Below are 55,893 nucleotides of genomic sequence, written 5' to 3' on the forward strand. Positions count from 1 at the left end.
TGCCATCCCGTAGTAGCGGTTCAGATAGCTCGGCATCCACGCCCATAGCGACGCCGTGCAGAACAACTGCAAGCCGCTGCCTAGATACGCGCAAACGAGCGAGCGTGACGATGCAATGCCGCCGATCAGGCTGCGCAACGTCGCCCGCGCGCCCAATGCCGCCGGTGCGCCACCTGGGTTCCCCGACTGGTAGCGCGATACCCGCCCTTCGGTCACGACGGCGCGGAACACGATCACCAGCACCATGCCGAAGATCCCCATCGAGGCAAACGACCACGGCCATCCCAGATGGGCCGCGATCGCGCCACCGCACGCGAGCCCCAGCACCGAGCCGAACGACGCGCCCGCCGTGAAGGCCGCGAAGAGAACGGCGCGCATGGAGACGGGAAAGACGCTCAACAGGAGCGCGGGCGCCACCGCACCGTAAGCCGCCTCGCCGATGCCGACCAGCGCGCGCGCAGCGAGCATTTCGCCATAGTTCGTGGAGACGGCGCAGCCCAGCGTGGCGAGGCTCCACAGGGCCGCCATGATGAAGATGCTCTTGACATGCCCCCAGCGCGCGGCCAGCAGTGAAAGCGGCAGCGTGAGCGTGCCCACCAGCAGCGCCACCACGCTGTTGAGCGAGCCGAGCTGCGTGTCCGACAACTGCCACGCCGCCTTGATCAGCGGGAACACGGCCGTGAGCACCTGCCTCGACATGTAGTCGGACATCACCAGGCCCAGGGTCAGCGCAAACACGACCCACGGATACAGCGGCTGCTTTGCTCGTCCGGCAGCGGCGATCTTCTGCCCGGCCTCCATGTCCTGCATCTTCATTAGCGCTCCTTTCTTTTTGGTCTTTGGCTCGCTTCGTCAAACCACACCAGCGGCCTTCAATTGCCCGATCCGCTCATCGGAGATCCCGAGCAGCGCATGCAGCACGTCTGCCGTGCCTTCGCCGAGCTGCGGCGGCGCGCGCCGCACCGGAGGACGCGCGCCGTCGAGGCGATACGGCGGCGCCAGCACGCTCGCGCGGCCGCCCTCCGGGTGGTCGTGCGTCGCCACGAGCCCGGCGTCGGTCGCCCGCTTCGACGTCAGCGCCTCATGCACGCCCAGCACTTCGCCGCACGGAATGCCGGCCCCTCTCAGGCGCTCCAGCAAATCCTGGCGCTTGCGCCGGCCCAGTTCGCGATCGATTTCCGGCAGCAGTGCCGCGCGGTGCTCGGCCCGGCCGAGATTGGTCCTGAAGCGCTCGTCGTCGACGAGATCGGGGCGCTCGATCACCTCGCGGCAGAAGCGCTCGTACTGCCCGTTATTGCCGACCGTGATGACGAGCGGCCCGTCTTCCGCCTCGAACACGCCATACGGCACGATAGACGGATGGGCGTTGCCGACGCGCAGCGGGTCTTCGCCCTTCATCAGCGCTTCGAGGCCGTAGTACGAGGTAATCATCAGGCCGCAATCGAACAGCGCCATCTCGATGTGGCGCCCCTTGCCGGTGCGCTGGCGCTCGAACAGCGCCGCGAGGATGGCCTGGGCCGAGTACATGCCGGTGAAGAGATCGACCGCCGCCACGCCGAACTTCAGCGGCGGCTGGCTGGCTTCGCCGTTCAGCGCCATCAGTCCGGCCTCGCCCTGCACCACGAGGTCGTAGCCGGGCCGCGTGGCTTCCGGGCCCGTGCGGTCGTAGCCGGAGATCGAGCAGTAGATCAGGTCCTCGCGCACCTGTTTCAGCTGCTCATAGCCGAGCCCCATCTTTTCCACGCCGCCGAACTTGAAGTTCTGGATCACGACGTCGCTTTGGCGCGCGAGATCGCGCACGATCTGCTGGCCTTCGGTCGTCTGCAAGTCGACCGTCACCGAGCGCTTGTTGCGGTTCGCGCTGTTGAAATAGGACGTCTGGGTCGAACCGACCCGCAGCCCCCAGTCGCGCGTGTCGTCGCCGCGACGCGGATGTTCGATCTTGATGACTTCGGCACCGAGATCGCCCAGCACCGTCGCGCACCAGGGACCCGCCAGCACGCGGGAAAGATCGAGAACGCGCACGCCCGCAAGCGGCAGCGATGAATTCAGATTCGACATGGCAAGTCCGGAGAGTCAGGGTTCAGGGCAGCAGCAGCGCGCACCGTGCGAGCGTCTTTCAGTAGATTTCGAACAGGGCCGCGGCGCCCATTCCGCCGGAGATGCACATCGTGACGACCGCGTACTTCACGCCCCGGCGACGTCCTTCGAGCAGCACATGCCCCGCGAGACGCGCGCCAGTCATACCGAACGGATGACCGACGGCAATCGCTCCACCGTTCACGTTCAAGCGTTCGTCCGGAATGCCCAGGCGCTGCTGGCAGTAGATCGCCTGCGAGGCGAAAGCCTCGTTGATTTCCCAGAGGCCGATGTCGTCCATCGCGAGGCCATGGCGCGCGAGCAGCTTGGGCACCGCGAACACGGGGCCAATGCCCATCTCGTCGGGCTCGCAGCCGGCCATCGCGAGGCCGCGGAACGCGCCGAGCGGCGCGACGTTGCGGCGCTCGGCTTCCTTCGCTTCCATCATGACGCATGCCGAAGCACCGTCCGAAAGCTGCGATGCATTGCCCGCCGTGACGAACTTCTCCGGCCCCTTGACGGGCGCCAGCTTCGCGAGCGCATCGTACGTCGTGCCCCGGCGATTGCAGGTATCGACATCGATCGTCACCTCGCGCTGGCTCACTTCGCCGGTTTGCTTGTCCGTGACGGCCATCGTCGTGATGACCGGCACGATCTCCTCCGCAAAGCGGCCCGCGCGTTGTGCGGCTTCGGTCTTGTGCTGGCTCGCCACCGAAAAGCGGTCCTGCGCTTCCCGGCTGATCCCATAGCGCTGCGCGACGATATCGGCGGTGTCGATCATTTCCATGTAGAGCGCCGGCTTGTGCTCGACGAGCCACGGGTCCAGGTCGCTCGCGCGATGCAGGTCGCGGCGGATGCCCGAGATGCTTTCGACGCCGCCCGCGATCATGGCCGGCGCGCCATCGACGACGATGCGGCCCGCGGCAATCGCCACCGCCTGCAGACCCGATGCGCAAAAGCGGTTGACGGTCGTGCCGGCAATCGAAAGCGGCAAGCCGGCACGCACCACGGCCTGACGCGCGACGTTGCGGCCGGTGATGCCTTCGGGATAGCCGCAGCCGAGGACGGCGTCCTCGATCGATTCCGGATCGATGCCGGAGCGCTCCACGGCGGCGCGCACGGCGAACGACGCGAGCGCCGGGCCGGGCGTGATGTTGAATTCGCCGCGGTGCGCCTTGGTCAGCGGCGTGCGTGCAGTGGAGACAATGACGGCTTCGCGCATGAGCAGGAATCCTGAGTAAAAATTGAAATGGGCAAATCAGGCGGAGTGAGCACAGCCCACGCTCGGCGGCGGCGGCCGCCGCGACTACGAAGCAGCGTTTCTGAATACGCGGCGCATCGTCTCGTCTCCATGTACTGATCGATCTTTCAGCACATTGTCGAGCGACGGTTATAGCTTGACAATCACAGTGCCGATTGACGGACTGTTAACAGAGAATTGACAGCGAGAGAATCGACAGCGAGACGCCACGGAGGACAAGGACGCGGCACCGGCCCCACTGGTCATTTCCAGTTTTGGGCAAGCTCGAGAATCTGGTCGTGCAGGAAGTCGATCAGCGCTTGCGTCGCGGGCGACGGATAGCGGTTGGGCAACGTGACGATGTACAGCGTGCTTTGCCGACCCACGACGCGATAGGACTGCAGAACCGGCAGCAAATCCCGGTTCGCCTGCAGGTGGATCACATAGTCCGGCAGCACGCCGATCCCCATGCCCTCGCGCACCGCCTCCGCAAGGAACGGATAATCGGTTGATTCCAGCGCGGGCGGGACGGTAATCGTGTGGGTGTCCGCGGCATTCTCGCGGTGCAGGAGTTCGATCGGCACGCGCCGGCCGCCATAGGGCGCGCAGATGAGCGCGTGCTGTTCGAGGTCGGCCGGGCACTCGATCGGACCCTGCTCGCGCAGATAATCGGCCGACGCGCACAGGCTCCATTCAAACGAGCAGATCTTGCGCGCGACGCAATCGAGCGGCGGCGTCGAGGTAATCCTGAGCGCGACATCCACTTCTGCCGCAATCAGGTCCTCGATCCAGTTGTTGAACGTGACCGTCAGCGCAATGCCCGAGTTCGCACGCGCGAATTCGAGCAGCTTCGCGCCGGCGAACAGCCTGCCGAAGCCGGTTGGCACGCTGATACGCACCCGGCCGCGCAGCGTCTTGCCGAGGCTGTCGATCGACGCGCGGGCCGTGCCCAGTTCTTCCACGATGCGCCGGCCGCTGTCGTACAACGTGCTTCCCGCCTGCGTCAGTTCAAAGCTGCGCGTCGAGCGGCGCAGCAGTTGGGCGCCGGTTTCGCGCTCCAGCAATTTCAGCCGCTGGCTCACGTTCGCACGCGTCATGCCGAGCTTTCGCGCCGCGGCGCTGAGGCTGCGCGCTTCCACGATTTCGACGAACAGGCCGATCAGGTTCAGGTCCATGGCTGGATTTCGGGCTTTCTCATGCGGATTCCAGCGCGACATCTTACGCGCCTGGCCCGCCAGCATGGCCGGGCTGTGCGCGACGCCCACGCGGTGTGCGCGTTTGTCAAATTGTGGCGCGTTCGGTCAAGCGCGCCATTGGCATCGCGCCCACAATCGCAAGCAGATGCGAGCCCAATTTCAATATCCATGTCTACGGAGACGTCACCATGCAGATCAAACCCCTCACCTGTTCGATTGGCGCCGAACTCCGGGATGTGAGTATCGCCGACGTGGCGAAAGACGATGCCCTGTTTGCCGACATCAAGGCATTGCTGTTGAAGCACCGGGTGCTGTTTTTCCGCGACCAGGACATTACGCGCGCCGACCATGTCGCGTTCGCGAGCCGCTTCGGCGATCTGGAAGACCATCCGGTTGCCAACACGGTGCCGGGCTACCCGGGCCTGATCGAGATCTACAAGAGCGAGAAGCGGGACCACTTCGAGAACACCTACCACAGCGATGCGTCGTGGCGGGCCAAGCCGCCCAAGGGCGCGGTGCTGCGCTGCATTTCGTGCCCGGAAGTGGGCGGCGACACCATCTGGGTGAATATGGTGGAGGCGTACAAGAATCTGCCCGACGACATCAAGGCAAAGATCGAAAGCTTGCGCGCCAAGCACGGGATCGAGCATTCGTTCGGCGCGGTCATGACCGCCGAGGAGCGCGAAGAGCTGGTGCGCAAGTACCCGCTGGTCGATCACCCGGTGGTGCGCACGCACCCGGAAACGGACGAAAAAATCCTTTATGTGGGCCCGTTCTCGACTCACTTTATTAATTACCATACGCCCGGGAACGTGCGTTTCGGGCAGGACAAGACGCCGGGCGCGAGCCTGCTGCTGAACTACCTGATCAGCCAGGCGGCCATTCCCGAGTACCAGGTGCGCTTCAAATGGGAACCGGGCAGCGTCGCGATCTGGGACAACATCGCAACACAGCACTACGCGGTGAGCGACTACTGGCCTGCGCCGCGCCGGATGGAACGCGCGACCATCATGGGCGACCGGCCGTTCTGATAGCCTTTCGCGTGGCACCCCGCCACGCGGATCCCCTTCATGCAACACGTCGACAAGCTGATACGCAGCGCCAGCCTGAACGGCTACATCGAACTGGTGGAGTCGCTCGGGCGCGATCCGTATGCGTTCCTGCGCGCAGCGGGCATCTCGGCGCGCGTGCTCGACAACCCCGAGGCGCTGATCCCCAGCCACGCCGTGCGCGAACTGCTGGAGGTCGCCGCACGCGAGACCGGCGTCGAGGATTTCGCGCTGCGGCTCGCGGCGCGGCGCTCGCTCTCCAACCTCGGCCCGATCTGGCTCGTGCTCAAGGACGAGCCCACCCCGCGGCAGGCGCTCGATACCTTGTGCCGCTACGAAAAGCTGCTGAGCGCCGCGCTGGTCACGCGCATCGAAGAGGCCGGCCAGTCCGTGGTGATCCGCGAAGCGCTGCTGCCGAGACCCGGACTCTCCACGCGCCAGGCAATGGAGCTCGCGGTGGCCGTGAAACTGCGCATTCTGCGCGAACTGATCGGCCCGCAGTGGCGTCCTCAGCAGGTTTGCTTCACACATCGCCCGCCGGCCGACATGACGCCCTACCGGGTCTTCTTCGGCCGCAATCCTCAGTTCAATCAGCCGTTCAACGGTCTCGTATGCGCGGCGGCCGACCTGTCGATGCCGCGCATGCGCGAGGACCCGGGAGCCGCGCACTTCGCTCGAGACTATCTGGAAACGGCGCTGCGGCGCCGTGGCGAGGGCATGCGCGAAGCCTGCCGGGAAATGATCCTGGCGTTGCTCCCGGGCGGACGATGCACGGCGCAACTGGTGGCGCGGCATCTGCACGTGGACCGCCGCACGCTGCACCGCCACCTCGGCGACGAAGGGCTGACGTTCTCGGCGATGCTCAACCAGATGCGCGAGGAACTGGCGGTGCGCCACTTGCTCGAGAGTGACCTGCCGGTCGGCGAGGTCGCGGTGCTGCTGGGCTTTTCCGCACACAGCAGTTTCAGCCACTGGTTCCGCGCCGCGTTCGGCTGCAGCGTCTCGCAGTGGCGCAAGCAAGCGGACCTTCAAGCGGATAACCCGGCAGACAAGCAATCGGATAATCAATCGGCCAGCCGGAACGCACCGGCCGATTGACTGGCTCTGCCAAACCCGCACCGCGGCGATCAGGCGGTCTTGCGCAGGAAGCCCTGGTTGCCGCCGTTGCGGTTAGGCGCAAAGCCGTTTTCGTGCAGCGATTCCTCCACCGTGTCGTAGAACACGCCGATCTTGCTGATCTCGCGCGCCTCTTTTGCGGTGGCAATGGGACGGCCGAACTCGCGCGAGATGCGCACGAGCTGTTCGATCTGCTTCACGGTGCTCTGCTTCTCGGTGCGCGACTGGTTCCACAGGCAGTCTTCCGTGCCGCAGCGCACGTGCAGGCCCATCGCGATGCCCATCATGTTGACCGGCAACACGTTGCGCACGTTGCTCTCCACCGTCACCACCGCGCCATCGGGCACTGCGCGGATAAAGTTGGCGAGGCTGTAGACGTTCGGCGTATCCATGCCGCCCGCGATGGCCACCCAGTTCATCACCAGCGGCCCTTTGTAGAAGCCGCGGCGCATCAGCCGCTCCACCGACTCGAAGCTGTTGAGGTTGTAGCACTGGAACGCGCTCTGGATGCCTCTCGCGCTCAGGCGGCGCACATGCTCCTCCACCCAGCCCGGCTGCGCGGGAACCGTCATTTCCTTGTAGGCGTTGAAGAGCGTCGGGTTCTCGCGCGAAGTGCCCCGGAAGTCGGCGTCCTCGGCCTGATCGGTGACGTTCATCTGCGAGGTGTTGACCGTCACCGTGACCTGGTCGGGCGCCGGATCGAGCTCGGCCAGCATGTGGCGGGTGTCGTCGGAGAGCCACTTGGCGGCCTGCCCTTCGTTTTCGGGGGCGAACGAGATCGAGCCGCCCACCTGGATGATCATTTCCGGCACCGCCTTGCGCACTCCGGCGATCAGTTCATTGAACTTCGACAGACGCTTGCTGCCCTTGCCGTCCAGTTCGCGCACGTGCAGGTGCAGCACCGTCGCGCCCGCGTTGTAGCAGTCCACCGCCTTCTGGATCTGTTCCTCCATCGTGACCGGAATGTCCTCCGGAAAGTCGCTGGGCAACCAGCCCGGCGCATAAGGCGCGGCCGTAATGATCAGGGGTTGCTGGTTCTCGGGGAACAGATGGCCGTCGAGGAAATTCATGATGCGTCTCCAGAGGAAATGGCTGCTGCTGGCTCGAGCAGGAGCGGTCGTCGACGAGGCCGGAGCGCGGTCTTGAGCAGCGCGTCCGGCTTCGATTCATGACGACAAGTATCTGGGGCGGCTACCTTTCCCGCTTGCTTATCTGGGACAATCAATTGCTTTGTTGGGACACGGTCCACGGGGTTTACTGGATGCCACAGTCCCACGAATTCCGCTTGCCAGCAACATCCTCACGCAAGCACGTCGCTCGTAACCTCCTCGACTGAACGCGCCCCCAGCATCGCCATGTTCCTGTCCACCTCGTCGCGCAGGAGCCCAATCGCGTGCCGCACGCCCGCCTCGCCGCCCACCGCCGCCGCATACATGAACGGGCGCCCGACGAACACGAACCGCGCGCCAAGCGCGAGCGCCTTCAGCACATCCGCGCCACGCCGGACTCCGCTGTCCATCATCACGGCCAGATCGTCGCCGACGGCCTCGCAAATCTCCGGCAGCACCTGCAAGGGCTCGACCGCGCCATCGAGCTGACGTCCGCCATGGTTCGAGACGATGATGCCGTCCGCGCCGATGGACGCCGCGCGTCGCGCGTCGTCGGCGTGCAGGATGCCCTTGATCACGAGGTTGCCGCTCCAGCACGCGCGGATCCGGGCGATGTCCTCCCATGACAGATGATCGCGGCCCGTGGTGTCGCGAATCGCCGACGCGGACAGCATTGGCGCGCCGCGCGTCGCGAACGAGTTTTCGAAGTGAGGCATGCCATGCTGGATCAAGGTCCGCAGGAACGTGCCGCAGAGCCACCGGGGCCGCGCGAGGCCGTCCATCGCGAGACGCAGCGACGGACGCAGCGGCAGCGAAAATCCGGTGCGAACGTTGTTCTCGCGGTTCGCCCACACAGGGATGTCGACCGTGACGACGAGCGTCGCGAAGCCCGCGGCCTGGACGCGCTCGATCAGCGCGTCGCGGCGCGCGGCGTCGCCGGGGAGATAGGCCTGGAACCAGGTGCCCGGCGCGGCGGCATGGACGGTCTCCATCGGGATCAGCGAGGTGCCGCTCATGATCGCGGGAATCTGCTCGCCCTGCGCGGCCTGGGCCAGCGCGATATCGCCGCGATATGCGGAAATCGCGCTGATGCCAACCGGTGCAATTCCGAACGGCGACGCGTAGGTGCGGCCGAAGATCGTGGCGGCCTGCGACCGGCGCGCGACGTCCACCAGCACCTTCGGCCGGAATTTCAGGCGCTCGAATGCGCTGCGGTTCGCTGCGAGCGACAGCTCGTCCTCGGCGGCGCCGGAAATGTAGCCGTACAGCGGGCGCGGCAGAAACCCCCGCGCCGCCGCCTCGAAGTCGGCCAATGAAAGGATCTTGCGAAGCCGCGCCGGAACGTCGTGCTTCACGCCATACGCGGCCTGGCTCTTCTGCGCGGCACGCGGAAGCGGCTGGACGTCCGCGGCGCCGAGGTGATCTTCCATCTGTCTCTCCACAATCTGCTTCTTCAAACGCTTCAAAAGAACGCTTCAAAAGAACACTTCAAACGGCTCGACGCCCGGTCCGGCCGGGCAAGCGTCCTGCCGGACCCGGCGCACGCTGCATCACTGCGCGAACGTGCCCCGCTGTCGCATCAGTTCGCGAAAGAGCGCCTCGTTCTTTTCGAACGGCGCGCGGCCGTGGACATAGAAATAGTTGTTCAGGACAACCAGGTCCCCTGCCGGCAGGACGACTTCCTTCGTGCCCCGCGAAGCTTCCATCGATGCCGAAAGGTCATGCAGATAAGCGGCCTCTTCCCGGTTCGCAGGCTGCACGAACTGGTCGATGAACGACAGCGACAAACCGAATTCGCTCTGGAAAAATACCGGGCGCTCGACCCGCTCGCTCACGTTCTTGGAGCCGGGCGCTTTGTAAAGGAACGGCCGTGTCGCGAGCTTGTGGTTCACGAAGCGCTCGCACTCGTCCCAGTCATCGAGGTGCAGGAAACGCGACTCGCCACCGATCGCGTTCTGCTCGGCGAACTTCATCATCAGCAGCCAGTCGGTGGCTTCGGTGACGAACGTGCCGTCGGTGTGCATCGTGAACAGACGATAGGCCTGGCGCAGGTACGAGTCGCTGTCGTCGGTATGCCTGACCACGAAGCGCGCGTAATAGGTGCCCGACATGGAGTCGTGATTGCTCGGCCCGAGGAGATGGCCGATGGCCGTGCCAAACTTGACGTAGTCCGAACTATCTTGCGACAGTCCCTGAAGACCGATCGTGAAACCGCCATGGTTGCGGTCCTTGACGAGGTCGACCAGGGTGCGCGCGAACGCGTTGCCGAGCCGCTTGATCAGCAGGTCGGTCAGGTGGTAGCGCATGAACGGCACATACTCGAGATTCTGGATATCGATCTCGCGGACGTCTTCCAGGAACTGTTCGAGCGCGTCGCGCTCGGCGCTCACGTGAATGATCCGGTGATGGTGCGGATGTGGCGACAGACGAAACGACGACGGATGCGAGGTGGCAAGCGAGTCGGCAAGCATGAGTTCCATGGAGTTCTCCGTTGAGACGAATGACTCCATTTGAGCGCGCTTTTTTGATATCAACCAGCGTCTAAATATGAATATTTATTCGCAAATCAAGATTAAAAATGGTCGCTTCTCTGTGTACGCGGCCGGGCGCGGCTTCCCCGTCCTCGAGGAGAGCCACGCGAAGGCGACGCTCAGTGAGCAGCGCGCTCACGCGCTGCACCGCGCGGGCGCGGCATGCCGGGCGTCCGCAATCAGGCGATCTTGCGCAGATGGCCTTGCTGTCTGCCGGCGCGGTTCGGTGCGAAGCCGTTGGCCTCCAGGGTTTCTTCCACCGTGTCGTAGAACACGCCGATCCGGGAGATCTCGCGGGCCTCTTTGGCCGTGGCGATCGGCCGGCCGAACTCGTGCGAAATGCGCACCAGCTGCTCGATCTGCGCGGGCGTGCCGATCTTGGCCGTGCGCGACTGATTCCACAGATTGTCCTCGGTGCCCGTGCGCACGTGCAGGCCCATCGCGATGCCCATCATGTTCACCGGCAGCACATTGAGTACGGAGCTTTCCACCGTCACCACCGCGCCATCGGGCACCGCACGCATGAAATTGGCCAGGCTGTAGATGTTGGGCGCATCCATGCCGCCGCCGATCGCGACCCAGTTCATCACCAGCGGCCCCTTGTAGATGCCGCGGCGCATCAGTCGCTCCACCGATTCGAAGCTGTTGATGTTGTAGCACTGGAACGCGCTTTGAATGCCGGCGGCCGAAAGGCGCCGGATATGCTCCTCGGCCCAGCCGGGCTGCGCAGGCACCGTCATTTCCTTGTAGGCATTGAACACCGCCGGGTCTTCCATTGAGGTCCCCTGGATGTCACGCGCATCGAATTGCTCCAGGATGTTCATCTGCGAGGTGTTGATCGTCACCGTCACCTGGTCGGGCTTGGGATCCAGCTCGGCCAGCATGTGGCGCGTGTCGTCCGAAAGCCACTTGGCGGCCGCGCCCTCGGTTTCCGGCGCGAAACTGATGGAGCCGCCCACCTGGATGATCATCTCCGGCACGCGCGCGCGCACGCCGGCAATCAGCTCGTTGAACTTCGACAGACGCTTGCTGCCCTTGCCGTCCAGCTCGCGCACGTGCAGATGCAGCACCGTCGCGCCGGCGTTGTAGCAGTCCACTGCCTTCTGGATCTGCTCCTCCATCGTGACGGGAATTTCCTCAGGGAAGTCCGAGGGCAGCCACGACGGCGCATAGGGCGCGGCTGTAATGATCAGCGGCTGCTGGTTTTCGGGAAACAGGTGTCCGTCGAGGAAATTCATGGCGTGCCTCCTGGATAAGCATCTAATGGATAGTGAGTAGAAGGATATCGCCCTCAAATCGACGATGAAGTATTATTTGGGACATTCGATGTCGAAATTGGGACACCGCCATGCAACGATTCATGCTGACGATCCGCAGCGCCAGCCTCACCGGCTATACCGATCTCGCCCGCCATGTGGGGCTGGATCCCGCACGCATGCTGCGCAAGGTCGGCTTGAATGCCCGCGATCTCGTGAATCCCGATACGCCCATCAGCACCAATGCGGTCCGCGAGCTGCTGGAAATCAGCGCCGCAGCTGCGAGCGTGGAAGATTTCGGCTTGCAACTGGCCATGCGCCGCCGGCTGTCCAACCTGGGACCGATCAGCGCGGTCATGAGCGAAGCGCCCACGGTGCGGGATGCGCTCGAGAGCCTGTGCCGTTACATGCGCCTGATTAATGCGTCGCTGCTGACCCGCATTGAAGAACATGGCGATGCCGTCTTGATTCGCGAAAACATTCTGGTGAGCGACAAGAATTCGGTGCGGCAGTCCATCGAGATGGCGGTCGGCGTGCTTTATCGGAGCATGGAGGAACTGCTCGGGTCGAACTGGCGGCCGCGCAGCGTCTGCTTCGAGCACCGTCCACCGGATGGCGCGACATGCCATAAGACCTTCTTCAGATCGGCAGTCGAATTCAATTCGAGTTTCAACGGCATCGTGTGCCACGCAAAAGATCTGGCCGCCTATCGGCCCGGCGGCGATTCGCAGATGGCGCTCTATGCCCGGCGCTTTCTGGATCAGGCGCTGTCGGGCGCCAACGAAAGCGCCACGCATACCATTCGTCAGGTGATCGTTGCGATGTTGCCCAACGGCCGATGCACGGCCGACCAGGTGGCGAGGCATCTCGGCGTGGACCGTCGGACTCTGCATCGGCGCCTGGCCGCCGAGGAGACGAGCTTTTCGTCGCTGCTTCAGGTCGTTCGCTGCGAACTCGCCTCGCGGCAGATCCGCGATAGCGACCGCTCGCTCGCGGAACTCGCGGATCTGCTCGGTTTTTCCAGTTCGAGCGCGTTTGCTTTCTGGTTCAGAAAGCACTTCGGCATGACGGTTTCGAACTGGAGGGAGGCCAGATAGGTTGGGAAGGCGCGTGCGCCGCTCTCGCTACGCGGCCGTTGCGGGGCGCGGAACCCGGCCCGTGCGCGTGGCACGCGCCAGCACATTGGCCACGACGATGCCGATCAGCGCCATCGCGGCCATCGAAGCAAACACATAGTGATAGCCCGTCACCCCAGGATACGCATCCAGCAGCGCGCCGTAGATCATGAACGCAAACATCCCCGGCGCATAGCCGATGAGGCAGGCTACACCGAAGGCGGCACCGCTGATTTCATTGGGAATCCCGGCCTCCTCCATCGGCGCCCAGAACACGCCGCGCATCGTGAAGACGATCAGTGAAAATCCCAGCGTGGCAATCATCCCGGCGATCATGTAATCGGGTTTTCCGGGCAGACACAAAATCACTGCCATCATCGGGATCAGCGCAAAAAATGCTGCACGGATGTAGCTGATCGCGCTGCCGAATTTCTTGTCGGAGAGATAGCCGCCCAGCGGGCCGCCCACGATCTTCAAGCCATACTGATTGATAATGCCGTAGGCGCCGACGAGGCCGACCGGCAAACCGTACACGTACTTGAGGTACGGAATGAAATAGGTCAATCCGCAATACACCACGTACACCATAAAGACGTTCAGGCTGACGAGCCACAGTTTCGGCAGACGTATCGCCATTTTCAACGCCGCCAGCCCCGATGCTTGCGAAGCATTGCGTTCCGAGGGCGCGTGCTTGTCGGCTCCGCTGAGCAGGAAGAACGTCAGCACGCCAACCAGGATGTCGATCACCGAATACATCAAGATCGCCGCCTTGAACCCGCCTGGGCCCGAACCCATCACGACAAACAGTCCGAGCGCGGAAAATGCCACCAGCGTATCGATCACTCCGCGGCCGCCTTCGAGGAAGCCGAACATGCGTCCTTGTTCATCGCTGTTGCCGAGATTGCGAATCGCCTTGAGCAGCGCGGGCCAAAACAGGCAGTCGGAGCAGACCGCCAGCGCCGCGAACAGGACCAGCAACTGGTTGTAGCCCGGAAACGTGCTCAGATAAATGCCGATGACGCCCGCACCGGCCATCCCCAACGAAATGGTCCGACGCGCCTGGAATCGATCGGACAAGTAGCCCCCAAGCACGAACAGCGCGGTCGCAAACAACGAGTTGACGCTCAACAGCACGCCGATCTGCGCGTTGGTCAATCCCAGGTACTGCTGCATTGGCACATAAAACGCATCCTTGAGGTTCGCCAGCTTGTAGACTGTCCCGCCGCCCATCACAAGCACTACGAACTTAATCCATTTCATCCTGTCAATCGACTTCATTGTCTTCTCCATGTGTTCGTTCTATATCAGCAGCCGGATGCCGTCCCGGCCATCTGCAAGCGCAATTCGGCGAGCTCGCGCAAACGCAGCAGCAGCGCCCGCACGTAGCGAATCTGATTGAAGGCCCAGCGCGGCTCCTGCTCGAGCAGCGCCTCCTTGCTGAGGCCGCCGGGAATGCCCGTTTCGCTCATTTCCCGGTACGGTATGAACGGATCGTCTGCTTCGCTCTTCTGGCGAAACATCGGTGCGTAATAGTGATTTTCCTGTTCGAGCGCGAAGGCGACGATTTGCGGCTTCGATTCGCCAAGCATCAGCAATTCGTACAGCATCCGCGCGCCGGGAAGATCATCGTCCGCGCCGCCCTGCAACACGCCGCGATGGCCGAAGCCGTCGCCCTCCTGCAGAATCCGCACGCCCTTCATGTGAACCTGGCCGATGTATGGCGCCAGTTGGCGCAACGCGCTCATCGGCGATTCGCATGCGTTGATCATGTTGCCGAAATCGAATAGTGCATGCAGGCGCGGGTGCGCCACCGTGCGCAACAGATCAACGATCTCTGCGCTCTTCAGTTCTTCGTGCTGCTCGAAATAAAAATGCAGACTGTGGCGGTCGGCGAGCTCCGCGAGGTAGCGCAGGTCGGCTTCCACGCGCTTCATCACCTCGGACAGCAAGCCCTCGTAACGCGAATACACGCGAATGTGTTCGACCGCCATGATCCGCGCGATGCGCACGACTTCGTCGACGTCCGGACGCTGGGTGCTACTGATCTCGAGATGCACGTCCAGGCCGAGCCGGCTCGCGTGAGCCGCCACCGCGCGCAATTGCGAATCGGACATTCGCCCGAGGCAGCGCTCCTCGCCGTCGAGCAAATGAATGCAGATGCCGTCCAGCTCGTGTCGGTAGGCGTGATCCAGCAGATCGCAAGGATGAAAGCGGCCGTAGGTGAAATTGCCCAGCATGGTGTATGCGTGCGCGAACAGGCGCACGCTGTCGATACGCTCGATCAGCTTGCGCGCCAGCGCCGGGGTGAGCTCGGGAATCCGCGCGGATTCTTCGGCATCGAGGTTCTGGCCGATCAGCGTCGCGAATCGGGACTGGATGAGTGGCATTCGAACTCCTCTTTAGGAAGGATGCACAAGCGGGGCGCATCCAGAATGCCGTCATTAAATCATCGCAGCGGACCGATCGTTATAGCCATTAAATGGCGTTGCGGTATGTCCATTTTGAGCCGCTGCGCATCGCCGCGGGGCACCACTGTTACGCCAGGCCCAGTTGCTTCAACGCCTCGGCCATGTGCGCCACCGCCCGTCGCATATTGGCTTCGGCCGTGCCCGCAAAACCGATGAGCAATGCGGGGCGCTGTGTCTGCTGCAGACAGTATTCCCCGAGTGCATACGTGTAGACGCCGCGTTGCGCGAGCGCACGGGCAACGTGCTGATCGTCGACGTCCGCGTTCAGCCAGCCGAGCACATGCATGCCGGCATCGACCGGCGCGGCGCTCAGGCAATGCCCGAGCTGGCTCCCGAGCTCCGTCAGCAGCGCATGTTGCCGCCTTTGATACAGCCCGCGCGTGTGCCGGATATGCGTCTGCAGATGGCCTTCGCGGATGAAATCGGCCGCAACCGCCTGCATGAGCGTGGACGGGCTGCGCCCGATCACCGTGCACACCGCGGCAAACGGGGCGACGAGATCTTTCGGCAACACGACATAGCCGAGCCGCAGCGAAGGAAACATCACCTTGCTGAGCGTCCCGACATAAATGACATGCTCGTTCCGGTCGAGGCCGAACAGGGTCGGCAGGAGCGGCCCGCGGTAACGTAGTTCGCTGTCGCAATCATCCTCGATGATCCAGCTCTGCGAATCGCGTGCCCAGTCGATCCACTCCATGCGTCGCCCCAAGCTCATTGTCATGCCGACCGGATGCTGTCGCGACGGCGTGACGAACGCCAGACGCGCGCGGGAGTGGCGCGCGATGCCAAACGACACGTCGGCGCCCTGGTCGTCGAGCGCGACGCCGCACAGCCGGCAGCCTTGCGCCTGAAACGCGAGGCGGGCCGCAATATGGCCGGGATCCTCGACCCATACCGCGTCGTCCGGATCGAGCAGCAACATGGCGAGCACGTTGAACGCCTGCTGGGCGCCCGACGAAATGGCGATCTGATCGACCTCGCAGTCCAGCCCGCGGACATCGTTCAGGTAATCGGCAATCGCTTCGCGCAACGGCCGGTAACCGAGCGGATCGCCGTAGCCTAGCAAATCGATGTCGCGCCGCGAGCCGTGGCGCGACAGGAGGGGCTTCCACACCCGCACGGGAAATTCTTCGAACGCACCCTGGCTGGAGATGAACGATTCCGATTCGTCCGTCGACCACGACCGCGGCGCCCGGCTGAACAGGTCGCCTCGCGCAGAGATGGTCGCGGCGCCCCGCGCGGAAAGATGCGGCCGTTCGGGCGACAGTGGCGGCCGGTGCTGCGCGCACCACTCGTCGGCCACATAGGTGCCGGCGCCTATGCGCGAGGTCAAAAACCCTTCCGCGCCCAATTGCTCGAACGCGTTGACGATCGTGATGCGAGACACGCCGAGTTCGCGAATCAATGTGCGCGTGGAAGGCAAGCGCGTACCGCCGGTCAGCCGGCCACTCAGGACCTGCCTGCGAATCTGCAGATAGAGCTGCCGATGCAGTGGAACGTCGCTCGTGCGGTCCAGCGCAATGTCGGCCAGCAATACCCCTCCCGACACTTTCACTTTTCGACCTCGACCCATTGCCTGCCGGCCGGCGGCCAGTGCAGCACGCGCCAGCCGCGCTCCACGGCGATTGCGCGCAACGTCGCATCCGGATTCACCGCGTGGCCATGATCGACCGCCGCGAGCATCGACACATCGTTGAACGAATCGCTATAGCCGTAACTCCCGTCGAGACTTTCGCCCTCGGCGTTCAGCCAGGCGCGCAACCGGGACACCTTGCCTTCGCGATAGCTGAGCTCGCCATAGGTATCGCCGGTGTAGCGCCCGTTTCGCGTTTCCACGAGAATCCCGATCGAGTCTTTCACGCCGAGACGATTCGCGATCGCGCTGACGAGATGCTCACCCGTCGCCGACACGATGAGCAGCCGGTCCCGCCGTGCGCGATGCCATTCGAGCTGACGCAATGCTTCCGGAAAGATACGGGGCAAAACGACGCTTTCGACGAACTCCGCCATCCAGGCCGCAACGACTTCTTGCATCAGCCCGCGCATCGGAGCCAGCGCGAAACGCACGTACTCGCGCATGTCGACACGGCCTTCGCGATAGGCCTGCAACAGCGCCTCCTCGCGCGGCAACATCTCGCGCGGAGCGCGGCCTCGCTCCACGAGATAGTGCAGCCACAGGTTCGCGCTGTCGCCGTCGACGAGCGTGTCGTCCATGTCGAAAATGCCGAGCGCCATGTCAGCGCACCTCTCGCATCTGCTGCGGGTCGACCGTCAGCGCGACGAGCGAACCTGGCGCGAAGAGCTGATCCTCGCGCTGATTGAGCCGGTCGACACGAAGCATCACACCGGACGATTCCACCTGATAGCGAATCACGTTGCCGAGCAGCTGGCGATGACGGACCGTTCCCGTGAGCGGTGCAAGCCGCTTCTCGCCCACGGCCTGCGTGAGCGAGGCAACCTGGATGGCCTCCGGCCGAATCGCCAGATGCCCATCGATCGTCAGGTCGAATAGCGCCTGCGCGTCGCCCGGCGAGAGCAGGTTGTAGTTGCCGATGAAGCGGGCGACGAATTCCGAAGCCGGTCGCGTGTAGATGGTCTCCGCTTCCCCTTCCTGCACGATGCGCCCCTGATCCATTACGAAGATGCGATCGGAAAGCGTCAGCGCTTCCTCCTGATCGTGAGTCACGAAGATCGTCGTGACGCCGAGACGCGACTGGATGTCACGAATTTGCTCGCGCAGCGAGCGGCGAATGCGTGCGTCGAGCGCGGACAGCGGTTCGTCGAGCAGCAATATGCGCGGCTCGACAACCAGCGCACGCGCGAGCGCGACGCGCTGGCGCTGCCCGCCGGAGAGCTCGTGCGGATACTGATGCTCCTTGCCGCCCAGCGCGACGAGACGAATCGCATCCGCGACCTTGCGCGTGCGCTCGTCCGCCGCCATCTTCTTGAGCTTGAGGCCGAACTCGATGTTTTGCGCAACCGTCATGTTCGGAAACAGCGCATAGCTTTGAAACACCATGCCAATCCCGCGTTTTTGCGGTGCGACGCGCGTGATGTCCTCGCCGTCGACGCGGATAGTGCCCGCGTCCACATCGGTCAGGCCCGCGAGGCTGCGCAGCAATGTCGACTTCCCGCAGCCGCTCGGCCCGAGCAGCGTGACGAATTCGCCTTTGCGCAACGAGAAGCTGATATCGCGAAAGACCGGCGTCGTGCCGTATTGCTTGGTCAAGCCGTTCGCTTCGACGTAATTCATGGTGCTCATCCTATTTGCTGAACCGCGCGGTAAGCCAGGTCAGAATCAACGCGGTGAAAAAGTAGCTCATGACGATGGCGCTGGTGAAGTGGCCACTCGTCTGGCGTTGGTTGTACAGATAGACCTGCAGCGTTTCGTAATGAGAGCCCGCGAGCAGATTGGCAAAGACAAAGTCGCCAAGCAAAAACGCAAATGACAGGAACAACGAAGCCATCAGCGCCTTGCTCAGGTTCGGCAGAATGACCCTCACGAAGGCCAGCGACGTGCTCGCGCCAAGCAGATGAGCGGCATCCATCAGGTCGCGGATGTTCATGCTTGCCATGCTGTTCGCCAGCGCGCGGTACATGAACGGCAAGGCGATCGTGAAATAGCAGCCGAGCAAGATCCACGGCGTGCCGTTGATCGCGACCGGCCCGTCTGCGTAGATATTGAGCAGTCCAACCGACGTCACGACCGGCGGCACCGCGAACGGAATCAGGATCAGCGCGCTCATCACCTTGTCCAGGCGCGGATACCGGTAAAAGATCACGAAGGCCGTGGGGACGATGATCAACGCGCTGAGCGCGAGCGCGCCGAGACACACGGCCATCGAGCGGCCGAATGCAGCCATGAACGCCTTGTCATGCAAGAGTTGCCAATACCAGCTCAGCGAGAGGTCGTCCGGCAAAATCGTGGCACCCCAGTGCCCGGACAACGAATACAGCAGTGTCGCGAGTATCGGCGCGGCCAGGATCGTCACGAGCACGCCGACGACGGTGCGATGGTAAATGTCAGCGCGCATGACGAGCCCTCCTGGTCAGCAGCCACTGGTTGGCGACGGTCACGACCAGCAAGAGCAGCATCAGCAGTACCGAAAGCGCGGCCGCCATGTTGGGATCGAGGAACAAATCCCCCGCCACGAGGCTCGCGATGCGCACGGTGATCAGATTGAAGTTGCCCTGGGTTAGCGCATAGGCGCTGGCATACGCGCCGATCGCATTCGCGAACAGCAGGATGAACGTGCCGAAGATCGCAGGCGCCAGCACCGGCAGACCGACATGGCGCCAGTATTGCCAGAGTTTCGCGCCGAGCAGGGACGCCGCGGCCTGCCAGTCGTCGTCGAGCGCGTCGAATGCCGGATACAGCAGCAAGATGCCAAGCGGAATCTGGAAGTACGTGTAGATCAGAATCAGTCCGTTGATCGAATAGAGATCGAAGTGCTTCGCCAGCCCCCACGCCTCGAAGAGCAGCGTCAGCGATCCGTTGGTGCCGACGAGGATGATGAAGGCGAACGCCAGCGGCACGCCGGTCAGGTTGCTCGTCATGTTCGCGACCGACACGACCAGCCGTTGCAGTCTACCCGGCACACGCCTCAACGAGGCGGCGCCGAAAATTGCGATCACGAGGGCAATCGCGCTCGACCACAGCGATATGCGAAGGCTGTTACCGAACGCCTGCCGATAAAAAGGCGACGACAGGATCTCCGCGTAGTTCGCGAACGTGAAGCCTTGCGTGGATTGCACGCTGTTGGCGATCACCCAGACCATTGGCGCGACACAAAACAGCGTGAACACGACGGCAAATGGAATCAGCCAGATCGCGGCTAACCCTGACCGCCATCGAATGCCCGCGCGTGCGCGTTCGGCATGCCCAGCGGCAACAAAGAGCGAGGGGGTTTTCATCACAAAGGAAACTCCAGTTCACGAAGCTGGACAAGCGAGCGTTCGAGCGGGCCGGCGCCCGAACACATGTTCCGGGCGCCGGCCGGCGGCGCGCTTGCGTTACTGCATGTTCACCATCACCACGTCCTGCCACTGGCGCGGCAGCTTTTTGACCGACTCATTCCACGCGGCAAAATCCTGAATCGGCTTCACCGACTTGTACTCGCTCGCGGGAAGCAGTTTCGCCTGAACGTCGGGCGGGAATTTCACGGACGTGCGAATCGGACGCGCATAACCGCGCGCGAGATTCAATTGCCCCGCGTCGCTCAGCACATATTCGCGAACCAGCTTCGCAGCATTCGGATGCTTCGCATACTTGTTGATGATGAGCGTATAGCCGGTTGTCACCGAACCGTCCGAAGGAATGTTGACCGTGAAGCGTGAAGGGTCGATCTTGTCGCGGTAGCTAAGCGCCGTGAAGTCCCAAAGAATGCCGACCTCGGTTTCGCCCTTTTCCAGATTGGCCAGACTCGGGTCCACGAGCGACAGCCGTCCCTGCTTCGCCAGTTCGGCGAACAGCTTGAGGCCCGGCATCAGGTTTTTCTCGCTCCCGCCCTGCGCCAGCGCGGCGGCCAGAACCGCGCTGTTCGCGCGTGCCGCCACGCCAACGGCGCCGAGCGTCACCTTGTACTTGCCGGACAGCAGATCAGCCCAGGTCTTCGGCGGATTTTTCACGAGCCGCGTGTTGGTGATGAACGCGATCGTGCCCGTGTAATCGACGATGCAGTTGCCGTCCTGGCTCTTCGCCCAGTCCGGAATGTCATTCCAGGTGCCCGGCTTGTAGGGTTGCGTCACCCCCCGCTGCACCGCGAGCGGGCAGAAGCTCTGGCCGACGTCGCCGATATCGGCTGTCGCATTACTTTTCTCCGCGTCGAACTTGGCAATTTCCTCCGCCGAACTCAGGTCGGTATCGCGGTGGTCCAGTCCATATTGATGCGTCAGTTGAGCCCAGGTGTCCTTCCAGTTCGCCCAGTCGTCAGGCATGCCGACGCTATAGACCGCGCCCTCCTTCTTCGCTGCCTGCGTGAGCGCGTTCAAATCCTCCGCCCCGGCCTGTGCCGCGCTGGCGCCGACCACGACCCCAATGACACCCACGAGTGTTTTTGCTTTCATGACGCCTCCAATCTGGTCCAGTCCAGTTTCGCCATGCGCAGAACATATCCGGTGGTAATATCAGTGTCAATGGCTTTTCGCATCTCACGAAGGAAGCCCGACAAAGACGCGTAAAATCGCCTTATGTCATTGTATTTTAATAATTTTATGCAACACATGGCAGACCCGTTCCGCGCGCCGTCCGCTTACCTCGACGATCGCCTCTCGGGGCGATTTCCTCAGATAAAATGTCGACCGTTGCACCAAAATTTGGAGTAGTCCAATTGGCAGAATCTGAGCGCAGCCCCACTCTCGCGGCCCATATCAGGCAGTCCATCGAAATGCAGATCGACGGCAAGTTGCTGCTGCCGGGCGCGAAGCTGCCGTCCGAGCGAGAGCTTTCGGAACTGTTCGGCACCACGCGCACGACGGTGAAGGAAGCGCTTGTGGCCATGGAAGCGGAAGGACGGATTTATTGCGAGGACCGGCGCGGCTGGTTCGTTGCGCCGCCGAGGCTGATTTACAACCCGCTTTATCGCTCGCCGTTCCATCAGATCGTCACCGATCAGAAGCGCTGCCTCGAAACGCGGGTGCTGCTGTCGCACACGACCGTGGCGACGCCGGCGATCTGCCATAACCTCGAGTTGCCGACCCTGTCGCGCGTCCACGAAATTCATCGGCTGCGCAAACTGGACGGCCGCGTCGTGATGCTGGCCAAGCACTATCTCAAGCCAGAGAAGTTTCCAGGGATATTCGAACACGACTTGAGCCAGTCGCTGACGACGCTGTACCAGCAGCGCTACGGCATCCGCTATGGCCGTTCGCGGTTCGAGATCAATCCAACTGCGGCGTGGGGCGAGGTCGCCCAGGCGTTGATGCTGACGGAAGGCAGCCAGATTCTGATGATTTCGAGCATCGTCTACGATCAGAACGACGAGATAGTCGAGTTCGAAATCGAGCACTGGCGGCACGACGCGGTTCGCATCATCGTCGACAGTCTGGAACTCGAGCGCATCAAGGCTCAAGCGCAGCAGTGAACGGCGCCCGATGCGCAGCGTGGCAACGACGCGCGCTGCGTTTCCGGGGCGTATCTGGCACGCCCATGAGGTCGCCCAGCACGGCACCATCAACGCCCTTCACGCATGAGCGTTGAACCGGCATCGCCGGGGCTGTGCGCGCTCGCGCGTCACGCGCCCCCGGGTCCGGCGAGCGCCCAGGCTTTCTGGTAATGTCACGCAAATGCAAACGATCCTCTCAATCGAGAATCTCTCGAAAACCTATGCGTCGGGATTCCGCGCGCTCAAGCACGTCAACCTGAGCATCCAGCGCGGCGAGATTTTCGCGCTGCTGGGGCCGAACGGTGCGGGCAAGACGACGCTCATCAGCATCGTCTGCGGCATCGTGAATGCGAGTGAAGGGAGTGTGCGCGTCGCCGGTCACGATATCGTCGCCAACTATCGCGCCGCGCGCTCGCTGATCGGCCTCGTGCCGCAGGAGCTCACGACCGATTCGTTCGAAACGGTCTGGGCCACGGTCTCGTTCAGCCGCGGCCTGTTCGGCAAGCCGCCCAACCCCGCGCATATCGAGCGTGTGCTGCGCGACCTGTCGCTGTGGGAGAAGCGGAACAACAAGATCATCACGTTGTCGGGCGGCATGAAACGCCGCGTGCTGATCGCGAAGGCGCTCGCGCACGAACCGCAAGTCCTGTTTCTGGATGAGCCCACCGCAGGCGTGGACGTCGAGCTGCGCCGCGACATGTGGAAGCTCGTGCGCGGGCTCAAGGCCAACGGCGTGACGATCATCCTGACGACGCATTACATCGACGAAGCCGAAGAAATGGCCGACCGGATCGGCGTCATCAACCGCGGCGAAATCATGCTCGTCGAACAGAAGGACGCGCTGATGCGCAAGCTCGGCCGCAAGCAGCTGACGTTGCAGCTCGAAACGCCGCTGAGCGCCATTCCGGCGGCGCTTGCGGGCTGGGGACTGGAACTGGCCGAAGGCGGCAACGCGCTCATCTATACCTACGACGCCGAGCACGAACGCAACGACATCATCACGCTGCTCAAGAACCTGAGCGAGGCCGGCATCGGCTTCACGGACCTGCAAACCAGCCAGAGTTCGCTGGAGGAGATCTTCGTGAGTCTCGTCCACAAAGACCCCGCGACCTCGACAAATCCGGCCGCCGTGGACTCGGCCGTTGCGGATAACAACAAAGCACAGGTGAGCACCCGATGAATCTCCACGCCATTCGCGCCATCTACCGATTCGAAATGGCGCGCACCCGGCGCACGCTGATGCAAAGCATCGTCGCGCCGGTGATCTCGACCTCGCTCTACTTCATCGTGTTCGGATCCGCGATCGGCTCGCGTATCAAGGAGGTGAACGGCGTCAGCTATGGCGCGTTCATCGTGCCGGGCCTCATCATGCTGTCGCTGCTGTCGCAGAGCATTTCGAACGCGTCGTTCGGCATCTACTTCCCGCGCTTCACGGGCACGATCTACGAATTGCTGTCCGCGCCGGTGTCGTATCTGGAAATCGTGATCAGCTATGTCGGTGCGGCCGCAACCAAATCGGTGCTGCTAGGCGTCATCATCCTCGCCACCGCAGCGCTGTTCGTGCCGATCCAGATCCAGCACCCGTTCTGGATGGTGCTGTTCCTGCTGCTGACGGCAGTGACGTTCAGCCTGCTCGGCTTCATCATCGGCATCTGGGCCGACAACTTCGAGAAGCTGCAAATCGTGCCGCTGCTGATCATCACGCCGCTGACCTTCCTCGGCGGCAGCTTCTATTCCGTCGACATGCTGCCGCCGGCGTGGAAGGTGGTCACGCTGTTCAACCCGATCGTCTATCTCATCAGCGGTTTTCGCTGGAGCTTCTACGGGCTCGCTGATGTCGACGTCAGCGTGAGCCTCGCCATGACGGCCGCGTTTCTCGCGGTGTTCCTCGCGATCACGGCGTGGATCTTCAAGACCGGTTACCGCCTGAAAAGCTGAGCGGCACGCTCGTCAGGCCGGCAGCGGTCCCGGCAGGTCTTCCTGCGGCGCGACCTCCCGCTTGCCGTCGAGGATAGCCAGCTTTTCGGACAGGTCCGGAAAGCCATGACCCGCCGCGCGAAGCTCGCCCACGAGCCGATGCGCGGCCGCCCTGCAATGCGCAAGCGTCTCGTGCAAGCGCGGCTCCGCCTGCAGGCCGGCCACCGCCTTCTCGAGTTCGGCCGGCGACTCGCTCAGCAGCGCGGGCACCACCTCATCGGCGGGTATCAGCGAGCCGTGACTCAATAGCTGGCCGGTCCAGTCGCAGCCGTACAGCAGCGCGCGCCGCTCGGCTTTGCACGCCTCGTCCTGGTCGAGCGCGGCGAGGCTGTTGCGGTTCTTCTGAATCTCGGCGCGCCACGTCGCCAGAATGTCGGCGCGCAGCGCCGCGACCGCGTCGCCGAGCGGTGCATTCTGCCCCCCCGCCACCAGGCGACGCTCGTCGAGCCGGTCCACCTGCTCCCGGTAGTTTTCGAGGTACGACTGCCAGTTCAACGGCAGCGACGGCTTTTCGAAGAACGCGTGGCGCACTTCGTTGAGTTCGTTGCGGATATCCTGGAGCGCCTGGTTGTCGGCGATGCGAGCTTCATGCACTTCGTGGGCCGTCACCATTTGCCGGTGCAGCGGGAACAGCGGATTGCCGTAGCGGCGCTGCAGATGCCGTTCGGCGGCGCCCGGGCGGGCGCTCCATTTCCAGTTCGGCAGCAATTTCGCGTCGAATTCGACTGCCTCGATCATCGGCCGGAACAGCGCCAGGGCTTCCTCGGTGGCATGGCGGAAGCAGTCCGCCAGCTTGTAGTCATTGCCTTGCAGCGGCGCGCCGGCATCGCCGGCATAAGGGGACTCGGGCATGAGCCTCAGCGCGCCGGTGGCCAGAAAGAACTCCATCGGCAATTCCACGGCCTGGCCTTCCTGGCTGAAGGTGCGCTGCTCGGCGGAGATGGCCTCGACGGAACGCGCCAGGCGGCTTTCGAGGTCGAGCAGCGCGTCGATGGCGTCGCCCGAAGCCGGCTGCGCCGCATCGGCGAGCAGACAGAACGTTTCGCGGGCCATGCGCGCCGCGATGGCGCCGTGCTTGCCGGCGAACAGCCAGAACCAGAGGGCGAGCTGGTAGCCCTTGACGGCGTTTCGGGCCGTCGCCTCGACATTGGGTGCGAATGCGATGCCGGGCGCAGCCCAGTTCGCGAACGGCGGGGTTCCGGCGCCCAGGTACATGCCCAGCAGTTGCCGTATCGATTCATGCGTATCGATGGGCCAATGGCGCGCCTCGGCCTCTTCGTGGCGCTTCTCAGCCTTCCAAAACCTCCAGTCCATCCCGTACCTCGCAAGAAGAGCAAGCGTATTCGTGCTACGCGGTGCGCGCGATACTTGCATAATCCGCCGGAGGCGTAAACCAATGTTGCGCTTCGTTACCTCGTTGTCCCTGCGTGCCAGGGATATTCCCAAGTTTGCGTGAAATGACCGCCGTGCCACTCTATCTCTCAGTGCCATTCCCTACGGAGGCAGGCATGCAAGCTGAGACGCGCAAGAATGCACGAGTCGCCGCTTTTCTGAACCGGTCGGCGTTGTGTCTGCTGATGTTGCCAGTTGCGTGTCTTGCCTGGGCGCTCCAGGCGTATCCGCCTCATCACGCATATTTACTCAGCTTCTCGCTCGGCACATGGGTCTGGGCTTTCGCCGGCATCCTCTTTGTGGTCTCGGCGGCCTTCCACGTCGACGCCCCCGATCAGCACATCGAGCACGACACCGGATTCCGGGAAGCACACGGGCATTGATTTGCCCGCGTGCGGTGCAAGCGGGGCGGCGCTCACACGAGTGACGGCCACCCCGATTCGATGCCCGATCAGGGCGCGCAGTCACGCCCTCAATACCCGAGCGCGCATCCGTCCTTTCGATGATCGGACGCGCCCGTCAGCACGCCTCGCTCCCAATCGATGCAGATCGCCTGCGAGCCGCCAATCGGTCCGGCGCTGGGCACGAGCGCGAAGCCGCGATCCGCGAGCACGGCGCGCGCGGCTTCGGGCAGCGTCGATTCGACTTCCACCGTTGCCGTGCCCGGGCGCGGAAATACGCGCGGCAAATCCATCGCCGTCTGCATGTCCAGGCCGTAATGCAGCACCTTCGACAGAAAATGCGCGTGGCCCATCGCCTGATAGTGGCCGCCCATCACGCCGAAGCTCATCTGCACACGGCCATCGCGCGCCACCATGCCGGGGATGATGGTATGCAGCGGGCGTTTGTGCGGGGCGATCGCGTTCGGATGCCCCGGCTCGACCGAAAATCCCATGCCGCGATTGTGCAGCATCACGCCCGATTCCTTGCCCATCAATCCGCTGCCGAATGGATAGAACAACGAATTGATGAAGCTCACGCAGTTGCGGTCGCGATCGACCACGGTGATATAGACCGTATCGCGGTGCTCGACCGAGATGAGCGCGGCGGCCGGGTCCAGCACGCTCTCGAGATCGATGCGGCTGCGCAGTGCGTCGACGTAGTCATCGGATAGCAGGTGCTCGACGTCGACAGGCCGCTCGCGCGGGTCGCCCAGCATCGCATCGCGCACCGCATAGGCGAGCTTGGCCGCTTCGATCTCGCGATGCAGGCGATCGTGGTCGAGCGGGCCGCCTTCGGCATCGTACTTGTCGAGCAGTCTTAGCAGCAGCAGCGCGATCATGCCCTGCCCCGCCGGCGGACATTCGATCACGTCGTAGCCGCGAAACTTCGTGCGAATCGGCGTGACGTATTCACCGCTGAATCCGGCGAAGTCGTCGAGCGTGTGCAAGCCGCCGTGCTCCTGCAGCTTGACAACGAGATCGGCAGCCACTGCTCCGCGATAGAACGCGTCGCGGCCCGTCTCGGCAATCGCGCGCAGCGTGTTCGCCAGGCGCGGCTGCCGATGGGTTTCGCCCGCGCGCAGCGCGGCGCCGTCGACGAGCATGGTCTTGGCCGCCACGGCGTCGCGCGCGAGCGTCTCCACCTCGGCAGCCCAGTCGCGCGCGGTGCGCGGCGCGACGGCGTAGCCCTCTTCCGCGAAACGGATGGCCGGCGCGAGCACGTCGCGCAACGGCAGGCGGCCGTGGTCGCGATGGAGCGTCGTCCATGCATCCACGGCGCCTGGCACGGTCACCGCGTGCGGCGAATGGCGCGCAATCGTCGTGACGCCCATCGCGCGCAAACGCTCCGCGCTCGCAGCGGCGGGCGCCCAGCCCGAGCCGTCATAGGCAATCACGTCGTCGCTGCCGCCGCGCGAATAGAGCGCGAAGCAGTCCCCTCCGATACCCGTGGAACCAGGTTCGACCACGCATTGCACTGCGCACGCGGCAATCGCCGCGTCCATGGCGTTGCCGCCGGCGGCCAGCATCTGGACGGCGGTGAGCGTGGCACTCGGGTGCGATGTCGCGGCCATGCCATTGCGGGCCATCACGAGCGAACGGCCCGGCGTTTCGAAGTTACGCATCAGCGCACTCTCCTTTTTTTGGTGTCCTGACGATGGGTCATGAAAGGCGGTCCTGCCGCCTTCGATACGGATTACGCGGGCGCGGCGGTGCGCAAGGTGCGCCGCAGGAAGGTCTGCGTGCGCGGGTGCGAAGGCGCGGTAAAAATGCGCTCGGGCGGACCTTCCTCGATCAGTTCGCCCTGGTCGAGCACGACCACGCGGTCGGCCACCTCGCGGGCAAAGCCCATCTCGTGCGTGACGACCACCATCGTCATGCCGTCTTCCGCGAGTTCCTTCATGACCTGCAACACCTCCCCCACGGTTTCCGGGTCGAGCGCGCTAGTCGGCTCGTCGAACAGCAGCACCTTGGGCTGCATCGCGAGCGCACGCGCGATGGCAATGCGTTGCTGCTGACCGCCGGAAAGCTGCGACGGATAGTGGTCGGCGCGATCCGCGAGTCCCACGCGCGCGATCAGCGCCTTCGCCTGCCTGAGCGCTTCTTCACGCGGCATTTTCAGCACGTGAATCGGCGCCTCGATCACATTCTCCAGCGCAGTCATGTGCGGAAACAGATTGAAGCGCTGAAACACCATGCCGATATCGCGGCGCTGCCGCGCGAGCGTACGCGCGGAATCGCGCACGAGCGTGCCGTTGGGGCGCTCGACAAAGCCGAGCAGCTTGCCGTTCACGCGCACGCGCCCGCTGTCGTACGACTCCAGCAAGTTCAGACAGCGGATGAAGGTAGTCTTGCCCGATCCCGACGAGCCGATCAGCACCACCAACTCCCCCTTCGCGACGCTCAGCGAAATGCCGTTGAGCACCTTGGTCGGGCCGAAGGACTTGTGGATGTCCGACGCCTCGATCACGATTTCGCGCGCTTCGCTCATGTCATCGCCCCCGCAGCAGCTTCATCGTTTGCGCGCCGAACGGGCGCGTGTTCGCAGCCGGCTTCGCCTCGCCGCGACCGAAGTGCGCTTCCAGCCGCCGCTGCACGAAGCCCCAGAGCGTGGTGAGCGCGAGGAAGTAAATGCCGAGCACGAGATAGAGTTCGAACACGCGGAAGTTCACCGAGGTGATCATCTGCGTGCTAAGCAGCAGTTCCGGTACGCCGATCACGCTCACGAGCGTGGTGTTTTTCAGCATCACGTTGAACTCGTTGCCGAGCGGCGGCACTATCACGCGCAGCGCCTGCGGCAGCACGACCCGGCGCATGAGCAGCACCGAGGTCATACCGAGCGAGCGCGACGCTTCGTACTGCCCGCGATCAACCGAGCTCAGCCCGGCGCGAATGATCTCCGCCTGATAAGCGGCCGAGTTCATGCCGAGCGCGAGCACCGCCGCCTGAATATTGCCCGGCAGCGTGACGATGCCGAAGTCGAGATCGTGAAAATGGAAGATGTTCGCGGCGGCGAACGCCGTGTACAGAAACACGATCTGCATGAGCAGCGGCGTGCCGCGCATGATCCAGATGTAGCCGCGCGCGAGCGACTGCACCGGCAGGCTCGACGAAAGCCTCATGAGCGCGACGATCAGCCCGAGCGTCGCGCCGAGCACGACCGCGCACGCGCTGATCGAGAACGTGAGCCATAGCCCGTGCAGATACGCGGGGCTGGGCTCCAGCAGGAATTTCCGGAAAATTTCCCAACTGAAATTCATGGCTTCACCCCGCGCTCAATAGCGGTCGTTCTCGAGCTTCCAGGTCGCGAGCATCTTGCCGTAGCGATCACTCTTCACGAGGTCGGCCACGACCTTCGCCACCGCCGGCGAAAGCGGCTCAGCCTTGCGCGCGCCAATGCCCGTTGCGATGCGGTTGAAGCCCGGCACGGCTTCCTCGAACATGTCGCCCGACGCCTGGCGGAAGTGCGCGGCGCTCTCCGAGGTGGTGCCATAGGCATCGACCTGTTGCAGGCGGAATGCCTGAAATGCATCGGCATCCGAACTATATACAACGATATTCATGGGCGCCTTGCCTGCTGCGGCAAGCTTCTGATTTTCTTTTTCGAGCAGCGAGCTGATGGTCGTGCCGTTGAGCACGCCGACCTTCAGGCCCGAAAGGTCGTCGAGCGAGCGCACGTGGCGCGGGTTGCCGCGCGGCACCATGATCGACTGGCTCGAATACATGTAGTCGACGATGTCGATGATCTGACGCCGCTCGGGCTTGTCGAACAACTGGCCGATCACGAGATCGCATTGACGCGCCTGCAGCGCGGGGATCTGCCCGCTGAACGACATCACTTTCCACTCGACCTTGAGATTGCCGAGTTGCTTCGCCACATCGTGCGCGATATCGACGGAGAAGCCGCGCGGCTGCTGATTCTCGTCGTAGGACGCGAGCGGCGGCGCATCCATGCTCGAACAGTACGTCAGCGTGCCGCTTTTCACGAGGCCCAGATCGGCCGCGTGCGCCGTGGCCGCGCCGGCAAGCTGCGCCAGCACCGCGAGGCCGGCGCAGGCGGCAAGACGAAAACGCTTGAACTCTTTTGCTGACATCGAGAGGCTCCTGGCTAAATGTGGGCACAACGTGTGGGACACAACGAGTGAGGCACAACGAGTGGGGCGCAACGACAAATGGGCAAACCGGCGCATCATTCCCGCGACGCCGGCGATTCGAGGAATGCGATGATCTGCGGCACCGTGGATTCGATGTGGGCGCGCAGCGCCTGCTCGGCTTGCGCGGGGTCGCGCGTGCGCAACGCGTCGATCAGGATCTGATGCGCGTCGCGCGCACGCTTGCGCCTGAACGTCGCCTGCTCGATCCACAGGCGCATGGGGCCTTCGATCAGCGTGTAGAGCGAGAGAATCTGCTGATACAGACGCGTGCGGCCACTGATTTCGCACAGGTACTCGTGAAACGCGCAGTGGCGCTGCACCCAGGTGTCGGTGTCGCCCACGCAGGCGTCCATGTCTTCCAGCAGGCGTTCGAGTTTCGCGAGGTGCGCTTCGGTGCAGCGCGGCGCGGCCACGCGCATGGCGAGTCCTTCGAGCGCGATGCGCATGTCGAAGATGTCCTGGACCTCCTCGACCGAAAGACCGCGAACGATCGCGCCACGGTTGGGACGCTGGATCACCAGCCCCTCGCTGTGCAAGCGCCGCAGCGCGGCGCGCACCGGCATGCGGCTCATCGAAAGCGCGTCGGCCACGGTCTCCGCGACGATGCGCTGGCCCGCCGCATAGCGGCCTTCGATGATCGCCTCCAGCAAGAAACGATAGGCCTCTTCCTCGGCGGATAACGCCGGACCGGCAGTGCTGCGAACGTTGGTGGCTTGCATGGTGCGGTGCGGCACGACGCCGCGTCCGGTTGTGCGATGTCAAGGAGATTACTCCAGCTGGATTTTTGGATCCAGTCTTTCAAAAAAGAGATTTCACCGGCTGACGGATTCAGGCTACAGGGGAATGAACGGTAAAATCCCGGCATGGATCCCACCGCCTCCCCTCAGCGCCTGACCGATCGCAAGCGCGCCGCCATTCTCGCGGCGGCCATCGAGGAATTTCTCGCGGCCGGCTACGACGCCACCAGCATGGACCGCATTGCTGCGCGGGCGAGCGTCTCGAAACGCACGGTTTACAACCATTTCCCGAGCAAGGAGGCACTGTTCGCGGCGATCCTGCATCGGCTCTGGGACGCCAGCCAGGACAGCATGCCGCTCGCCTACCGCGCCACGGAGCCGCTGCACGAGCAATTGCTGGCGCTCTTGCTGCGCAAGCTGCGTCTCATGGCCGACGATTCGTTCCTCGCGCTTGCGCGCGTGGCGATCGGCACGGGCATCCACTCGCCCGAGCGCGCGCGGGACATGGTGGCGCGCATTGGCGAGCGCGAGGAAGACGTCACCGCATGGATCCGCGCGGCAGCCGCAGACGGCCGCCTGCATGTTGACGACCCGCTTTTCGCCGCGCATCAGTTGCATGCGCTCGTGAAGGCGTTCGCGTTCTGGCCGCAAGTGACGATGGGACAGCCGCCGCTGGCCGAAGAGGAACGACAGCGCATCGCGCAAGCCGCAACCGAGATGTTTCTCGCGCGCTACGCATAAGGCACGGCGGAGCGCACCGGTCCGGCGCGCAGCTCCTTCAAAATAATTTGGATTCCAAATTTATTTGCGCATCTGCGGATAGTGGCCCACGCGGCACCATCGCGCTATCGAATTGCATCGAACTTCATCGAATTTCATCTCGCAAACCCAGCGAAAAATGAGATTCCTGCAAATTCTTGATGCGGAATCACGCCGTTATCAAGCGCGCATGGATTGGCCCTTGACGCCCATTCATCGGCAAACGAGACTCTGCGCGCCGTATTGGAATCAGATGGTTGACTTTGGAGACAACATGCAGGTATCGAACGACGCTAAATTAAGCAATGGACTCAAGCAGCGGCACGTCACGATGATGTCGATCGGCGGCGTGATCGGCGCGGGGTTGTTCGTGGGCTCGGGCCACGCGATCGCGGAGGCCGGCCCGGCCGCCCTGCTTGCCTATATTTTCACGGGCGTGCTGGTCGTGCTCGTCATGAGAATGCTGGGCGAAATGGCCACGGCGCAGCCCGACAGCGGCTCGTTCTCCACCTATGCCGACCAGGCCATCGGCCATTGGGCCGGCTTCACGATCGGCTGGCTGTACTGGTGGTTCTGGGTGCTGGTCATCCCCATCGAAGCCACGGCCGCCGCCACCATCCTCAACGCGTGGTTTCCCTCGATTGCAACGTGGGTCTACGCCCTCGGGATCACCTTCATCCTGACCGTCACGAATCTTCTCTCGGTCAAGAACTACGGCGAATTCGAGTTCTGGTTCGCACTGGTCAAGGTGGTCGCCATCATCGTGTTTCTCTGCATCAGCGGCGCGGCCATCCTTGGCGTGCTGCCGAATTCGGGCGTGTCGGGCGCCGCGCGGCTCGTGGAAAACGGCGGCTTCATGCCCAACGGAATCGGCGCCGTTCTCGCGGCCATGCTGACCACCATGTTCTCGTTCATGGGCACGGAAATCGTCACCATCGCCGCCGCCGAATCGCGCAACCCGCGGCAGCAGATCGTGCGCGCCACCCGCTCGGTCATCTGGCGCATTTCGCTGTTCTATTTCGGCTCGATCTTCGTCGTCACGGCCATCGTGCCGTGGACCGATCCTGGCCTGACTTCGCAGGGCTCGTATCAGCGCGCCATGGAACTGATCGGCGTGCCGCACGCGAAGGCCATCATCGATATGGTCGTGCTGCTGGCCGTGGCGAGCTGCCTGAACTCGGCGCTCTATACCGCGTCGCGCATGCTCTTTTCGCTCTCCGTGCGCCACGATGCGCCGGCCCTGCTGCGCACGACCGACCACGCGGGCACGCCGCGTGCCGCCGTGCTCGCCTCCACCGCGTTCGGCTTTCTCACGGTAATCGCGAACTACCTCGTGCCCGAGCGCGTCTTCAGCTTCCTGCTGGCCACGTCGGGCGCCATCGCGCTGCTCGTGTACCTCGTCATCGCCGTCTCGCAGTTGCGGATGCGCGGGAAACTGAACATGGTCAAGGATGACCTGCAGCTGAAAATGTGGTGCTTTCCGTGGCTGACGTGGGTGGTGATTGCGTTCATCTGCGGCGTGCTGGTGGTGATGCTGATGGGCGAGGATCACCGGACCGAAGCCGCGGCAACGGGCGCGCTGGCGATTTTCGTGGTGGTGGCGTCGTGGCTGAACCAGCGCCATCAGCAGCGCCAAAAGCAAGCTCACGTTCAGCACGCTTCCACGCGCGTCCACTGAAGGCGCCTCCGGCTGCTCGATCGAATCAATCTCCCCGGCTGGGCTGGACATCAACGCCGCAAGCCCGGAAACTGGAGCCCGCCGGGCACGCAAGCGACGCGCCACGAAGATTGAAAACGCCCGGCCCGAACAGGAGATCGGAGGATGAACGAGTTTCCGGCCATTTTTCACCACCCAGGCGTCAAAAAGCTGCGCGCCGATCTCGCGCTTGCACTGCGCGCAGCCGCGCATTACGGCCTCGGCGAAGGCGTCTGCAACCACTTCAGCGTCGCGCTTCCCGGCGAGGACGGGCTCTTCCTGCTGAACCCGCGCGGCCTGATGTGGAGCGAGGTCGGCGGCGACGACGTCGCGATCGTGGATGCGGCCGGCGCGGTGGTCGCGGGCCGGCACGAAGTGGAGCCAACGGCCATGTTCATCCACGCCGCGATCCATCGCATCGCCGGCAAGATCTGTGTTCTGCACACTCACATGCCCTACGCCACGGCGCTCACACTGACCGAGGACTGCGGGCTCGACACGGCGCTCTCGCAGAACGCCATGCGCTACCACGGCCGCATCGCGCTGGATCGCGAATACAACGGTCTCGCGCTCGGCCCCGAGGAAGGCGAGCGCATCGCGCACGCGCTGGGCAGCAAGGACATCGGCTTCCTCGGCAACCATGGCGTGGTGGTATGCGGCGAGCGCATCGATTACGCGTTCGACGATCTCTACTACCTCGAGCGTGCATGCATGGCGCAGGTGCTCGCACGCTCGACCGGGCGCGCGCTGCGGCCCGTGGCCGCCGACCTCGCGCAACGGCTCGCGAGCCAGATGCAGGGCGAGCGATTGCAATCGGAGCTGTTTTTCGCGGCCTTGCGTAGAACGCTGCCCAACGCGTAGCGAAGAATACTACGCGCAAACATCGAGAAACTTCGGCGGAGTCGCGCAGACCTCGTGCGCCATCCCCGCCTGCTCGCTTCCATTCCCACTATGCCGAAATCCCGCCCTCCGGCCGCCACGAGCGCGCGCAACGTGCCGCAGCACGTGAGCCCGCCGCCGTTCGCCGACACGCTGCCCGTGCCGGTCTATTTCCGCACCGAGCACCTGCCGTCGCACGCGCGCTATCCGACGATGCGGCATCCGTGGGGCGAGTTCGTCTACTCGTTCAGCGGCATCACCGAGGTCACAACCGGCGAGGAATACTTTCTCGCGCCGCCGCACATGGGCCTGTGGATTGCGCCAGGCACCGAGCACGTCGGCTTCAATCATGCGGAGACTGTGCACTGCTCGGTCTACATCAGCCGCGAGCTGTGCAGCGCGATGCCTGCGCACACCTGCGCGATGATGGTCTCGCCGCTCGTGCGCAGCATGCTCGACCATTTGCGCGCGTTGCCGCCGGCCGGACACGACGGCAGCGAGTCGCCAGCGCGCGCCCGCTTGCTGCGCGTGCTGGTGGACCTGCTCTCCACCTGCGCCACCACCGGCAGCTATCTCCCGCACGCGGACAACCCCGACTTGAACGCCGTGCTGCAAGTCTTCCACGGCAATCCCGCCGACAACCGCCCGCTCGCCGAGCTCGCCGCCGCGTTCCATATGAGCGAGCGCACGCTGATGCGCCACGCGCAGCGCGAACTGGGGATGTCGCTGACCGAGTGGCGCGCGCGCCTGCGTCTCGTGAGCGCGTTGCCGCTGCTGCAAGCGGGGCGCAGCGTGGAATCGGTGGCGCTCGATCTCGGCTATGCGACTTCGTCGGCGTTCATCGCCATGTTTCGCCGGCTCACGGGCACGAGTCCAGGCAAATTCGTGGCGCGCCCGGCCAATCATCCGTTATCCGAATGAATTCGCTCGCGAGCCACGCCGGGTGAATGGGTGGCTTGCGCATTCCCGGCTACGTTGGCCCGATCCGCGCCGCGTCTCGCGCCCTTGGCAGCGGCGTGTCGCTATCGTCCTTGAGGCCCACGCCAGTGAGCCCGAGCCGCCGCGCATGCGTGAGCAGGTAGTGCAGCTTGTGCGCAGCTCCATCGTAGGGCAGGCCCTCGGGCCGCACGTTCGAGATGCAGTTGCGCATGGCATCGTGGCAGCCCACCTTGGGCGCCCAGGTGAGATACACGCCCAGGCTGTCGGGCGAACTCAGGCCCGGCCGCTCGCCGATGAGCATCGCCACAAGCTTCGCGCCCAGCAACTCGCCGATCTCGTCGCCGAGCGCGACGCGCGCCTGGCGCGCCACAACCATCGGGCCAATACGCCAGCCGTGGCCCGCAGCAGCGTCTGCGTTCAAGCGCTCGCGCACCGCTTGCAGCAGCGGCAAGGCCTGCTTTGCGGCGGCTAACGCCGAGAGCCCATCGCCGACCACGAACACGATGTCGGGGCCCGCGTTGCTCGCCTTGCCCGCCTCGGCCAGCGCGGCGCGGCTCTCGTCCGAGAGCCGCCGACCGAGATCGGGGCGGCGCAGGTAATGCTCGCGGTCGGGTGCGGCGCTTGCCACGGCGACCGTCGCGAAACCCGCCGCTTCGAGTTCGCGCCGCAATGCCTCGACATCGAGCGGCTGATGCACGGCATCGCGCGCCTGCGCGTGCGCCAGATTAAATGCGAGCAGCGGCGCGGTCGGCAGGCCATTGCCCGCGCGTCCCAGCGCGATGCGCGCATTCGTGAACACCTTCAGGCCAGCCCATGGATCCTTTTCGACGGCGTCGCTCATTGGCTCGCTCCATTCCCGTTTGCCATTGCGCTATCCAGCCATTCCTGTGCCCCTGCCAGCAGCGGCACGCGCGCCGAGACGGGCAGCAGCGCGCCGTGCGCGTCGGCAATTTCCATCGTCTCCAGCCACTCCTCGAACTCGGGCGCACGCCGCAAGCCCAGCACATCGCGCACATAAAGCGCGTCGTGAAACGAGGTGCTCTGGTAGTTGAGCATCACGTCATCCGCGCCGGGAACGCCCATGATGAAATTGATGCCTGCCGCGCCCAGCAGCGTGATCAGCGTGTCCATGTCGTCCTGATCGGCCTGCGCGTGGTTCGTATAGCAGATGTCGCAACCCATCGGCACCCCTAACAACTTGCCGCAGAAGTGGTCTTCCAGCCCGGCGCGGATGATCTGCTTGCCGTCGTAGAGATACTCCGGGCCGATGAAGCCCACCACCGTGTTCACGAGGAACGGCTCGAAGCGGCGCGCGACGGCATAGGCGCGCACTTCGCAGGTCTGCTGATCGACGCCATGATGCGCATTGGCGGAAAGGGCGCTGCCCTGCCCCGTCTCGAAGTACATGAGATTGTTGCCCACGGTGCCGCGCTTGAGCGCGAGAGCCGCCTCGCGGGCCTCGCCCAGCAGCCCGAGCGAAATACCGAAACTCGCGTTGGCCTTCTCGGTGCCCGCGATCGACTGGAACACGAGGTCGACGGGCGCACCCTGCTCGATCGCCGCGATCGTGCTGGTGACATGCGTGAGCACGCACGACTGCGTCGGCACGCGAAAGCGCTCGCGGAACTCATCGATCATCGCGAGCAGCTTCACGACGGCGGAGAGGCTGTCGCTGGCCGGATTGATGCCGATCATCGCGTCGCCGCAGCCGTACATGAGGCCATCGAGCATCGAGGCGGCAATGCCCTTCACGTCGTCGGTCGGGTGATTCGGTTGCAGGCGCACCGACATGCGCCCGGGCAACCCCACCGTGTTGCGAAAGCGCGTGACCACCGGGCGCTTCTTCGCCACTGCGATGAGGTCCTGGTTGCGCATGAGCTTCGAGACCGCCGCGGCCATCTCCGGTGTGATACCCGGCCCCAGGCGTTCGAGCGTCGCGGCGTCCGCTGCGGGCGAGAGCAGCCAGTTGCGAAAATCGCCCACGCTCAGATGCGAGACCGGCGCAAATGCATCCTCGTCGTGCGTGTCGACGATCAGTCGCGTCACTTCGTCTTCTTCGTAAGGCACCAGGGCCTCATTCAGGAAGGTCTTGAGCGGTACGTTGGCGAGCGCCATCTTCGCGGCCACGCGCTCCTCCTCGCTTGCGGCCGCCACGCCCGCGAGCTGGTCGCCGCTGCGCAGCGGGCCCGCCTTGGCGAGCAAGGTTTTAAGGTCCGCGAAACGGTACGTGCGCGGACCAATCGTCTCCTTGTAGGACATCGCCTCCGCTCCTGTCTTGGCTGGCGTCCGAAGCCGCTTCGCGCTGCGAGCGGGTCGCCAGCAACAAGCATAGCCCATTGCACGCGACTTTCATTTTGCCTACGCAGCATGATGGCGCGCCCGATCGCCCCTTAAGGATGTCGTAAGCGTTTTCCCTTCACAATGCGCCGCCTGCTCTGCACCGGGGTACACGCGTTTTTCGTGCTTGATCGGCAGAGGTCGCTCGTGCTGCTGGGCACGGGCACGCACGACACGGCACCGGAGCGGCTGAAGCAGCAGAAGACGTGGAGGCTGTGCCATGTGTGCAACTAAAACTGAGCGACAATTGCGGATCGAAGCAGCAACCTGGAGCAACACGATGCGTCTCTTGCTCGTCGAAGACGACGAAATGATTGCCGAGCCCGTGCTCGACGCGCTGCGCCGCGAAGGCTATGCCGTCGACTGGGCAAAGGACGGGCGCGAGGCCGAACTCTCGCTCGCCAACGACGTCTACGACCTCGTGCTGCTCGACCTGGGCCTGCCGAAGAAAGACGGCGTGAGCGTGCTGGCCGCCTACCGCCGGCGCGGCGGCGACGCGCCGATCCTGATCCTCACCGCGCGCGACAGCGTGACCGACCGCGTGAGCGGACTCGACGCGGGCGCCGACGACTACCTCGTCAAGCCCTTCGATCTCGACGAACTCGCGGCGCGCGCCCGCGCGCTGCTGCGGCGGCGCACGGGCCGCAAGCAGCCGGTCTACGAGCACGGCGACCTCGCGCTCGACCCGGCCGCGCACGAGGTGACCCAGCGCGGCGAGCCGGTCTCGCTCGTGCCGCGCGAGTTCGCGCTGCTGCACGTGCTGATCGAGGAGCCCGCGCGCGTGTTCACCAAGGCAGAGCTCGAAGAACGGCTCTACGGCTGGGGCGAGGAAGTGGGCAGCAACACGATCGAAGTGCACGTGCACAGCCTGCGCCGCAAGATCGGCGCGGACCAGATCGTCACGGTGCGCGGCGTGGGGTATCGGCTCAAGAGGGGCGAATGAGATCGATCCGCCGCCGGCTGCTGGGCTGGCTGATCTGCGGGTTCGCGGCCGGCTCGGTGGTGGCGGGCTTCGGCATCTTTCACACTGCGCACGACGAAGCCAACGAACTGTTCGACTACGAACTGCGCGCCGTGGCGCTCTCGCTGCCGTCGAACCTCACCGCAGGTCATACGGCGCACGCGGCGCCCGACCTGCAGGGCATCGCCGACGACCGCATCCTCATCGAGATCTGGGACGCCAACGGCACGCCGGTCTATCACACCTCGCACGATGCGCCGCTGCCGCGCAATCCGGAAGGATTCCATACGATCGAGCGGGCGGAAACACACTGGCGCACCTTCGGCGTGCAGCAAACCGCGCGCTTCGTGCAAGTGGCCCAGCCGATTTCCGTGCGCGAAACGCTGGCGCTGCACCTCGCACTGCATACGCTCTGGCCGCTCGCGCTGTTCGTGCCGGTGGCCATCGTGCTCGTGCTGCTCGTGGTCGCGCGCGGCCTCGCGCCCGTCGGCGCCCTCTCCACCCTGCTGGCCGCGCGCTCGTACAACGTGCTGGAGCCGATCAGACTGGACGGCTCGGTGCCCATCGAGCTGCGCCCGCTGGTGGAGGCTCTCAACGACCTGCTGCAGCGCCTGAACGCCGCTTCGCAGGCACAGCGCACCTTTATCGCCGACGCCGCACACGAGCTGCGCTCGCCGCTCGCGGCGCTCAAGCTCCAGTTGCAGGCGGCGCTGCGCGACGGCACGCTCACCGGCGAGCCGCACACGACCGGGCGCATCGAAACCCGCCTGAACCGCCTGATCCGGCTCGTGCAGCAGTTGCTCACGCTCGCGCGCGAGGACGCGCAGCCGGCGCTGCCCGTCGCCGTGGTGAGTCTGCGCCGGCTCGGCGAACAGGCGATCGGAGACTTCTCGCTGCTCGCCGAAGATAAGGACATCGACCTCGGCCTCGAAATGCGCGCGCCCGTGACCGAAGGCGATGCCTGCAACGTGGCCGCCGACCCGCACGGGCTCATCACGCTGTTGAACAATCTGCTCGACAACGCCATCCGCTATACGCCGCGCGGCGGCAAGATCGATCTCGTGCTCACGCGCACCGGCGAGCAGCTGGGCTTCGAGGTCATCGACAACGGGCCCGGCATCCCGGAGGAGGATCTGGAGCGCGTGCTCGACCGCTTTTATCGCGCGAGCCATGTGCAAGGCACCGGCAGCGGGCTCGGCCTCTCGATTGCGATACGCATCGCGCAGCGTCACGGCCTGCAGCTCGTGCTGCGCAACAATGCGGACGGGCACGGGTTGACTGCCGCGGTGAGCGGGTTGCGCCCGCGCCAGGAGACCGAAGCGAGCGCGCAGGCTTGAGCCCTCGTTCCGTGCGCCATTCACGCATTAAAGCTCGCTATGCCTTTTCGCATTGCCTTTCGCCTTGTCGACTGGATAGCGGGTTTCGTTCAGCCTCACCTTGTCCGCCGCTGCCTTCACCACATCGAAACCGGCCGTATGCGCGACCAGCAACAAGTAGATAAACACATCGGCGCATTCCTGCTCGAGGTGCGCACGGCCCTGCGGGTCGGCTATCAGCGCGGCAATCTGCGCGTCGTCCTTCCACTGGATCGTTTCCAGCAGTTCGCCGGCCTCGATGCTCGTCGAGACGATCAGGTTGCGCAGCGTATGAAACTGCTGCCAGTCGCGCGCGTCGCGGAACGCGAGGACTTGCTCCATGAGCCGGTCGAGCGGCGTGGCCGTGGTCTGCGTTGGCGTGGTCTGCATGAGTTGGGGCTGCGTGGATGGGGTCATTGCGATGCGTTGCCGTGCGGTGCGCGGCGTGCGGGAAGCGCGCCCGGCGGGAACGCGAAGCCCGGATTGTACCGCCGCGCGCCCGCCGGGTCGTGGCGGATTGTGGCCCCAGTTCCGTGCTTCGGGCTAAGGGCTTCGGGTAAGTGCGGATTCAGCCCGCCCTGCGCGAGCGGTGCGGCGACGCTTTCCCCACCCATGCGTCGCGCGCTTCGGCAATTTTCTTCCATTGCTTCGGATGCCAAATCTATTTGAAGCCGCGAATTGATCCAGCCCCGCAAAAAAATGTCCTCGACCGGCTTCAGCAATGCGTGCCGCCGCCGTAAAGATGGCCATGCATTCATGTGAATGCAACCATCATGAGATCACGCTCGCAAGCAGCAAAATTCGCGCTTCGCCACTCCAGCGTTCATGCCGCGCGACGCAGAGCCATTTGACTTTCAGGGAGCAAAGGAAAACATCATGTTCGTCGCAATCGGCTGGATCCTGGTACTCGGATCGGTGATCGGGAGCTTCGTGGGCGTGGGCGGTCATCTACCCGCGCTCGTGCAACCCTTCGAACTGCTATGCATCTTCGGTGCGGCCATTGGCGCCTTCGTGGTGAGCAACCCGCGCGCGACGCTCGGCAAGACGCTCAAGGCGCTGCCGACCTGCTTCAAGGGCGGCGGCTATACCAAGGCGCAGTATCTGGAGCTCATCGCGCTGCTCTACGAGCTCCTGCAAAAGGCGCGCAGGGACGGCATGATGGCACTCGAAGCCGACATCGAAGCACCGGAAAACAGCCCGATCTTCCAGAAATATGCCCGCGTGCTGGCCGACCATCACCTGCTCGACTTCATCGTCGACTACCTGCGCATGATGTCGAGCGGCAACGTGAACCCCATCGAGATGCAGGACCTGATGGACGAGGAGCTCGACACGCATCACGCCGAAGTCTCGGTCGCGCCCAACGCGATCCAGAAAATGGCCGACGGCCTGCCTGCGTTCGGCATCGTGGCCGCCGTGATGGGCGTCGTGCATACGATGGGCTCGGTCGGCAAGCCGCCCGCCGTGCTCGGCGAGATGATCGCCGGGGCGCTGGTGGGCACCTTCCTCGGCATCCTGCTCGCCTATGGCTTCGTTGGCCCCCTCGCCGATCTGCTCAATGCCAAGGGCCGCGCCGCGTCCAAGCCGTATCAATGCATGAAGGCCGTGCTGCTCGCCTCGCTGGCGGGCTATGCGCCGTCGGTGGCCGTGGAGTTCGGCCGCAAGGTGCTCTTCACCGCCGATCGCCCGAGCTTCCAGGAACTCGACGAGACCGTGCGCGCGACCAAAACCGTGAAGGCCTGAGCGCCAGGGGAGACGAAACATGGCCGAACGACAGCCAGGCGCACGCGGCGCGCGGGACAGCGAGAGCAGCAAGCCCCCGCTCGTCGTGCGGCGCGTGAAAAAAGGCGGCCACGACGGCCACCACGGCGGTGCATGGAAAATTGCCTATGCCGACTTCGTGACGGCCATGATGGCGTTCTTCTTGTTGATGTGGCTGCTCGGCTCGACCTCGCAGTACGACCGCGACGGCATCGAAAAGTACTTCAACACACCACTCTCCAGCATGCTGGGCGGCAAGCCCAATTCGGCAAACCCGAGCCCGAGCGTGATCGAGGGCGGCGGTCACGATCTCTCGAACCGGGTGCCCGCCATAGGCGGTGCCAACGCCCAGCCATCGGCGGCGCGTGCGGTGCCCGTATCTGCGAAACCCAGCCTGAACGCCGAAGCCTCGGCCAGCGACCGCACCCGTCTCGCGCAACTGAAGGCGCGGCTCGCCACGCTAATCGAGCAGAAACCCGCGCTCAGCGCCTTCAAGGACCAGATTCGCGTCACGATCTCTGACGAAGGCCTGCGCATCGAACTCGTCGACTCGCTCAAGCGCCCAATGTTCGCCACTGGCAGCGCGAAGCTCGAAGACTACGCGCACGCGATTCTCGTAGAGATCGGCAGCGCGCTGAACGACGTGGAGAGCGGTGTATCCATCGCCGGCCATACCGATTCGGTACCGTATTCGGGCGGCCTCGCCGGCTATTCGAACTGGGAGCTTTCGAGCGAGCGCGCCAACGCCGCGCGGCGCGCACTGGTGGCGGGCCACCTGCACGAGGAGCGGCTGCTGCAGGTGCGCGGCGTGGCCGACGTGCTGCCGCTCGACAAAGACGCCGCGGACAGCCCGCTGAACCGGCGCATCAGCATTCTCGTGATGAACAAGGCCGCCGAACGCGCCTTCTTCCAGGACGCGAGCCGCTATGCGGCCGCGGGACCGAAGGCGGGATCGGCGTTATAGAAAAGCGGCAACGGCGGCGCGGGCCTCGCCTCATAGAGCTCGCCCAGGCATCGCAGTTGCGGCGTCAAATGGCAGGAGACCGGCAAGGCATGCGCTGGGCGGCACAGTTGCGGGCACGCAACGCAAATGCGAGAACTGAGCGGTTTACCTCGCTTTGCTTGTGAATTCGTCCCACGAATCGCGGCCGTAGACTAGTCTTGCATTCAAACAACGATGGTTGATGGGGGAAGAAAATGAACGTGACCAACTGGATCGTAGTGCTCGACTGCGCGTACATGGAATATTCGAGCTGGCTCGGCAAGAACGTTTACCGGCGCACCGTCGCATACGATCGCGTCGTGTGGTGCTGAACGGCACAGGCGCCGCCTTCAGGGAGTTGATTCAAGCCACTGCGGATTCCAGGCGACTTCCCAGAGATGCCCATCGGGGTCCTGGAAATAGCCTGCGTAGCCGCCCCAAAATGTGTCGTGCGCGGGCTTGACGACGCGCGCGCCAGCCGAAGCCGCTTGCGCCATGGCGGCATCCACTTCGGCTTTCGAAGCAACGTTGTGAGCGAGGCTTAGCTCGGTAGGGCTGGCCGGCCCCACCGCCAGCCCAGTGTCGTGAGCCATGCTCGCGCGCGGCCAGAGCGCCAGACGGAAGCCGGGTTGCAGGTCGATGAACACGACGGCCCCGTGCTCGAACTCCTTGCCCACGATGCCTTCGGTGGGTAAGTCCAGACCCTCGCGGTAAAAGCGCAATGAAGCTTCGAGATCGTCGACGCCTGGCGTAATGACGCTGATGCGGGGTTTCATACGATGGGCTCCCTGTCGGTAAGGCGTAAAGCGTAAGGCGGTAAGGCGTGGTGCCGATGCAGCCAGCAGGCTGCCCAGCGTACGCTTGCCGCGCAACGAAGTCCAATCGCGGGTACGGCTCCGCCTTCGAATGCGTCCGACCATGCCTCAGCGCACTACGGGCAGCGTCTCGACCTCATGCGCATGCCCCAGCGTCCGCCCGAGTACGGGGATGCCGCCCCCGACGTGAATGCGGGCAAGGGGCGAGCGGACCGCCCGCGCAAAACGCGGCGCACGCGGTGACTCCCGCGATGACGCCGAGCCACTACAATGCGCTACAGGAATTCAATCTGGAGCGCCCCATGTACATCGTCTCGCTGACCTACACCGCCTCGCTCGACCGCATCGACGACGCCCTGCCGGCCCACCGGGACTATCTCAACGCGCAGTTCGCCGCCGGTCATTTCGTGGCCGCAGGACCTAAGGTGCCGCGCGACGGCGGTGTGATACTCGCATCAAACATGGAGCGTGCGCGGCTCGACGCCATCCTCGCCGCCGATCCGTTCGCCGAACAGGGGCTCGCTACCTATGCCGTCACGGAGTTCAAGGCAACGCGTCTTGCGCCGAACCTGAATCTGCCGCGCGCCGAGGCGTCGTGAGCGCGCGGCGCGGCCATGGGGATCGCCGTGTGGTCATCTCCGGCTGTTCGGGAGGCGGCAAATCCGCGCTGCTCGCCGAACTCGCGCAGCGCGGTCATGCAGTGGTGGAAGAGCCGGGCAGACGCATCGTCGAAGCTGAATTGCGCAGCAACGGTCACGCGCTGCCGTGGGTCGATCTGCGCGCTTTCCTGTTGCGCGCTATCGACCTCGCGCATGCCGATCTGGCAAGCGTCGATACGCATGGCGCCTGTGGCTGGATCTTTTTCGATCGCGGCCTGATCGACGCATTGGCCGCGCGAGCGCATCTCGAAGGACGTCCGCTTAACGCAGGGGCGAGCGGCACGCAACGGCACTATCACCACCGGGTCTTTGTCACGCCACCGTGGCCCGAGATCTATGTGCAGGACGACGCGCGGCGTCATGACTTCGCGAGCGCCACGCAAGAATACGAACGCCTGCTCGCCGCCTGGCCGTCCTTCGGCTACAAAATCACGCTCGTACCCAAAACCGATGTGGCCGCACGCGCCGATTTCGTGCTGCGCACGTTGCAGGACGATCTGGACGCGCGCGGCGAAGGCATAGACGCCCTGTAACTCCCCTCACTGCTGCGCCTGCATCATCCCCGACCACACGATCTCCAGCTCCACGCCGATCGAGCGCGCGAGCCCGTCCAGCCCCGGAAACAGCGAAGCGTTCGTGATGTTCATGCGGTAGAGCCACTTCATCGCGTCCATGCGGATGCGCGCGGGCAGCACGATCTGATGCAGCAGTTCCTCGTTGCTCTCGTAGCCGTCGAGAATGCTCTGCAAGGGCTTGTCGATCACGCCAGGCACGACGAAAGTGCCCGACTGGGCCACGAGCCGGTCGTCCATCTCGGTGGGCTCGCCCGACCACAGCACTTCATTGGTATTGCAGAAAAAATACCGCTCGAAGTGCCCGGGCACGCGTGGGTCGATCACGTCGCGCGTGAGCACGGGATCGGCTTTCGGACGCGCACGATTGTTCCAGAGCGCGGGGGTGTTCAGTGCATAGACGGCGGCGTCGCTAGTCGCGCGCTCGAGCGCGAAGAAGGCCGCCACGAACGGGCTTTTGGTGAAGTCCAGCAGCCGCGTAGGCGCGCCGTGGTGCTGCATGAGCGCGAGGCAGCGCAGATCGTCGGCGAGTATGCCGGGATGCGCGAGAAAGTTGTGCGCCTTGCGGCGAAATACGCGAATCGCGCGCTCCTCGCGTGCACGCCATTGGCCGCGGTCGCCCACGAAATCGCGCATGTACCGTGAAAGCGAGCTCTCCAGCCGCCATTGGGCGTTCTGCTGCCCGCGAAATGCCCAGCCGTCGAGCTGCGTCGTCAGCTCCATGAACTGGTTCCAGTTGGCGAGTTCGGTGGTCTGCATGGGAGTGTCCGGGGGATAACCTGTGGCTGCGCGCCTGCCAGACACGCTACCACACCAACCATTACATCGCGAAGTTAGCGCGAAGTCAGTGCATCCGTTGCATACGCAACCACTTCGCGTAGGGCACGAGTTCCGGCGCCACGTCCGCACTGCCGATACGGGTCCAGCTGACCCAGGTATCCGGCGCGCCCGGCACTGGCTGCGGCACCGCAAATTCCACGTTGGCCATGCCGGGCCGGTACGCTTCGTTGGGCCAGAACACCGGCATGATGCGGCGTTCTTCCATTTCCTCGCGCAACGCGGCGGGCCCGCCCTCGTCGGTCACGACCTCGCATTGCGCCGCCCAGTCGTGCGCGTCCCATGCCAGAAATACGCCCGCCTGGCCCGTTACATCGAACGTGAGCACTGCGTTCTGCTCGGGCCGCCAATAATATTCGACGATGCGCTCGCGCAGCACGAGCGCATCGAGTGCCTCGGCCACGCCCCGGTCCGTATAGGCTGCGCCCACTCCGTGCACGCCGATATGCCCGTGCCCCGCGCAGAATTTGCGCTGCGCATTGGCAAGCGCCTGCGCGAGCTTGCGCGCCATGCCCGGGTCGGACTTCTTCAGGTAGAAGTGAATGAGCCCCGCGTTGAACGCATCCACGGCATGCGATTCGTCGGCGGTGCCGGTAAGCAGGATGCGCGTGCAGTTGGCGTCCTTCATTGCATCTTTCACCGAGGCGAGAAATTCGAGCCCATCCTGCCCGGGCATGTCGTAGTCCACCACGATGGCCGCGACTTGCAAAAAGCGCCTGGCGTCGGCCAGCGCGTCCTTGCCCAGCGCATTGCCGCCCCGCTTCTCGAACTCCGACCATAGCTCGCCCGAGGTCGGGCTGTGGCCCGCGCCGCGCGCACCCTGCGCCTCGATGAACGCGCGCGCTTCGGACTGCGAGGTGAAGAAATGATGCGTGAAGGCATTCGGGAAGAAGCCGCGCAGTGCATGGAGAAAGTCTGCACTGTCGTCGAGAAAAACCACGGATACGGGGTAGAAAACCGGCTGTCTGACGATGGAACTCATGTAATGGCCTCGGTGCTCGCAACAGACCCACGGCGCGAATCGATGCTGCTCATTGCGGATGGCGCGCCGCCGGCTGCCAGATTATGCGGCCTTGCGGGCGCACGCGGCAACCGTTGCGCTCGCCGCAGGCGATCTTCATCGTGCGCCCGGACCCGCCTGATCGTTTGCGCCCGCGCTCGCCTGCGCGTTTGCATACGACTATCGCAAGCTGTCAAGCTCAAGCAACTGAAAGATCCTCGCGACTATGTGATCAAGGCGGTTTTGGCGGCAAGGGAACGCGCAGAGAATTGGCGCATGTCTTCAAACATCGAGGACATGCGTGGCCGCCGCCGGCGGCCAATTCCAACTGGAGTATTGAAATGAATGCCCGTGAATCGATCCCTTCCGTGCTCTCCCGTGGCGCCAACGGCTTTAGCACGGAAATCATGGAAGCCACGCCGAGCAAGACCTTCCATCATGTCATCGACATTTACCTCAAGGACTCGAATGCCTTCATGAACACTTATTTCGCCCGCTATTTCGAATGGCAGGGCATTTGCCGCGAGCGCTGGTTCCACGAATGCATCCACAATAATCTGCTTGCGGCGGGCGGCGTCTTCGTCACGAAGCGCGCGCACCAGGAATATGTGCAAGAGACGTTTCCGTTTCAACGCGTCGATTGCTATCTGAACACCTTCCAGGTGCGCCAATGCTCCGCCTATCTGGTGTTTCGCTTTTGCGTGGACGGGCGCCCCGTTTCGCTCGGTTACCAGCAGATTCTCTTTGCTGGCACCGACAAGCGGATTCGCCGTTTTCCGCCGGGGATCATCGAGCGCGTCAAGGAATATGAACTCGTCCTGCCTGCAGGGACGAATTAAAACGTGAATTGATTCAACCCACGTAGTCCTGCCCCGCCGTCCAACGGCGGGGCTTGCCCCCCGGATCGTGAAGCGCGCGGTCGGCGGCAGACCCCGGTTCGGGCAGTTGCAGCGTAAACGTGGTCGCCACGTTGGCCTCGGACTCGCAGGCGATCGCGCCGCCCAGCGCCTGGGCCACGCGCCGGCAAAACGCGAGCCCCATGCCCGCTCCCTTGCCGTGAGACTTGGTGGAATAGAACGGCTCGAAAATATGCGGAAGCACGTCGGGGGCAATGCCCGGGCCGTTGTCGGCAAAGCGCAGCACGCAATAGCCGTCCTCGCTCGAGGCCGAGATTTGCACACTGCCGCTGCCGCTCGAGTGAATCGCAAAGAGCGCGTTCTTGAGCAGGTTGAAGAGCACGAACACGATAAGCGAATCGGAGCCCGAAAATTCCAGTTGCGGGTCGATGGGCAACACCTTGACCAGTTCGCGCTCGCCCGGACGGAACGGAAAGCGCTCGAGCGCCGCGTTCACGCAGGAACGGATGGAGTAGGCCTCGAAGCTGCGGCGGTCGAGCCGGTCGAGCGTGAACGATGCCAGCGACATTTCGACGACGGTGCTCGTGCTGTCCACCTGCCGCTGTATCGAAGAAGCCAGCGACGAAAGACGCTCCGACTGCCCCGGATACAGACCGTCCACGCATAGCTGGTGCTGCACGGCCAATTGGTAGCCGCGCATGAGCTCGGGCAGCACGTTGCCGATTTCCTCGGCGTGCATGCCGATGGCCGCCAGGGGCGTGGCGACTTCGTGCGCCACCGTCGCCGCGAGCAAATACGGCCGCATGAGGCCATAGCGCACGATGGTCACCGCAAGAATGCCGAGGCTCAAGGCGATGAACACTGCGCCCACCGGATAGAACGCCAGGCCGTAATTGACCGCGTAGTCGGAAGCAGCGACCCCATAGAGGCACAGGCTCAGCAAGCACAGATCAAGCAGCTTGCGGCGGTCGTGCGCGTGGCTCTGGCGTCGCGCGGAGAACAGCAGCCAGGCGCTGCGCAATGCGAGCAGCACCGTCTGCGCGACGTGCACCGGATGCAGCAGCCCCGCGCGCGGATACTTGCCGAAGAAGAAACTGCCGTAACCCGAGATCACCTCATCGCTCACCGCGAGCGCCATGGCGAGCACGATGCACAAGCCGTACGAGGCAAACAGCAGCGGCCGCTCGCTGCGCCGCGCGGCGACTTCGATCACGAAGTGATAGAAGGTGGTGGGCAAAAACAGAATGAACAGGTAGCCGAACTTGACGAGCGCGCCCGCCAGGCCAGGCTCCGAAATCTGAAACAGAAATGCCCAGGTGCCTTGCCAGACGAAGGTGGTTCCGCACATCGCCGCAAACGGCAGCGAGAGGCGCGTCACACCTTCCGTGAGCAATACGTACACGCCGAACCCGAGAAACAAGGCGGATACGAACGCGGGCAAGATCGAATACATAAATGGGTCGCGTGATTCTTGTTTTCGTCGAACGGCGCGTGCGCAGGCGCGCAAGGCAGTGTTGAATACGGCGGTCAAAAGCGTCCCCGTGCAGCTTTTTTTCGTTTACCTGCCGGCCGCCACGCGCAACAAGTTCATCGTTGCGATTATCGCTTGAATCGACGACTTTTTCGCGAAATACCACATAACTGTACACAAAAATGCGCGATGAATCGTCAATGCGCGGCTTGCCGCTGCGGCTCGATTGCTGCGCCGCGCTGCAAGACCGTTGGACAGGCGGATATCGGGGGCATTGGATCGGAGAAGATGATTTTACGCTGCCATGCTTCGCGCATGAGACCAGGCCAATGCGCCAGACGATGGACCGGACAGCCGGCCGACACATACCCGTACACTTTGTAATGTCGGGGACACCATGCAGCACAGTGCGTAGCGCACGTCAGACCCAAGCCGGCCCGACCGTTTCTCCAGCATCGTCATGAAACGGCCTCGTCTCGTGGTGACGCTATGCTTCGTCGGCGCCATGGCGCTCGTGACGCTCGTGGGGTTGCACCAGCTTTACAACTTCGCGCGCTCCGACCTGCAAAACTGCCAGCGCGACCTCGAAGTGCGCGCCGTGGGCGTGGATGCGCTCATCGACACCGAGCGCCGCCACCTCGTGGCGCTGCGCAACTACTTGCGGGCCAGGAGGGCTTTCATCGCGACGAGGCCACGCTGCCCGGCGACATCGCGCTCGCTCGGGCGCTCAGCCCGCTCGTGGAAATCAGCCACCAGGCAGACGCCATGCGCAGCGCGGTGGCCTTCATCTCGCCGAACGGCATGTTCGTGAGTTCACCCGAGCCTCAAGGCATCAGCACGCCGGCGCTGCTGCGCCGCTTCAGCACCATGTATTACTACCGGGGCCAGTTGCCCGAGCACAATCCGCGACGCGAGGTGCTCTGGACGCCTGTCTATACCGGGCTGCAGGATGGCGAGGCAGTCTCCACCTTGAGCGCGCCCGTCTATCTCGGCAAGCAGTTTCGCGGCGTGGTGGTGATGGACATCACGCAGTCGCGCCTGCTTTCGCTGCAGCTCTCCACCGGCAACACCGAAGACGACGGCGCCCCCCTTGAGTTCGGCTTCCTGAATACCAACGGGAGCATCGTGTACTTCCGCAACGGCGCGGTCATCGCACAGCGTCCGGCACGCTTTAGCCCCAGCCTGCTGCAAACGGCGGCGAAATCGGTCGATACGTGGATGCGGCAAGGCTCGGGCTATCTCGAACGCGACGGCCAGTACCTGCTCTACCGGCGCATCGGCCAGTCGCACTGGATCCTGCTCGCGGCCACCGACAACGCCGAGCTCACGATCGCCACCGCGCGGCGCGTGCTGGGCAGCCCGGTGATTGCCGCGTGGATCGTGCTCGGCCTGCTGCTGATCGGCACGCTGCGCATCGTGACCAATATATTCGGGCACTACGTGGAGGCGAGCGCGCGGCTCGAAACGCTCGCCCGCAGCGACCCGCTAACGGGGCTCGCGAACCGCCGCCGCTTTCAGGAAGTCTTCGCCGAAGCACGCGAACGCGCGAACCGCGCGACGCAGCAGCCGGCTCCCATGGCGGTGCTCATGCTCGACATCGACTTCTTCAAGCGCGTCAACGACTGCTTCGGCCACGCGGCCGGCGACCGCGTGCTGACGATCTTCGCCGCGATCCTGCGCGCCAACCTGCGCGGCGTCTATCTGCCCGCGCGCATGGGCGGCGAGGAATTCGCGGCGTTGCTGCCCGATATTGATCTCGCTGCCGCCACCGCCGTGGCCGAGCGCGTGCGCCTCGCGATCGAGGGCCACACGCGCGACGTCACCGTGCCCGCCGGCACCGAACATCCCGAAGCCATCGCGTTCACGGTGTCCATCGGCGTGGCCGCGAGTCCCGTGGATGGCCCAATCGACTACGAGGCGCTCATGCACGTGGCCGACGAACGGCGCTACCTGGCGAAGCAGGGCGGACGCAACCGCGTCGTGCAGGCCAGCACGCCGGTGCCGGACGTCAAGGCATGACGCCGGACTCGCGCGCCAGTGGGATAATGCGCGCTGACCGACCGCACGGAGAACGTCAATGGCGCACACGGAGCATCAATACACGGTAACGGTGCAATGGACCGGCAATCGTGGCACGGGCACTTCAGGCTATCGCGACTACGGCCGCGACCACACGATCGAAGCGGCGGGCAAGCCCGCCATCCCCGGTTCGTCGGACCCCGCGTTTCGCGGCGACCGCACGCGCTGGAACCCCGAGGAGCTGCTCGTGGCCTCGGTGAGCGCGTGCCACAAGCTCTGGTATCTGCACCTTTGCGCCGATGCGGGCATCGCCGTGCTCGCCTATGTGGACGAGGCGCAAGGCACCATGACCGACGGCGGCCCCGAACCCGGGCGCTTCACCGAGGTCGTGCTGCGCCCGCGCGTGACGATCCGCGCAGGCGACGATGCGAGCCTTGCCGCGCAACTCCATCACACAGCACACGAGAAGTGCTACGTCGCGAACTCGGTTAACTTCCCGGTCCGCTGCGAACCCGTTATCGAGGTCGCGACCGCGTAACGCCATCCCGGCCTCAGCCGCGCGCGCTCGCGATATACGCTTCCAGACCGCCCGCGAGCGCGTCGAACACCGCCTTGCAGCGGCGGTTGCCGCGCAGATCTTCGTGCATCGTGACCCAGGTTTGCAGCTTGAAGGCGCACACGCGCGACAGCACGCGCCGCAACCGGACATCGCGACGCGCGACGCCGGTCTGGCACATGCCGATGCCGCAGCCCGCGCGTATCATCGCCAACTGCGCAACGTCGCTGTCGGTGCGCAGCGCAAACGCCTCGCGTTTCAGGTACGGCAGCTTGCGCATGGCCTCGCGCAAGAACGGCGTGACCGTGTCGAACCCGATCAGCGTGTGTTGCGCGAGATCGGCGAGCGTTTTCGGCGTGCCGCGCCCTGCGAGATAGTCGTCGCGCGCGTGCATTCCGACCTCAATTTCGCCGATGCGCCGCGCAATCAGCATCTCCTGTTGCGGCTGCGTCATGCGCACGGCGATATCCACTTCACGCTGCAGCAGATCCTGCACGCGGTTGGACGGCACCAGTTCCACCACCAGTTCCGGATGCGCGCGGCCTAGCTGCGCGAGCACCGGCGGCAGCACTTCCACGCTCACGATCTCGCTTGCCGAGACGCGCACCACGCCGCGCATGGCATTGCCCTGCCCCAACGCGGCACGTTCGAGCGCCGCCGCCGTGCTGCGCATGGATTCGGCGTAGCCGCGCAGCATGCGCGCCGCTTCGGTGGGCAGGAAGCCCGCAGGCGAGCGCGTGAAGAGCGGCTGGCCGAACGCGGCTTCGAGCGCCGCCACGTGCCGCCCCGCCGTGGGCTGCGTGATGCCGAGCGCGCGCGCCGCGCCCGAGAGCGAGCCCTCGGTGAGCACCGCGAGAAAAGTCCGGTAGAGTTCCCAGTTCAGATTCGATGCCATGCATAAATGTATAGCCGATACGCGATTCCAGGCAATTTTTTATTGGCCCCGAGACGCGCAGAATCACGCCATCGACACCTCTCAAACGGCGCACGGACATGGCAACGCACTCTCTCGAAACAGGCCGCACGGCGCTCGTGCTGGGCGTAACCGGCGGCATCGGCGGCGAAGTCGCGCGGCAACTGATCGGCGCGGGCTGGCGCGTGCGCGCGCTGCAACGCGGAACCCGCGCGGCCACGACCACGCGCGTCGGCCATGGCATCGAACTGGTGCAAGGCGACGCCATGGACCGCGAAGCCGTGATGTGCGCCGCGCAGGACTGCGAGGTGATCGTGCACGCGGTCAATCCGCCGGGCTACAAGCGTTGGGCCGAACTCGTGCTGCCGATGATCGACAACACGATCGTCGCCGCCCAGGCCGTGGGCGCGACCGTGATGCTGCCTGGTACCGTCTACAACTTCGGGGCGGAGGCGCTGCCGCTCGTGGGCGAAGACGCGCCGCAGCGGCCGCGCACCCGCAAGGGCGCGATTCGCGTCGCGCTGGAGCAGCGCCTGAAAACGGCTGCGGCGCATGGCGTGCGCTCGATCATCGTGCGCGCCGGCGACTTCTTCGGCCCGCGCGTGGGCAATAGCTGGCTTGCGCAGGGTTTCGTGAAGATGGGGCAGCCCGTGCGCACGGTCCGCGAGCCCGGCGCGCCAGGCGTCGGCCACGCGTGGGCCTATGTGCCCGATGCGGCCCGCACGATAGTCGAATTGATCGAGATGCGCGCAAGACTCGCGCCGTTCGCACGCTTTCACATGGCCGGGCATTGGGACGCCGACGGCACACAAATGGCCGCCGCCATCTGCCGCGTCGCGCAACGCCATGGCTTGCACGCGCAGCGCAAGCCGTTCCCGTGGCCGCTGATTTATGCCGCGGCGCCGTTTGCCACCACGCCTCGCGAGATGCTGGAGATGCGGTATCTGTGGCGTGAAGCGCTTGAACTCGATAACACGAGGCTGGTGGCGACGCTGGGTAGCGAGCCGCATACGCCGCTCGACGTGGCCGTCGAGGCGACGTTGGCCGGGCTCGGTTGTCTCGGCAATGGATCGAGTCGCAGCCCGACACGATGACGCAATCTTCCCAGAAGGACATGACCATTACGAGCACGCAGGGCATCGTGGAGATAACGGGAAAGAACGGCGTGGATATCCGCTGCGGCGGAACGTTGCTACGCATGCGCCCGGAAGGGCTTACCGTTTATACCGATGGTAAATTCCTCGTTCACGCAGCAGATCATGCAACCGACGATCCGCAGGCGCGACCGGTTGATTTCCCCGTTACGCCCGACAACCCCGGCAAGTACGCGGCGCATCATGTGCTGGTTGAGGACGGCGGCGGCTTCGCGGTCGCGAATCAGCCGTATCGGCTCACGTGATCGGGATTGCCGGTGCTACGGTCTACCGGCCGTCTACGATCTGGCGGCGAAAACAAAATTTCCCAACGATGATCGTGTTCGTATCGGCATGCATGCCATGTTGATGTTTCACTACTACTGGCAGATTACCGCGATGCAAAGCTATGGTTACTATAGCTACCTCCGATCTAATTTCGCGAAAGTACAACAGGCTGTCTGTGATATTCGACATGTTACGCCGGAAATAGCACAGCAAATGGCAATGCACAAACCCGGCTACTACAGTCACCTACACGAGGAAGATGCTTATGCGACACAGGAACCCGTGGATTCGTACTGGAGCAATCCTGATGCTCTGTTCTTGCGTGAGCCTGGCACATGCACAGACAAATACACTGAAACACTCAGAAACATCGGAGTCGAGGGAAATGGCTAACAGCCTCGTGAATCGTCAGAGCGAAGTGATTTTTACGATGATGGAGAAAGCCATGTCGATACTTCGCGATAACAAGCCATTTGACACGGCTGATCCTGAATTTTGAGTAATTCAGTCCACAAAAAATTTTCCTGACTCAACAGATATTCAATACACATTTAAGGATTCAAACCTCCCTGGTGTCATCATCACCTTTTCTACGATAACCAGTCCCCTCGATATTTCTGACGACAGAACCAAAATTTCCTTGGTTCCTAGCGCATTCGAACTGCGGTTCGTCTCCTCGTCATCGGCAGTTGATATTGAACCATCGTTAATAAAAGAGCGACTCCACCTGGCGGACTACTGGGTTGCGGGCGATGGGACGAAGATCGAACGTAACGATATGGGCGCGGGAATACCGCCATCACCGCTCCTGCACACCTATCGTTACAGGGCAAACGAGCGTTGGACTAGCCGGTTTCCTGTCGATGTCGATCTACTCTGCGGGGACCCGGTACCAGATGAACCCGATAGCCACCGTATCATTCTGCACATTAAGCTGAGGCGCGCCTATCCCTACCTGACACCCGAAATGCGCAAGCACAAGCGCGAGGAAAAAAACAGCGCATCCGCGAAAGCGGCTACACGGGAGTGATTGACGAATGACCGACTGATTCGCACACGTGGTCACCGATCACAGGTCAAGGTGACCATGCTCCGGCGAACGCGCACAAGTTCGCCGGAGCGTCCAATCGATCAACAATGGAGGTGATACCTGCATGGTGTTTGCCAAAGGCATCAACCTGGGCAGTCTCCGTTCTTTTCGGACATGCCTCTTCTTACGCTTGCCGCTTCCCGGGAAGACGGAAACTTCGATATCGCTTGCAGTAGTATGCCCCCCAACCATGGCCCAGACTTTTTGCTCGCGCTAAAATGCCGCCCGTTCTTGCATGCATCTGCGAAATACGGAGAAGTCTGATGATCATCGAACCGCGTGTTCGCGGCTTCATTTGCGTGACAGCCCATCCCATGGGATGTGAAGCCAACGTCGCGCAGCAAATCGAATACGTCGACGCCCACGGCCCCATTGCCCATGGTCCGAAGCGCGTGCTCGTGCTGGGCGCGTCCACGGGCTACGGCCTCGCCGCGCGCATTTCGGCGGCATTCGGCTCGGGCGCGGCCACGCTCGGCGTCGCCTTCGAGCGCGCCGGCACCGATACCCGCCCCGCCACCGCCGGCTGGTACAACACCGCCGCGTTCGAGAAGTTCGCCACGCACAAAGGGCTCTACGCGAAGACCATCAACGGCGACGCGTTCTCTCACGCCGTAAAGCGCGAGACCATCGACACCATCAAGCGCGATCTCGGCCAGATCGACCTCGTGGTGTACAGCCTTGCCGCGCCGCGCCGCACGCATCCGGTGACGGGTGCCGTGCACACCTCCACGCTCAAGCCGGTGGGCAAGACGCTGCGCATGCGCGGCATCGACACCGACAAGGAGAGCATCAAGGAAACCGTGCTCGAAGCAGCCGCGCAAAGCGAGATCGACGCCACGGTGGCCGTGATGGGCGGCGAGGACTGGCAGATGTGGATCGATGCGCTGCTCGAAGCGGGCGTGCTGGCCGATGGCGCGAAGACCACGGCGTTCACCTATCTTGGCGCGGAGATCACCCACGACATCTACTGGAACGGCTCCATTGGCGCGGCCAAGAAGGACCTCGACCAGAAGGTGCTGGGCATCCGCGCGAAGCTCGCGGCACGCGGCGGC

55 protein-coding genes (2 of these 55 cut by a window edge) are annotated in these 55,893 nt (G+C 64.0%); 24 read left to right on the forward strand and 31 right to left on the reverse strand.

All coding sequences use genetic code 11. The features are described from left to right. The 4 genes from P5W99_RS33865 to P5W99_RS33880 form a co-directional block, all read right to left on the reverse strand. Window positions 1–816: the 5' portion of an MFS transporter gene (locus P5W99_RS33865; protein WP_421028171.1), read on the reverse strand. 489 nt of this gene lie to the left of the window's left edge; only the first 816 of its 1,305 coding nucleotides appear in the window; the start codon lies at window positions 814–816; the stop codon falls past the left edge of the window. A gap of 36 nt (window positions 817–852) precedes the next feature. Then, window positions 853–2,061: a CaiB/BaiF CoA transferase family protein gene (locus tag P5W99_RS33870; RefSeq protein ID WP_421028172.1), complete on the reverse strand. Its 1,209-nt coding sequence runs from the start codon at window positions 2,059–2,061 to the stop codon at window positions 853–855. Between the two features lie 58 nt (window positions 2,062–2,119). Then, entirely contained in the window at window positions 2,120–3,301 is a 1,182-nt protein-coding gene (locus P5W99_RS33875) for an acetyl-CoA C-acyltransferase (protein ID WP_421028173.1), read from the reverse strand. A gap of 281 nt (window positions 3,302–3,582) precedes the next feature. Further along, window positions 3,583–4,494, reverse strand: coding sequence for a LysR family transcriptional regulator (locus P5W99_RS33880; RefSeq protein ID WP_434665677.1), 912 nt, complete (start codon window positions 4,492–4,494; stop codon window positions 3,583–3,585). A gap of 209 nt (window positions 4,495–4,703) precedes the next feature. On the opposite strand from P5W99_RS33880, the gene P5W99_RS33885 reads away from it, so the two are divergent. Continuing rightward, entirely contained in the window at window positions 4,704–5,546 is an 843-nt protein-coding gene (locus P5W99_RS33885) for a TauD/TfdA dioxygenase family protein (RefSeq protein ID WP_434665680.1), read from the forward strand. A gap of 39 nt (window positions 5,547–5,585) precedes the next feature. Next, window positions 5,586–6,662, forward strand: a complete 1,077-nt coding sequence (locus P5W99_RS33890) for an AraC family transcriptional regulator (RefSeq protein WP_421028176.1) — start codon at window positions 5,586–5,588, stop codon at window positions 6,660–6,662. Between the two features lie 29 nt (window positions 6,663–6,691). On the opposite strand, the gene P5W99_RS33895 is transcribed toward P5W99_RS33890, so the two are convergent. The 4 genes from P5W99_RS33895 to P5W99_RS33910 form a co-directional block, all read right to left on the reverse strand. After that, window positions 6,692–7,750, reverse strand: a complete 1,059-nt coding sequence (locus tag P5W99_RS33895) for a 3-keto-5-aminohexanoate cleavage protein (RefSeq protein ID WP_434665683.1) — start codon at window positions 7,748–7,750, stop codon at window positions 6,692–6,694. A gap of 230 nt (window positions 7,751–7,980) precedes the next feature. After that, the gene (locus tag P5W99_RS33900) at window positions 7,981–9,219 is read right to left on the reverse strand and encodes an alpha-hydroxy acid oxidase (RefSeq protein WP_434665686.1); all 1,239 of its coding nucleotides are present in this window, start codon (window positions 9,217–9,219) and stop codon (window positions 7,981–7,983) included. A gap of 120 nt (window positions 9,220–9,339) precedes the next feature. Continuing rightward, a complete protein-coding gene (glaH, locus tag P5W99_RS33905; protein WP_434665689.1) occupies window positions 9,340–10,269 on the reverse strand; it encodes a glutarate dioxygenase GlaH in 930 nt (309 codons plus the stop codon). A gap of 230 nt (window positions 10,270–10,499) precedes the next feature. After that, the gene (locus P5W99_RS33910) at window positions 10,500–11,558 is read right to left on the reverse strand and encodes a 3-keto-5-aminohexanoate cleavage protein (protein WP_421028180.1); all 1,059 of its coding nucleotides are present in this window, start codon (window positions 11,556–11,558) and stop codon (window positions 10,500–10,502) included. A 110-nt stretch (window positions 11,559–11,668) separates the two neighbouring features. On the opposite strand from P5W99_RS33910, the gene P5W99_RS33915 reads away from it, so the two are divergent. Next, a complete protein-coding gene (locus tag P5W99_RS33915; protein WP_421028181.1) occupies window positions 11,669–12,673 on the forward strand; it encodes an AraC family transcriptional regulator in 1,005 nt (334 codons plus the stop codon). 27 nt (window positions 12,674–12,700) lie between these two features. Here the strand turns inward: P5W99_RS33915 and P5W99_RS33920 are convergent, their stop codons facing one another. The 8 genes from P5W99_RS33920 to P5W99_RS33955 all read right to left on the reverse strand — a co-directional run bounded on the left by P5W99_RS33920 (window position 12,701) and on the right by P5W99_RS33955 (window position 21,225). Further along, window positions 12,701–13,969 carry an MFS transporter gene (locus tag P5W99_RS33920; protein ID WP_421028182.1) on the reverse strand — a complete coding sequence of 423 codons (1,269 nt, stop codon included), beginning with the start codon at window positions 13,967–13,969 and terminating at the stop codon, window positions 12,701–12,703. Between the two features lie 26 nt (window positions 13,970–13,995). Continuing rightward, complete coding sequence (locus P5W99_RS33925; protein WP_421028183.1) at window positions 13,996–15,078, reverse strand: sugar phosphate isomerase/epimerase family protein; 1,083 nt, start codon at window positions 15,076–15,078, stop codon at window positions 13,996–13,998. 148 nt (window positions 15,079–15,226) lie between these two features. After that, window positions 15,227–16,714, reverse strand: a complete 1,488-nt coding sequence (locus tag P5W99_RS33930; protein ID WP_434665695.1) for a PLP-dependent aminotransferase family protein — start codon at window positions 16,712–16,714, stop codon at window positions 15,227–15,229. Further along, window positions 16,711–17,394, reverse strand: a complete 684-nt coding sequence (locus tag P5W99_RS33935; RefSeq protein WP_421028185.1) for an HAD family hydrolase — start codon at window positions 17,392–17,394, stop codon at window positions 16,711–16,713. Before P5W99_RS33935 ends, P5W99_RS33930 begins: the two co-directional genes overlap by 4 nt. 1 nt (window position 17,395) lies before the next feature. After that, window positions 17,396–18,412, reverse strand: coding sequence for an ABC transporter ATP-binding protein (locus P5W99_RS33940; RefSeq protein WP_421028186.1), 1,017 nt, complete (start codon window positions 18,410–18,412; stop codon window positions 17,396–17,398). A gap of 10 nt (window positions 18,413–18,422) precedes the next feature. Then, window positions 18,423–19,193 (reverse strand): ABC transporter permease, encoded by a 771-nt coding sequence (locus P5W99_RS33945; protein ID WP_421028187.1) that lies wholly within the window; start codon window positions 19,191–19,193, stop codon window positions 18,423–18,425. Then, a complete protein-coding gene (locus P5W99_RS33950; protein ID WP_421028188.1) occupies window positions 19,183–20,073 on the reverse strand; it encodes an ABC transporter permease in 891 nt (296 codons plus the stop codon). The genes P5W99_RS33945 and P5W99_RS33950 overlap by 11 nt, the downstream gene beginning before the upstream one ends. 99 nt (window positions 20,074–20,172) lie before the next feature. Further along, the gene (locus P5W99_RS33955) at window positions 20,173–21,225 is read right to left on the reverse strand and encodes an ABC transporter substrate-binding protein (RefSeq protein WP_421028189.1); all 1,053 of its coding nucleotides are present in this window, start codon (window positions 21,223–21,225) and stop codon (window positions 20,173–20,175) included. Window positions 21,226–21,488: 263 nt separating this feature from the next. Between P5W99_RS33955 and P5W99_RS33960 the strand changes: the two genes are divergently transcribed. The 3 genes from P5W99_RS33960 to P5W99_RS33970 all read left to right on the forward strand — a co-directional run bounded on the left by P5W99_RS33960 (window position 21,489) and on the right by P5W99_RS33970 (window position 24,200). Next, window positions 21,489–22,241 (forward strand): UTRA domain-containing protein, encoded by a 753-nt coding sequence (locus P5W99_RS33960; protein WP_421028190.1) that lies wholly within the window; start codon window positions 21,489–21,491, stop codon window positions 22,239–22,241. A gap of 202 nt (window positions 22,242–22,443) precedes the next feature. Next, a complete protein-coding gene (locus P5W99_RS33965; protein WP_421028191.1) occupies window positions 22,444–23,442 on the forward strand; it encodes an ABC transporter ATP-binding protein in 999 nt (332 codons plus the stop codon). Beyond that, complete coding sequence (locus tag P5W99_RS33970) at window positions 23,439–24,200, forward strand: ABC transporter permease (protein WP_421028192.1); 762 nt, start codon at window positions 23,439–23,441, stop codon at window positions 24,198–24,200. Before P5W99_RS33965 ends, P5W99_RS33970 begins: the two co-directional genes overlap by 4 nt. A gap of 12 nt (window positions 24,201–24,212) precedes the next feature. Here P5W99_RS33970 and P5W99_RS33975 read toward each other — a convergent pair whose 3' ends face one another. After that, window positions 24,213–25,454, reverse strand: a complete 1,242-nt coding sequence (locus P5W99_RS33975) for a tryptophan leader peptide (RefSeq protein WP_421028193.1) — start codon at window positions 25,452–25,454, stop codon at window positions 24,213–24,215. A 293-nt stretch (window positions 25,455–25,747) separates the two neighbouring features. Here P5W99_RS33975 and P5W99_RS33980 point away from each other — a divergent pair, with 293 nt between their 5' ends. Beyond that, the gene (locus P5W99_RS33980) at window positions 25,748–26,014 is read left to right on the forward strand and encodes a hypothetical protein (protein ID WP_421028194.1); all 267 of its coding nucleotides are present in this window, start codon (window positions 25,748–25,750) and stop codon (window positions 26,012–26,014) included. An 89-nt stretch (window positions 26,015–26,103) separates the two neighbouring features. Here the strand turns inward: P5W99_RS33980 and ggt are convergent, their stop codons facing one another. From ggt to P5W99_RS34005, 5 genes are all read right to left on the reverse strand, one after another. Then, window positions 26,104–27,696: a gamma-glutamyltransferase gene (ggt, locus tag P5W99_RS33985; RefSeq protein ID WP_421028195.1), complete on the reverse strand. Its 1,593-nt coding sequence runs from the start codon at window positions 27,694–27,696 to the stop codon at window positions 26,104–26,106. Between the two features lie 71 nt (window positions 27,697–27,767). After that, window positions 27,768–28,562 (reverse strand): amino acid ABC transporter ATP-binding protein, encoded by a 795-nt coding sequence (locus P5W99_RS33990; protein WP_434665702.1) that lies wholly within the window; start codon window positions 28,560–28,562, stop codon window positions 27,768–27,770. Between the two features lies 1 nt (window position 28,563). Beyond that, entirely contained in the window at window positions 28,564–29,331 is a 768-nt protein-coding gene (locus P5W99_RS33995; RefSeq protein ID WP_434665705.1) for an amino acid ABC transporter permease, read from the reverse strand. 15 nt (window positions 29,332–29,346) lie between these two features. Next, window positions 29,347–30,165 carry an ABC transporter substrate-binding protein gene (locus tag P5W99_RS34000; protein WP_421028198.1) on the reverse strand — a complete coding sequence of 273 codons (819 nt, stop codon included), beginning with the start codon at window positions 30,163–30,165 and terminating at the stop codon, window positions 29,347–29,349. 95 nt (window positions 30,166–30,260) lie between these two features. Continuing rightward, window positions 30,261–30,944 carry a GntR family transcriptional regulator gene (locus P5W99_RS34005; RefSeq protein ID WP_421028199.1) on the reverse strand — a complete coding sequence of 228 codons (684 nt, stop codon included), beginning with the start codon at window positions 30,942–30,944 and terminating at the stop codon, window positions 30,261–30,263. Between the two features lie 144 nt (window positions 30,945–31,088). Here P5W99_RS34005 and P5W99_RS34010 point away from each other — a divergent pair, with 144 nt between their 5' ends. The 4 genes from P5W99_RS34010 (at window position 31,089) to P5W99_RS34025 (ending at window position 35,217) form a co-directional block, all read left to right on the forward strand. Beyond that, window positions 31,089–31,703 (forward strand): TetR/AcrR family transcriptional regulator, encoded by a 615-nt coding sequence (locus P5W99_RS34010; RefSeq protein ID WP_421028200.1) that lies wholly within the window; start codon window positions 31,089–31,091, stop codon window positions 31,701–31,703. 292 nt (window positions 31,704–31,995) lie between these two features. Then, window positions 31,996–33,399 carry a GABA permease gene (gabP, locus tag P5W99_RS34015; protein ID WP_434665710.1) on the forward strand — a complete coding sequence of 468 codons (1,404 nt, stop codon included), beginning with the start codon at window positions 31,996–31,998 and terminating at the stop codon, window positions 33,397–33,399. Window positions 33,400–33,543: 144 nt separating this feature from the next. Beyond that, the gene (locus P5W99_RS34020) at window positions 33,544–34,278 is read left to right on the forward strand and encodes an aldolase (protein ID WP_421028202.1); all 735 of its coding nucleotides are present in this window, start codon (window positions 33,544–33,546) and stop codon (window positions 34,276–34,278) included. A 90-nt stretch (window positions 34,279–34,368) separates the two neighbouring features. Further along, window positions 34,369–35,217 (forward strand): AraC family transcriptional regulator, encoded by an 849-nt coding sequence (locus tag P5W99_RS34025; RefSeq protein ID WP_421028203.1) that lies wholly within the window; start codon window positions 34,369–34,371, stop codon window positions 35,215–35,217. 49 nt (window positions 35,218–35,266) lie between these two features. Here the strand turns inward: P5W99_RS34025 and eutC are convergent, their stop codons facing one another. After that, window positions 35,267–36,076, reverse strand: coding sequence for an ethanolamine ammonia-lyase subunit EutC (gene eutC, locus P5W99_RS34030; RefSeq protein ID WP_434665714.1), 810 nt, complete (start codon window positions 36,074–36,076; stop codon window positions 35,267–35,269). After that, window positions 36,073–37,494, reverse strand: a complete 1,422-nt coding sequence (locus tag P5W99_RS34035; protein ID WP_434665717.1) for an ethanolamine ammonia-lyase subunit EutB — start codon at window positions 37,492–37,494, stop codon at window positions 36,073–36,075. The genes eutC and P5W99_RS34035 overlap by 4 nt, the downstream gene beginning before the upstream one ends. 358 nt (window positions 37,495–37,852) lie before the next feature. Here P5W99_RS34035 and P5W99_RS34040 point away from each other — a divergent pair, with 358 nt between their 5' ends. Both P5W99_RS34040 and P5W99_RS34045 read left to right on the forward strand, forming a co-directional pair. Then, a complete protein-coding gene (locus tag P5W99_RS34040) occupies window positions 37,853–38,515 on the forward strand; it encodes a response regulator (RefSeq protein ID WP_421028206.1) in 663 nt (220 codons plus the stop codon). Next, window positions 38,512–39,870, forward strand: a complete 1,359-nt coding sequence (locus P5W99_RS34045; protein ID WP_421028207.1) for an ATP-binding protein — start codon at window positions 38,512–38,514, stop codon at window positions 39,868–39,870. Before P5W99_RS34040 ends, P5W99_RS34045 begins: the two co-directional genes overlap by 4 nt. 27 nt (window positions 39,871–39,897) lie before the next feature. On the opposite strand, the gene P5W99_RS34050 is transcribed toward P5W99_RS34045, so the two are convergent. Continuing rightward, window positions 39,898–40,305, reverse strand: a complete 408-nt coding sequence (locus tag P5W99_RS34050; protein ID WP_421073395.1) for a nucleotide pyrophosphohydrolase — start codon at window positions 40,303–40,305, stop codon at window positions 39,898–39,900. Next, window positions 40,302–40,610: a hypothetical protein gene (locus tag P5W99_RS34055; RefSeq protein ID WP_421028209.1), complete on the reverse strand. Its 309-nt coding sequence runs from the start codon at window positions 40,608–40,610 to the stop codon at window positions 40,302–40,304. The genes P5W99_RS34050 and P5W99_RS34055 overlap by 4 nt, the downstream gene beginning before the upstream one ends. A gap of 154 nt (window positions 40,611–40,764) precedes the next feature. Between P5W99_RS34055 and motA the strand changes: the two genes are divergently transcribed. After that, window positions 40,765–41,631: a flagellar motor stator protein MotA gene (gene motA, locus P5W99_RS34060; RefSeq protein ID WP_434665722.1), complete on the forward strand. Its 867-nt coding sequence runs from the start codon at window positions 40,765–40,767 to the stop codon at window positions 41,629–41,631. Window positions 41,632–41,650: 19 nt separating this feature from the next. After that, window positions 41,651–42,613 carry a flagellar motor protein MotB gene (motB, locus tag P5W99_RS34065; RefSeq protein ID WP_421028211.1) on the forward strand — a complete coding sequence of 321 codons (963 nt, stop codon included), beginning with the start codon at window positions 41,651–41,653 and terminating at the stop codon, window positions 42,611–42,613. A gap of 368 nt (window positions 42,614–42,981) precedes the next feature. Here the strand turns inward: motB and P5W99_RS34070 are convergent, their stop codons facing one another. Then, complete coding sequence (locus P5W99_RS34070) at window positions 42,982–43,407, reverse strand: VOC family protein (RefSeq protein WP_421028212.1); 426 nt, start codon at window positions 43,405–43,407, stop codon at window positions 42,982–42,984. 341 nt (window positions 43,408–43,748) lie between these two features. On the opposite strand from P5W99_RS34070, the gene P5W99_RS34075 reads away from it, so the two are divergent. Together P5W99_RS34075 and P5W99_RS34080 are read left to right on the forward strand one after the other, a co-directional pair. After that, complete coding sequence (locus P5W99_RS34075) at window positions 43,749–44,045, forward strand: YciI family protein (RefSeq protein ID WP_421028757.1); 297 nt, start codon at window positions 43,749–43,751, stop codon at window positions 44,043–44,045. Next, the gene (locus P5W99_RS34080; RefSeq protein ID WP_434665727.1) at window positions 44,042–44,638 is read left to right on the forward strand and encodes an AAA family ATPase; all 597 of its coding nucleotides are present in this window, start codon (window positions 44,042–44,044) and stop codon (window positions 44,636–44,638) included. Before P5W99_RS34075 ends, P5W99_RS34080 begins: the two co-directional genes overlap by 4 nt. A 6-nt stretch (window positions 44,639–44,644) precedes the next feature. On the opposite strand, the gene P5W99_RS34085 is transcribed toward P5W99_RS34080, so the two are convergent. Both P5W99_RS34085 and P5W99_RS34090 read right to left on the reverse strand, forming a co-directional pair. Further along, a complete protein-coding gene (locus tag P5W99_RS34085) occupies window positions 44,645–45,436 on the reverse strand; it encodes an FRG domain-containing protein (RefSeq protein ID WP_421028215.1) in 792 nt (263 codons plus the stop codon). An 85-nt stretch (window positions 45,437–45,521) separates the two neighbouring features. Next, window positions 45,522–46,496 carry a response regulator gene (locus tag P5W99_RS34090; protein WP_421028216.1) on the reverse strand — a complete coding sequence of 325 codons (975 nt, stop codon included), beginning with the start codon at window positions 46,494–46,496 and terminating at the stop codon, window positions 45,522–45,524. A 359-nt stretch (window positions 46,497–46,855) separates the two neighbouring features. On the opposite strand from P5W99_RS34090, the gene P5W99_RS34095 reads away from it, so the two are divergent. Then, the gene (locus tag P5W99_RS34095; protein ID WP_421028758.1) at window positions 46,856–47,353 is read left to right on the forward strand and encodes an acyl-CoA thioesterase; all 498 of its coding nucleotides are present in this window, start codon (window positions 46,856–46,858) and stop codon (window positions 47,351–47,353) included. A gap of 13 nt (window positions 47,354–47,366) precedes the next feature. On the opposite strand, the gene P5W99_RS34100 is transcribed toward P5W99_RS34095, so the two are convergent. Further along, a complete protein-coding gene (locus P5W99_RS34100) occupies window positions 47,367–48,824 on the reverse strand; it encodes a sensor histidine kinase (RefSeq protein WP_421028217.1) in 1,458 nt (485 codons plus the stop codon). 478 nt (window positions 48,825–49,302) lie between these two features. On the opposite strand from P5W99_RS34100, the gene P5W99_RS34105 reads away from it, so the two are divergent. The 3 genes from P5W99_RS34105 to P5W99_RS34115 are packed head-to-tail and all read left to right on the forward strand — an operon-like array spanning window position 49,303 to window position 51,399. Next, window positions 49,303–49,653 carry a hypothetical protein gene (locus P5W99_RS34105; protein ID WP_421028803.1) on the forward strand — a complete coding sequence of 117 codons (351 nt, stop codon included), beginning with the start codon at window positions 49,303–49,305 and terminating at the stop codon, window positions 49,651–49,653. Further along, window positions 49,539–50,861, forward strand: coding sequence for a diguanylate cyclase (locus P5W99_RS34110; RefSeq protein WP_421028759.1), 1,323 nt, complete (start codon window positions 49,539–49,541; stop codon window positions 50,859–50,861). The genes P5W99_RS34105 and P5W99_RS34110 overlap by 115 nt, the downstream gene beginning before the upstream one ends. A gap of 58 nt (window positions 50,862–50,919) precedes the next feature. Beyond that, window positions 50,920–51,399, forward strand: a complete 480-nt coding sequence (locus P5W99_RS34115; protein ID WP_421028218.1) for an OsmC family protein — start codon at window positions 50,920–50,922, stop codon at window positions 51,397–51,399. Window positions 51,400–51,412: 13 nt separating this feature from the next. Here P5W99_RS34115 and P5W99_RS34120 read toward each other — a convergent pair whose 3' ends face one another. Further along, window positions 51,413–52,312, reverse strand: coding sequence for a LysR family transcriptional regulator (locus tag P5W99_RS34120; RefSeq protein ID WP_434665733.1), 900 nt, complete (start codon window positions 52,310–52,312; stop codon window positions 51,413–51,415). A gap of 98 nt (window positions 52,313–52,410) precedes the next feature. On the opposite strand from P5W99_RS34120, the gene P5W99_RS34125 reads away from it, so the two are divergent. The 3 genes from P5W99_RS34125 to fabV form a co-directional block, all read left to right on the forward strand. Further along, window positions 52,411–53,424: an NAD-dependent epimerase/dehydratase family protein gene (locus tag P5W99_RS34125; RefSeq protein WP_434665736.1), complete on the forward strand. Its 1,014-nt coding sequence runs from the start codon at window positions 52,411–52,413 to the stop codon at window positions 53,422–53,424. After that, window positions 53,421–53,729 (forward strand): DUF2345 domain-containing protein, encoded by a 309-nt coding sequence (locus tag P5W99_RS34130; protein WP_421028221.1) that lies wholly within the window; start codon window positions 53,421–53,423, stop codon window positions 53,727–53,729. The genes P5W99_RS34125 and P5W99_RS34130 overlap by 4 nt, the downstream gene beginning before the upstream one ends. Window positions 53,730–55,104: 1,375 nt before the next feature. Continuing rightward, on the forward strand, window positions 55,105–55,893 hold the 5' portion of the coding sequence (gene fabV / locus P5W99_RS34135) for an enoyl-ACP reductase FabV (RefSeq protein WP_421028222.1). Its footprint extends 408 nt past the window's final position; the window shows 789 of its 1,197 coding nt (coding positions 1–789); it begins with the start codon at window positions 55,105–55,107; its stop codon lies off the right edge, out of view.

This window comes from Paraburkholderia sp. A3BS-1L, assembly GCF_051125215.1.
GTDB lineage: Bacteria > Pseudomonadota > Gammaproteobacteria > Burkholderiales > Burkholderiaceae > Paraburkholderia.

Excerpts from the sequence above, each read along its gene's own strand:
- P5W99_RS33870 (WP_421028172.1), bottom strand. The coding sequence starts at position 2,061 with ATGTCGAATCTGAATTCATCGCTGCCGCTTGCGGGCGTGCGCGTTCTC.
- P5W99_RS33875 (WP_421028173.1), bottom strand. The coding sequence starts at position 3,301 with ATGCGCGAAGCCGTCATTGTCTCCACTGCACGCACGCCGCTGACCAAG.
- P5W99_RS33880 (WP_434665677.1), bottom strand. The coding sequence starts at position 4,494 with ATGGACCTGAACCTGATCGGCCTGTTCGTCGAAATCGTGGAAGCGCGC.
- P5W99_RS33885 (WP_434665680.1), top strand. The coding sequence starts at position 4,704 with ATGCAGATCAAACCCCTCACCTGTTCGATTGGCGCCGAACTCCGGGAT.
- P5W99_RS33890 (WP_421028176.1), top strand. The coding sequence starts at position 5,586 with ATGCAACACGTCGACAAGCTGATACGCAGCGCCAGCCTGAACGGCTAC.
- P5W99_RS33895 (WP_434665683.1), bottom strand. The coding sequence starts at position 7,750 with ATGAATTTCCTCGACGGCCATCTGTTCCCCGAGAACCAGCAACCCCTG.
- P5W99_RS33900 (WP_434665686.1), bottom strand. The coding sequence starts at position 9,219 with ATGGAAGATCACCTCGGCGCCGCGGACGTCCAGCCGCTTCCGCGTGCC.
- glaH (WP_434665689.1), bottom strand. The coding sequence starts at position 10,269 with ATGGAACTCATGCTTGCCGACTCGCTTGCCACCTCGCATCCGTCGTCG.
- P5W99_RS33910 (WP_421028180.1), bottom strand. The coding sequence starts at position 11,558 with ATGAATTTCCTCGACGGACACCTGTTTCCCGAAAACCAGCAGCCGCTG.
- P5W99_RS33915 (WP_421028181.1), top strand. The coding sequence starts at position 11,669 with ATGCAACGATTCATGCTGACGATCCGCAGCGCCAGCCTCACCGGCTAT.
- P5W99_RS33920 (WP_421028182.1), bottom strand. The coding sequence starts at position 13,969 with ATGAAGTCGATTGACAGGATGAAATGGATTAAGTTCGTAGTGCTTGTG.
- P5W99_RS33925 (WP_421028183.1), bottom strand. The coding sequence starts at position 15,078 with ATGCCACTCATCCAGTCCCGATTCGCGACGCTGATCGGCCAGAACCTC.
- P5W99_RS33935 (WP_421028185.1), bottom strand. The coding sequence starts at position 17,394 with ATGGCGCTCGGCATTTTCGACATGGACGACACGCTCGTCGACGGCGAC.
- P5W99_RS33940 (WP_421028186.1), bottom strand. The coding sequence starts at position 18,412 with ATGAATTACGTCGAAGCGAACGGCTTGACCAAGCAATACGGCACGACG.
- P5W99_RS33945 (WP_421028187.1), bottom strand. The coding sequence starts at position 19,193 with ATGCGCGCTGACATTTACCATCGCACCGTCGTCGGCGTGCTCGTGACG.
- P5W99_RS33950 (WP_421028188.1), bottom strand. The coding sequence starts at position 20,073 with ATGAAAACCCCCTCGCTCTTTGTTGCCGCTGGGCATGCCGAACGCGCA.
- P5W99_RS33955 (WP_421028189.1), bottom strand. The coding sequence starts at position 21,225 with ATGAAAGCAAAAACACTCGTGGGTGTCATTGGGGTCGTGGTCGGCGCC.
- P5W99_RS33965 (WP_421028191.1), top strand. The coding sequence starts at position 22,444 with ATGCAAACGATCCTCTCAATCGAGAATCTCTCGAAAACCTATGCGTCG.
- P5W99_RS33970 (WP_421028192.1), top strand. The coding sequence starts at position 23,439 with ATGAATCTCCACGCCATTCGCGCCATCTACCGATTCGAAATGGCGCGC.
- P5W99_RS33975 (WP_421028193.1), bottom strand. The coding sequence starts at position 25,454 with ATGTACCTGGGCGCCGGAACCCCGCCGTTCGCGAACTGGGCTGCGCCC.
- P5W99_RS33980 (WP_421028194.1), top strand. The coding sequence starts at position 25,748 with ATGCAAGCTGAGACGCGCAAGAATGCACGAGTCGCCGCTTTTCTGAAC.
- ggt (WP_421028195.1), bottom strand. The coding sequence starts at position 27,696 with ATGCGTAACTTCGAAACGCCGGGCCGTTCGCTCGTGATGGCCCGCAAT.
- P5W99_RS33990 (WP_434665702.1), bottom strand. The coding sequence starts at position 28,562 with ATGAGCGAAGCGCGCGAAATCGTGATCGAGGCGTCGGACATCCACAAG.
- P5W99_RS33995 (WP_434665705.1), bottom strand. The coding sequence starts at position 29,331 with ATGAATTTCAGTTGGGAAATTTTCCGGAAATTCCTGCTGGAGCCCAGC.
- P5W99_RS34000 (WP_421028198.1), bottom strand. The coding sequence starts at position 30,165 with ATGTCAGCAAAAGAGTTCAAGCGTTTTCGTCTTGCCGCCTGCGCCGGC.
- P5W99_RS34005 (WP_421028199.1), bottom strand. The coding sequence starts at position 30,944 with ATGCAAGCCACCAACGTTCGCAGCACTGCCGGTCCGGCGTTATCCGCC.
- P5W99_RS34010 (WP_421028200.1), top strand. The coding sequence starts at position 31,089 with ATGGATCCCACCGCCTCCCCTCAGCGCCTGACCGATCGCAAGCGCGCC.
- gabP (WP_434665710.1), top strand. The coding sequence starts at position 31,996 with ATGCAGGTATCGAACGACGCTAAATTAAGCAATGGACTCAAGCAGCGG.
- P5W99_RS34020 (WP_421028202.1), top strand. The coding sequence starts at position 33,544 with ATGAACGAGTTTCCGGCCATTTTTCACCACCCAGGCGTCAAAAAGCTG.
- P5W99_RS34025 (WP_421028203.1), top strand. The coding sequence starts at position 34,369 with ATGCCGAAATCCCGCCCTCCGGCCGCCACGAGCGCGCGCAACGTGCCG.
- eutC (WP_434665714.1), bottom strand. The coding sequence starts at position 36,076 with ATGAGCGACGCCGTCGAAAAGGATCCATGGGCTGGCCTGAAGGTGTTC.
- P5W99_RS34035 (WP_434665717.1), bottom strand. The coding sequence starts at position 37,494 with ATGTCCTACAAGGAGACGATTGGTCCGCGCACGTACCGTTTCGCGGAC.
- P5W99_RS34040 (WP_421028206.1), top strand. The coding sequence starts at position 37,853 with ATGCGTCTCTTGCTCGTCGAAGACGACGAAATGATTGCCGAGCCCGTG.
- P5W99_RS34045 (WP_421028207.1), top strand. The coding sequence starts at position 38,512 with ATGAGATCGATCCGCCGCCGGCTGCTGGGCTGGCTGATCTGCGGGTTC.
- P5W99_RS34050 (WP_421073395.1), bottom strand. The coding sequence starts at position 40,305 with ATGACCCCATCCACGCAGCCCCAACTCATGCAGACCACGCCAACGCAG.
- motA (WP_434665722.1), top strand. The coding sequence starts at position 40,765 with ATGTTCGTCGCAATCGGCTGGATCCTGGTACTCGGATCGGTGATCGGG.
- motB (WP_421028211.1), top strand. The coding sequence starts at position 41,651 with ATGGCCGAACGACAGCCAGGCGCACGCGGCGCGCGGGACAGCGAGAGC.
- P5W99_RS34070 (WP_421028212.1), bottom strand. The coding sequence starts at position 43,407 with ATGAAACCCCGCATCAGCGTCATTACGCCAGGCGTCGACGATCTCGAA.
- P5W99_RS34075 (WP_421028757.1), top strand. The coding sequence starts at position 43,749 with ATGTACATCGTCTCGCTGACCTACACCGCCTCGCTCGACCGCATCGAC.
- P5W99_RS34085 (WP_421028215.1), bottom strand. The coding sequence starts at position 45,436 with ATGCAGACCACCGAACTCGCCAACTGGAACCAGTTCATGGAGCTGACG.
- P5W99_RS34090 (WP_421028216.1), bottom strand. The coding sequence starts at position 46,496 with ATGAGTTCCATCGTCAGACAGCCGGTTTTCTACCCCGTATCCGTGGTT.
- P5W99_RS34095 (WP_421028758.1), top strand. The coding sequence starts at position 46,856 with ATGAATGCCCGTGAATCGATCCCTTCCGTGCTCTCCCGTGGCGCCAAC.
- P5W99_RS34100 (WP_421028217.1), bottom strand. The coding sequence starts at position 48,824 with ATGTATTCGATCTTGCCCGCGTTCGTATCCGCCTTGTTTCTCGGGTTC.
- P5W99_RS34105 (WP_421028803.1), top strand. The coding sequence starts at position 49,303 with ATGAAACGGCCTCGTCTCGTGGTGACGCTATGCTTCGTCGGCGCCATG.
- P5W99_RS34115 (WP_421028218.1), top strand. The coding sequence starts at position 50,920 with ATGGCGCACACGGAGCATCAATACACGGTAACGGTGCAATGGACCGGC.
- P5W99_RS34120 (WP_434665733.1), bottom strand. The coding sequence starts at position 52,312 with ATGGCATCGAATCTGAACTGGGAACTCTACCGGACTTTTCTCGCGGTG.
- P5W99_RS34125 (WP_434665736.1), top strand. The coding sequence starts at position 52,411 with ATGGCAACGCACTCTCTCGAAACAGGCCGCACGGCGCTCGTGCTGGGC.
- P5W99_RS34130 (WP_421028221.1), top strand. The coding sequence starts at position 53,421 with ATGACGCAATCTTCCCAGAAGGACATGACCATTACGAGCACGCAGGGC.